General features: G+C 61.2%; 46 protein-coding genes and 2 pseudogenes (1 of these 48 running past the window's edge). 20 read left to right on the top strand and 28 right to left on the bottom strand.

Translation table 11 applies throughout. From position 1 onward, the window contains the following. From murC to lpxC, 6 genes are all read left to right on the top strand, one after another. Positions 1–567 carry the 3' end of a UDP-N-acetylmuramate--L-alanine ligase gene (murC, locus tag LIY45_RS12055; protein ID WP_017477685.1) on the top strand. 879 nt of this gene lie to the left of the window's left edge, so the window shows 567 of its 1,446 coding nt (coding positions 880–1,446); its start codon lies beyond the left edge, outside the window; the stop codon is at positions 565–567. Continuing rightward, the gene (locus LIY45_RS12050) at positions 564–1,520 is read left to right on the top strand and encodes a D-alanine--D-alanine ligase (RefSeq protein WP_003216220.1); all 957 of its coding nucleotides are present in this window, start codon (positions 564–566) and stop codon (positions 1,518–1,520) included. Before murC ends, LIY45_RS12050 begins: the two co-directional genes overlap by 4 nt. 4 nt (positions 1,521–1,524) lie before the next feature. Next, positions 1,525–2,391, top strand: coding sequence for a cell division protein FtsQ/DivIB (locus LIY45_RS12045; protein ID WP_029615882.1), 867 nt, complete (start codon positions 1,525–1,527; stop codon positions 2,389–2,391). A gap of 15 nt (positions 2,392–2,406) precedes the next feature. Continuing rightward, positions 2,407–3,669 (top strand): cell division protein FtsA, encoded by a 1,263-nt coding sequence (gene ftsA / locus LIY45_RS12040; protein WP_003216224.1) that lies wholly within the window; start codon positions 2,407–2,409, stop codon positions 3,667–3,669. A 65-nt stretch (positions 3,670–3,734) separates the two neighbouring features. Next, complete coding sequence (gene ftsZ / locus LIY45_RS12035) at positions 3,735–4,931, top strand: cell division protein FtsZ (RefSeq protein ID WP_010170471.1); 1,197 nt, start codon at positions 3,735–3,737, stop codon at positions 4,929–4,931. 112 nt (positions 4,932–5,043) lie between these two features. Next, positions 5,044–5,955, top strand: a complete 912-nt coding sequence (lpxC, locus tag LIY45_RS12030) for a UDP-3-O-acyl-N-acetylglucosamine deacetylase (protein WP_003171886.1) — start codon at positions 5,044–5,046, stop codon at positions 5,953–5,955. Between the two features lie 103 nt (positions 5,956–6,058). Here the strand turns inward: lpxC and LIY45_RS12025 are convergent, their stop codons facing one another. The 3 genes from LIY45_RS12025 to LIY45_RS12015 all read right to left on the bottom strand — a co-directional run bounded on the left by LIY45_RS12025 (position 6,059) and on the right by LIY45_RS12015 (position 10,518). Further along, positions 6,059–7,564, bottom strand: a complete 1,506-nt coding sequence (locus LIY45_RS12025; RefSeq protein ID WP_226476475.1) for a diguanylate cyclase — start codon at positions 7,562–7,564, stop codon at positions 6,059–6,061. A 51-nt stretch (positions 7,565–7,615) separates the two neighbouring features. After that, entirely contained in the window at positions 7,616–9,109 is a 1,494-nt protein-coding gene (locus LIY45_RS12020) for a sensor domain-containing diguanylate cyclase (protein WP_226476474.1), read from the bottom strand. An 86-nt stretch (positions 9,110–9,195) separates the two neighbouring features. Continuing rightward, positions 9,196–10,518 carry an OprD family porin gene (locus tag LIY45_RS12015; protein ID WP_226476473.1) on the bottom strand — a complete coding sequence of 441 codons (1,323 nt, stop codon included), beginning with the start codon at positions 10,516–10,518 and terminating at the stop codon, positions 9,196–9,198. A 350-nt stretch (positions 10,519–10,868) separates the two neighbouring features. Between LIY45_RS12015 and LIY45_RS12010 the strand changes: the two genes are divergently transcribed. Beyond that, the gene (locus tag LIY45_RS12010) at positions 10,869–11,843 is read left to right on the top strand and encodes a D-glycerate dehydrogenase (protein WP_226476472.1); all 975 of its coding nucleotides are present in this window, start codon (positions 10,869–10,871) and stop codon (positions 11,841–11,843) included. Here LIY45_RS12010 and LIY45_RS12005 read toward each other — a convergent pair whose 3' ends face one another. Further along, positions 11,844–11,999: a hypothetical protein gene (locus LIY45_RS12005; protein ID WP_226476471.1), complete on the bottom strand. Its 156-nt coding sequence runs from the start codon at positions 11,997–11,999 to the stop codon at positions 11,844–11,846. It lies immediately after the preceding gene. 22 nt (positions 12,000–12,021) lie between these two features. Between LIY45_RS12005 and LIY45_RS12000 the strand changes: the two genes are divergently transcribed. The 3 genes from LIY45_RS12000 (at position 12,022) to LIY45_RS11990 (ending at position 14,262) form a co-directional block, all read left to right on the top strand. Continuing rightward, positions 12,022–12,924: a chemotaxis protein gene (locus tag LIY45_RS12000; protein ID WP_063027220.1), complete on the top strand. Its 903-nt coding sequence runs from the start codon at positions 12,022–12,024 to the stop codon at positions 12,922–12,924. 3 nt (positions 12,925–12,927) lie between these two features. Then, a complete protein-coding gene (locus LIY45_RS11995) occupies positions 12,928–13,410 on the top strand; it encodes an N-acetyltransferase (protein WP_226476470.1) in 483 nt (160 codons plus the stop codon). 108 nt (positions 13,411–13,518) lie between these two features. Next, entirely contained in the window at positions 13,519–14,262 is a 744-nt protein-coding gene (locus tag LIY45_RS11990; RefSeq protein ID WP_226476469.1) for a YkgJ family cysteine cluster protein, read from the top strand. 1 nt (position 14,263) lies between these two features. Here LIY45_RS11990 and LIY45_RS11985 read toward each other — a convergent pair whose 3' ends face one another. The 4 genes from LIY45_RS11985 to LIY45_RS11970 all read right to left on the bottom strand — a co-directional run bounded on the left by LIY45_RS11985 (position 14,264) and on the right by LIY45_RS11970 (position 18,460). Beyond that, positions 14,264–15,421, bottom strand: coding sequence for a transporter substrate-binding domain-containing protein (locus LIY45_RS11985; RefSeq protein ID WP_226476468.1), 1,158 nt, complete (start codon positions 15,419–15,421; stop codon positions 14,264–14,266). Between the two features lie 157 nt (positions 15,422–15,578). After that, entirely contained in the window at positions 15,579–17,153 is a 1,575-nt protein-coding gene (locus LIY45_RS11980; RefSeq protein WP_226476467.1) for a PAS domain-containing methyl-accepting chemotaxis protein, read from the bottom strand. A 107-nt stretch (positions 17,154–17,260) separates the two neighbouring features. Beyond that, positions 17,261–18,049 carry a transporter substrate-binding domain-containing protein gene (locus tag LIY45_RS11975; RefSeq protein ID WP_226476466.1) on the bottom strand — a complete coding sequence of 263 codons (789 nt, stop codon included), beginning with the start codon at positions 18,047–18,049 and terminating at the stop codon, positions 17,261–17,263. 168 nt (positions 18,050–18,217) lie between these two features. Beyond that, entirely contained in the window at positions 18,218–18,460 is a 243-nt protein-coding gene (locus LIY45_RS11970) for a hypothetical protein (protein WP_003216247.1), read from the bottom strand. A gap of 215 nt (positions 18,461–18,675) precedes the next feature. Here LIY45_RS11970 and LIY45_RS11965 point away from each other — a divergent pair, with 215 nt between their 5' ends. The 4 genes from LIY45_RS11965 to LIY45_RS11950 are packed head-to-tail and all read left to right on the top strand — an operon-like array spanning position 18,676 to position 24,997. After that, positions 18,676–19,842 carry an efflux RND transporter periplasmic adaptor subunit gene (locus LIY45_RS11965; protein WP_226476465.1) on the top strand — a complete coding sequence of 389 codons (1,167 nt, stop codon included), beginning with the start codon at positions 18,676–18,678 and terminating at the stop codon, positions 19,840–19,842. Further along, entirely contained in the window at positions 19,839–22,934 is a 3,096-nt protein-coding gene (locus LIY45_RS11960; protein WP_226476464.1) for a multidrug efflux RND transporter permease subunit, read from the top strand. Before LIY45_RS11965 ends, LIY45_RS11960 begins: the two co-directional genes overlap by 4 nt. A gap of 31 nt (positions 22,935–22,965) precedes the next feature. Further along, complete coding sequence (locus LIY45_RS11955) at positions 22,966–23,643, top strand: heavy metal response regulator transcription factor (RefSeq protein WP_003216255.1); 678 nt, start codon at positions 22,966–22,968, stop codon at positions 23,641–23,643. Then, positions 23,633–24,997: a heavy metal sensor histidine kinase gene (locus LIY45_RS11950; protein ID WP_226476463.1), complete on the top strand. Its 1,365-nt coding sequence runs from the start codon at positions 23,633–23,635 to the stop codon at positions 24,995–24,997. The genes LIY45_RS11955 and LIY45_RS11950 overlap by 11 nt, the downstream gene beginning before the upstream one ends. A 12-nt stretch (positions 24,998–25,009) precedes the next feature. Here the strand turns inward: LIY45_RS11950 and LIY45_RS11945 are convergent, their stop codons facing one another. After that, the gene (locus LIY45_RS11945) at positions 25,010–25,978 is read right to left on the bottom strand and encodes a LysR family transcriptional regulator (protein WP_003216257.1); all 969 of its coding nucleotides are present in this window, start codon (positions 25,976–25,978) and stop codon (positions 25,010–25,012) included. 182 nt (positions 25,979–26,160) lie between these two features. On the opposite strand from LIY45_RS11945, the gene LIY45_RS11940 reads away from it, so the two are divergent. From LIY45_RS11940 to LIY45_RS11925, 4 genes are read left to right on the top strand one after another with little or no spacing between them, the layout of a single operon-like run. Next, positions 26,161–27,672: an efflux transporter outer membrane subunit gene (locus LIY45_RS11940; protein WP_226476462.1), complete on the top strand. Its 1,512-nt coding sequence runs from the start codon at positions 26,161–26,163 to the stop codon at positions 27,670–27,672. Positions 27,673–27,682: 10 nt separating this feature from the next. Then, a complete protein-coding gene (locus LIY45_RS11935) occupies positions 27,683–29,866 on the top strand; it encodes an FUSC family protein (protein WP_226476461.1) in 2,184 nt (727 codons plus the stop codon). Then, positions 29,856–30,056 carry a DUF1656 domain-containing protein gene (locus LIY45_RS11930; protein ID WP_226476460.1) on the top strand — a complete coding sequence of 67 codons (201 nt, stop codon included), beginning with the start codon at positions 29,856–29,858 and terminating at the stop codon, positions 30,054–30,056. The genes LIY45_RS11935 and LIY45_RS11930 overlap by 11 nt, the downstream gene beginning before the upstream one ends. A gap of 10 nt (positions 30,057–30,066) precedes the next feature. After that, positions 30,067–30,927, top strand: coding sequence for an HlyD family secretion protein (locus LIY45_RS11925; RefSeq protein ID WP_063027244.1), 861 nt, complete (start codon positions 30,067–30,069; stop codon positions 30,925–30,927). A 102-nt stretch (positions 30,928–31,029) separates the two neighbouring features. Here the strand turns inward: LIY45_RS11925 and LIY45_RS11920 are convergent, their stop codons facing one another. Next, positions 31,030–31,428 carry a DUF4440 domain-containing protein gene (locus LIY45_RS11920; RefSeq protein ID WP_226476459.1) on the bottom strand — a complete coding sequence of 133 codons (399 nt, stop codon included), beginning with the start codon at positions 31,426–31,428 and terminating at the stop codon, positions 31,030–31,032. After that, entirely contained in the window at positions 31,425–32,615 is a 1,191-nt protein-coding gene (locus LIY45_RS11915; RefSeq protein WP_226476458.1) for an MFS transporter, read from the bottom strand. Before LIY45_RS11915 ends, LIY45_RS11920 begins: the two co-directional genes overlap by 4 nt. Before the next feature lie 111 nt (positions 32,616–32,726). On the opposite strand from LIY45_RS11915, the gene LIY45_RS11910 reads away from it, so the two are divergent. Next, a complete protein-coding gene (locus tag LIY45_RS11910) occupies positions 32,727–33,590 on the top strand; it encodes a LysR family transcriptional regulator (protein WP_226476457.1) in 864 nt (287 codons plus the stop codon). A gap of 30 nt (positions 33,591–33,620) precedes the next feature. Here the strand turns inward: LIY45_RS11910 and LIY45_RS11905 are convergent, their stop codons facing one another. Together LIY45_RS11905 and LIY45_RS11900 are read right to left on the bottom strand one after the other, a co-directional pair. Continuing rightward, complete coding sequence (locus LIY45_RS11905) at positions 33,621–34,433, bottom strand: SDR family oxidoreductase (protein ID WP_226476456.1); 813 nt, start codon at positions 34,431–34,433, stop codon at positions 33,621–33,623. A 17-nt stretch (positions 34,434–34,450) separates the two neighbouring features. Continuing rightward, positions 34,451–34,915, bottom strand: a complete 465-nt coding sequence (locus LIY45_RS11900) for a multidrug transporter (protein ID WP_226476541.1) — start codon at positions 34,913–34,915, stop codon at positions 34,451–34,453. 196 nt (positions 34,916–35,111) lie between these two features. Here LIY45_RS11900 and LIY45_RS11895 point away from each other — a divergent pair, with 196 nt between their 5' ends. Next, a complete protein-coding gene (locus tag LIY45_RS11895) occupies positions 35,112–38,495 on the top strand; it encodes a DUF6543 domain-containing protein (RefSeq protein WP_226476455.1) in 3,384 nt (1,127 codons plus the stop codon). A 105-nt stretch (positions 38,496–38,600) separates the two neighbouring features. Here LIY45_RS11895 and LIY45_RS11890 read toward each other — a convergent pair whose 3' ends face one another. The 15 genes and pseudogenes from LIY45_RS11890 to LIY45_RS11820 form a co-directional block, all read right to left on the bottom strand. Continuing rightward, positions 38,601–40,052 (bottom strand): mannose-1-phosphate guanylyltransferase/mannose-6-phosphate isomerase, encoded by a 1,452-nt coding sequence (locus tag LIY45_RS11890; RefSeq protein WP_017477660.1) that lies wholly within the window; start codon positions 40,050–40,052, stop codon positions 38,601–38,603. A 149-nt stretch (positions 40,053–40,201) separates the two neighbouring features. Continuing rightward, entirely contained in the window at positions 40,202–40,858 is a 657-nt protein-coding gene (locus LIY45_RS11885; RefSeq protein ID WP_226476454.1) for an alginate O-acetyltransferase AlgF, read from the bottom strand. 16 nt (positions 40,859–40,874) lie between these two features. After that, a complete protein-coding gene (locus tag LIY45_RS11880; RefSeq protein ID WP_226476453.1) occupies positions 40,875–42,062 on the bottom strand; it encodes an alginate O-acetyltransferase in 1,188 nt (395 codons plus the stop codon). An 11-nt stretch (positions 42,063–42,073) separates the two neighbouring features. Further along, entirely contained in the window at positions 42,074–43,639 is a 1,566-nt protein-coding gene (locus tag LIY45_RS11875) for an MBOAT family protein (protein ID WP_226476452.1), read from the bottom strand. 190 nt (positions 43,640–43,829) lie between these two features. Further along, positions 43,830–44,939, bottom strand: a complete 1,110-nt coding sequence (locus tag LIY45_RS11870; RefSeq protein ID WP_226476451.1) for a mannuronate-specific alginate lyase — start codon at positions 44,937–44,939, stop codon at positions 43,830–43,832. Between the two features lie 8 nt (positions 44,940–44,947). After that, positions 44,948–46,396, bottom strand: coding sequence for an alginate O-acetyltransferase (locus LIY45_RS11865; RefSeq protein WP_226476540.1), 1,449 nt, complete (start codon positions 46,394–46,396; stop codon positions 44,948–44,950). Between the two features lie 11 nt (positions 46,397–46,407). Next, positions 46,408–47,967 (bottom strand): mannuronan 5-epimerase AlgG, encoded by a 1,560-nt coding sequence (gene algG / locus LIY45_RS11860; protein WP_226476450.1) that lies wholly within the window; start codon positions 47,965–47,967, stop codon positions 46,408–46,410. Then, on the bottom strand, positions 47,967–49,454 hold the full coding sequence (locus LIY45_RS11855; RefSeq protein WP_226476449.1) for an alginate export family protein: 1,488 nt from the start codon (positions 49,452–49,454) through the stop codon (positions 47,967–47,969). Before LIY45_RS11855 ends, algG begins: the two co-directional genes overlap by 1 nt. Beyond that, positions 49,451–50,959: an alginate biosynthesis TPR repeat lipoprotein AlgK gene (algK, locus tag LIY45_RS11850; RefSeq protein WP_226476448.1), complete on the bottom strand. Its 1,509-nt coding sequence runs from the start codon at positions 50,957–50,959 to the stop codon at positions 49,451–49,453. The genes LIY45_RS11855 and algK overlap by 4 nt, the downstream gene beginning before the upstream one ends. A gap of 8 nt (positions 50,960–50,967) precedes the next feature. Then, positions 50,968–52,137 (bottom strand): alginate biosynthesis protein Alg44, encoded by a 1,170-nt coding sequence (locus tag LIY45_RS11845; RefSeq protein WP_226476447.1) that lies wholly within the window; start codon positions 52,135–52,137, stop codon positions 50,968–50,970. Positions 52,138–52,173: 36 nt separating this feature from the next. Then, positions 52,174–53,655: a mannuronan synthase gene (gene alg8, locus LIY45_RS11840; protein ID WP_017477650.1), complete on the bottom strand. Its 1,482-nt coding sequence runs from the start codon at positions 53,653–53,655 to the stop codon at positions 52,174–52,176. 83 nt (positions 53,656–53,738) lie between these two features. Further along, complete coding sequence (locus tag LIY45_RS11835) at positions 53,739–55,055, bottom strand: nucleotide sugar dehydrogenase (RefSeq protein ID WP_226476446.1); 1,317 nt, start codon at positions 55,053–55,055, stop codon at positions 53,739–53,741. Between the two features lie 892 nt (positions 55,056–55,947). Beyond that, the gene (yaaA, locus tag LIY45_RS11830; protein WP_017477648.1) at positions 55,948–56,727 is read right to left on the bottom strand and encodes a peroxide stress protein YaaA; all 780 of its coding nucleotides are present in this window, start codon (positions 56,725–56,727) and stop codon (positions 55,948–55,950) included. A gap of 230 nt (positions 56,728–56,957) precedes the next feature. Continuing rightward, positions 56,958–57,189 (bottom strand): annotated as a pseudogene (locus LIY45_RS11825) (hypothetical protein); the annotation flags it as partial. Between the two features lie 69 nt (positions 57,190–57,258). Then, positions 57,259–57,671 (bottom strand): annotated as a pseudogene (locus tag LIY45_RS11820) (RHS repeat domain-containing protein); the annotation flags it as partial.

Genomic DNA, 57,671 nt, shown 5'->3' with positions numbered 1-57,671 from the left:
TCCCTGGCGACCATCTGCATCGCCTCCGACGAAGGCGTCAGCGATGAAGCCATCGTCGAAGGTCTGTCGGGTTTTGCCGGTGTGGGTCGTCGCTTCCAGGTCTACGGCGAACTGCCGGTGGACGGCGGCAACGTGATGCTGGTGGACGACTACGGTCACCACCCGACCGAAGTCGCAGCGGTGATCAAGGCCGTACGCGGTGGCTGGCCGGAGCGCCGCCTGGTGATGGTGTACCAGCCGCACCGCTACAGCCGTACCCGCGACCTGTACGACGATTTCGTCAATGTGCTGGCGGACGCCAACGTGTTGCTGCTGATGGAAGTCTACCCGGCTGGTGAAGAACCGATCCCGGGTGCCGACAGCCGCAAGCTGTGCAACAGCATCCGTCAACGCGGCCAGTTGGACCCGATCTACATCGAGCGCGGTGTGGACCTGGCGCCGATCGTCAAGCCGCTGCTGCGCGCCGGCGACATCCTGCTGTGCCAGGGTGCCGGTGATATCGGCGGCCTCGCCCCTAAATTGCTGGCGAGCCCGCTGTTTGCCGCCCCACAGGGGAAGTCGAAATGACCACTGACTACGGCTCCCTGTTCTCCACCATTCAACCTGCCGACTTCGGCCGTGTTGCGGTGCTGTTCGGTGGCAAGAGTGCTGAGCGTGAAGTGTCGCTGAAGTCCGGCAATGCCGTACTGGAAGCGCTGCAAAGTGCCGGCGTGAATGCGTTCGGCATCGACGTGGGCGATGACTTCCTGTCGCGCCTGCAGGCCGAGAAAATCGATCGCGCCTTCATCATTCTTCACGGCCGTGGCGGTGAAGACGGCAGCATGCAAGGCCTGCTGGAATGCCTGGGCATTCCGTACACCGGCAGCGGCATCCTCGCTTCGGCGCTGGCCATGGACAAGTTGCGCACCAAACAGGTGTGGCACAGCCTGGGTATTCCGACCCCGCGTCACAGCGTGCTGTGCAGCGAAGACGATTGTATTTCTGCGGCCAAGGAACTGGGCCTGCCTTTGATCGTCAAACCAGCCCATGAAGGCTCCAGTATCGGCATGGCTAAAGTGAACTCAGCCGCCGAATTGATTGACGCATGGAAAGCGGCCAGTACCTACGATTCGCAAGTGTTGGTGGAACAGTGGATTCAAGGTCCCGAGTTCACCATCGCTACGCTGCGTGGCCAGGTATTGCCGCCTATCGCATTGGGCACGCCCCACACCTTTTACGACTACGACGCCAAGTACGTGGCTTCCGATACTCAGTACCGGATCCCGTGCGGCCTCGATGCAGCCAAGGAACAGGAATTGATGGACCTCACGGCGAAAGCCTGTGAGGCGCTGGGTATCGCCGGTTGGGCGCGGGCAGACGTGATGCAGGATGACCAAGGGAATTTCTGGTTCCTTGAAGTCAACACCGCACCCGGTATGACCGATCACAGCCTGGTACCTATGGCCGCTCGTGCAGCCGGTTTGGATTTCCAGCAGTTGGTGCTGGCGATCCTGGCAGCAAGCATTGAGCCTCGAGGCTAAGACCATGAACGGCGCATCGCTTCGTCATCAGCAACCCGCTCCCGGCCGCAAGCCGGTGCCGCGTGGTGCCAGCCGAATGGTGGCTAAAGAGCCGATGTCGGCGCGCATGCCGAAAGCCAATTTTGGCTTTCTCAAGGCGCTGTTCTGGCCGGTGATCCTGGTGGCGTTGGGGTTTGGTACGTACGAAGGCGCCCAGCGTCTGTTGCCGTATGCCGACCGGCCGATCACCAAGATCAGCGTGCAGGGCGATTTGAGCTACATCAGCCAGCAAGCCGTGCAGCAGCGAATCGCCCCGTTTGTGGCGTCGAGCTTCTTCACCATCGACCTGGCAGGCATGCGTTCCGAGCTGGAACAGATGCCATGGATTGCCCACGCCGAAGTGCGTCGCGTGTGGCCGGATCAGGTAACGATCCGCCTGGAAGAACAACTGCCTGTAGCCCGTTGGGGCGATGGACAGTTGTTGAACAACCAGGGCCAGGCGTTTGCGCCGCGAGAAGTGGCGAATTACGAGCACCTGCCGCAGTTGTTCGGGCCGCAGCGGGCGCAGCAGCAAGTGATGCAGCAGTACCAGGCGTTGAGCCAGATGCTGCGGCCGTTGGGCTTCTCGATTGCGCGACTGGAATTGCGCGAGCGGGGTAGCTGGTTTTTGACCACGGGTGCAGGCAGTTCCGGCCCGGGCATCGAGTTGTTGCTGGGACGCGGCAACCTGGTGGAAAAGATGCGCCGTTTTATCGCCATCTATGAAAAGACCTTGAAAGAACAGATTACGAACATTGCGAGCATCGACCTGCGTTACGCCAACGGCCTGGCCGTCGGCTGGCGGGCCCCTGCGGCGCCCACGGCAGCGCAACCTGCTGTCGCGAAGAATTAAGAAGAGGCAGGACCCATGGCAAACGTGCAAAGCGGCAAAATGATCGTCGGTCTGGATATCGGCACCTCCAAGGTGGTGGCGCTGGTAGGCGAGGTCGCGGACGACGGCACGCTGGAAATCGTCGGAATCGGCACGCATCCGTCCCGGGGCCTGAAGAAGGGCGTGGTGGTGAATATTGAATCCACCGTGCAATCGATCCAGCGCGCCATCGAAGAAGCGCAGCTGATGGCCGGTTGCCGGATTCACTCGGCATTCGTCGGTGTTGCCGGCAACCACATCCGCAGCCTGAACTCCCACGGCATCGTGGCGATCCGCGACCGCGAAGTCAGCTCGGCTGACCTGGAGCGGGTACTCGACGCAGCGCAAGCCGTGGCGATCCCGGCTGACCAGCGCGTGCTGCACACGCTGCCGCAGGACTACGTGATCGACAACCAGGAAGGCGTTCGCGAGCCCCTGGGCATGTCGGGCGTACGCCTTGAAGCCAAGGTTCACGTAGTGACCTGCGCCGTCAACGCGGCACAGAACATTGAAAAATGCGTGCGCCGCTGCGGCCTGGAAATCGACGACATCATTCTCGAGCAGTTGGCTTCGGCTTACTCGGTACTGACCGACGACGAAAAAGAACTGGGCGTGTGCCTGGTGGACATCGGCGGCGGTACCACAGACATCGCAATCTTCACCGAGGGTGCGATCCGTCACACCGCCGTGATCCCGATTGCCGGTGACCAGGTGACCAACGACATCGCCATGGCGTTGCGCACACCGACCCAGTACGCCGAAGAAATCAAGATCCGTTATGCCTGCGCCCTGGCCAAGCTGGCCGGTGCCGGTGAGACCATCAAGGTGCCGAGCGTGGGCGACCGTCCACCGCGCGAACTGTCGCGCCAGGCGTTGGCCGAAGTGGTCGAGCCGCGCTACGACGAACTGTTCACCCTGATCCAGGCTGAACTGCGCCGCAGCGGCTACGAAGATTTGATCCCGGCCGGCATCGTGCTGACCGGTGGCACCTCGAAGATGGAAGGCGCGGTCGAACTGGCCGAGGAAATCTTCCACATGCCGGTCCGCCTGGGCGTGCCCCATGGCGTGAAAGGCCTGGGCGACGTGGTGCGCAACCCGATTTATTCCACAGGTGTGGGCTTGCTGTTGTACGGGCTGCAAAAGCAGACCGACGGCATCTCCCTGTCGGGCCCGAGCAACCGCGACAGCTACAGAAGCGACGACGAAGCGAAAGCGCCGTTGTTCGAGCGGTTGCAGGCTTGGGTGAAAGGCAATTTCTAAAGATTTACCGCAACACCGTTTCAAGTAGTAGGCGAAAAAACTAGAGAAATGAAAGGAGAGGGAAAATGTTCGAACTCGTAGACAACATCCCCGCAAGCCCGGTCATCAAAGTGATCGGCGTCGGCGGTGGCGGCGGCAACGCTGTCAACCATATGGTCAAGAGCAACATTGAAGGCGTTGAATTCATCTGCGCCAACACTGACGCCCAGGCCCTGAAAAGCATCGGTGCACGCACCATCCTGCAATTGGGCACAGCCGTGACCAAGGGCCTGGGTGCCGGCGCGAATCCGGAAGTCGGCCGTCAAGCCGCCCTGGAAGACCGCGAGCGCATTGCTGAAGTGCTGCAAGGCACCAACATGGTGTTCATCACCACGGGCATGGGCGGTGGTACCGGTACCGGTGCTGCGCCGATCATTGCCGAAGTGGCCAAGGAAATGGGGATCCTGACGGTTGCCGTCGTGACTCGTCCGTTCCCGTTCGAAGGTCGCAAGCGCATGCAGATCGCCGATGAAGGCATCCGTCTGCTGTCCGAAAGCGTCGACTCGTTGATCACCATTCCCAACGAGAAGCTGCTGACCATCCTCGGTAAGGACGCCAGCCTGCTGTCGGCTTTCGCCAAGGCTGACGATGTACTGGCCGGTGCCGTTCGCGGTATCTCCGACATCATCAAGCGTCCGGGCATGATCAACGTCGACTTTGCCGACGTACGTACCGTGATGAGCGAAATGGGCATGGCGATGATGGGCACTGGCTGCGCCAGCGGTCCGAACCGTGCACGCGAAGCTACCGAAGCGGCCATCCGCAACCCGTTGCTGGAAGACGTGAACCTGCAAGGCGCACGCGGCATCCTGGTGAACATCACCGCCGGTCCTGACCTGTCCCTGGGTGAGTACTCCGACGTGGGTAGCATCATCGAAGCCTTCGCTTCCGAGCACGCCATGGTCAAGGTCGGTACGGTTATCGATCCGGACATGCGCGACGAACTGCACGTGACCGTGGTTGCTACCGGCCTGGGTGCAAAAATCGAGAAGCCTGTGAAGGTGATCGACAATACCGTCCATACCAGCCACGCCAGCCAGCAAGCTGCCGCTCCAGCGCCTGCGCGCCAGGAACTGCCGTCTGTGAACTATCGTGACCTGGATCGTCCGACCGTGATGCGCAACCAGGCTCAGGCCGGTGCTGCTGCGTCCCGTAGCCCGAATCCGCAAGATGACCTGGACTACCTGGACATCCCGGCTTTCCTGCGTCGTCAGGCCGATTAATGGAATGTATCAGGGCTATGAAGGTGATTGGTGTTCAGCAAAGGTCTGGTCTGCTATTATCGCCAGCCTTTGTTGATACCAGTTCGCAATTTGCGCTGAAGCGGTCCAAGCCATGATTAAACAACGCACCCTGAAGAATATTATCCGTGCCACAGGTGTAGGTCTGCACTCCGGGGAGAAGGTATACCTGACCCTCAAGCCCGCACCTGTCGACACCGGCATCGTGTTTGTTCGTGCCGACCTGGACCCTGTGGTGCAGATTCCTGCTCGCGCGGAAAATGTTGGCGAAACCACGATGTCGACCACGTTGGTCAACGGTGACGTCAAAGTGGACACGGTGGAGCACTTGCTCTCGGCCATGGCCGGTCTGGGCATCGATAACGCCTACGTCGAGCTCTCCGCGTCCGAAGTCCCAATCATGGATGGCAGCGCCGGACCCTTCGTATTCTTGATTCAATCTGCCGGCCTGGAAGAACAGGACGCAGCCAAGAAGTTCATTCGCATTCTGCGGGAAGTGACAGTAGAAGACGGCGACAAGCGCGCCACCTTCGTCCCGTTCGAAGGCTTTAAAGTGAGCTTTGAGATCGATTTCGATCACCCGGTATTCCGTGACCGCACCCAAAGTGCAAGCGTGGATTTTTCCAGCACTTCGTTCGTAAAAGAAGTCAGCCGCGCCCGTACCTTTGGTTTCATGAGTGACATCGAGTACCTGCGCAAGCACAACCTCGCACTCGGCGGCAGCGTTGAAAACGCCATTGTGGTCGACGCGGATGGTGTACTGAACGAAGACGGCCTTCGTTATGAAGACGAATTCGTGAAGCACAAGATCCTCGATGCAATCGGTGACCTCTACCTGCTGGGCAATAGCCTGATAGGCGAGTTCAAAGGCTTCAAGTCGGGCCACGCCCTTAACAACCAGTTGCTGCGCAAGTTGATTGAGCAGACAGATGCTTGGGAAGTCGTGACCTTCGAAGATGCCAGCACCGCACCGATCTCTTACATGCGTCCCGTCGCGGCGGTGTAAGTAACAACTCTCTTTCCTTTTGTTTTTAAAGGCTGCCTTCGGGTGGCCTTTTTTTTGATCGTTCCCACGCTCTGCGTGGTAACGCCTCCTGTGACGCTCCGCGTCACGGCTTTAAAGCGCCGGCATCAACAACGCGATTACGCCCGGTATGCTTGGCCTCATACAGCGCCTGGTCGGCGTTGAGCAGTAATTCCTCCAGCGTGGTACGGCTGTTTTTGGTCCAGGTACTGAGGCCAATGCTGACGGTAATCGGCACCGTATCCCCGCCCACCCGCGGCAGGTGTTCGACGCTGCTGCGGATATGTTCAGCAATCACCAGCGCACCCTGGCTGTCGGTATGCGGCAGCACCACCGCAAATTCCTCGCCGCCATAGCGGGCCGCGAGATCGGCAGGGCGGCGGATATTGCCCTCGATCACCTGCGCCACCGTACGCAATGCCTCGTCGCCACCTTGATGGCCATGTCGGTCGTTGAACCCCTTGAAGTGGTCCACATCAATCATCAGCACCGTCAACGGCTCGGCTGAACGCTGGGCGCGGTCCCATTCCAGGCGCAGGCGCTGGTCCAGGGTGCGGCGGTTGGCCAGGCCGGTGAGAGCGTCGGTGGCTGCCAGTTCTGACAGCACCTGCTCGGCGCGGTGACGCCTGCGCAGTTCCATGCAAAGCATCCCGGTCAGCCACAGCAGGCCAATGCACAAAACCCCGGTGGCCCCGCTGATCAATAGCGCCGCACGCCGCCAGGGTGCAAATATGTCATCCGTGGACAGGCCCACCACGACGATCAGCGGTAAATTCCCCACCGTGGAGAAGGTATAGAGGCGGTTCTCCTCATCCACACTGGAGGTGCCACGAAAGTTGCCGTCGCGCTCTTTCAGTATGCGCGCGACGTTGGGGCGCTGACTGAGGTCCTTGTCGATCATGTCCCGTTCCAGCAACGGCTGTTGGGCCAGCAGGATGCCTTGCTGGTTGATCAGGTTGATGGTGCTGTCGTTGCCGATATTCAGGCTGCGGAACAGTTGCTGGAAATACGACAGGCGCATGGAGGCCACGGCCACCCCGAGGAATCGCCCGTCGGGCCCGGAGACCCTGCGGCTGAATGCGATGCGCCATTGGTCGTCGCACACGCAGCGCGCCATGAAGGGCCGGCTGATGAACAGGCCCAGGTCGGGATTCTGCCGGTGGGCCTGAAAGTAATCACGGTCGGCGAAGTTGGCCGGTTTGGGCGTCAGCAGCGAGGAGTCGGCAATCACCTCGCCGTTCTTGTCCAGCAGCAGGATGTCACCCTTGTAAGGCGCCGCTTCCGATCGATCAAACAGCACCAGGTGGCGGATGCTGGCCGACACTCCGGCCAAATCACTGCGTTCGGTGGCCGCGATCAGGCCTTTGATCGATAAGTCGTACAGCTCGACGTTGCGCAGCACGTCGGCATCGATCAGTTGGGTGATGTTATTGGCCGTGCGCTGGGCCGCCTGCAAGGTGTTGGCGTGCTCGCGGGTCAGCAGCACCGCGACTACCAACATGATCAGCAGCACCGTGACGCAACTGCCGATGATCAGCAGCAGCTCCGGACGGTGGGTCGGGCGGGGCGGGCGGGTGGTGCTTGGGCTCATCGGGCGTACTTCTGCTTCGAGGGTGCCCTTAGCGTAGTTGCTGATAACAGCTCATGTGGCCTGGCTGTCAACCGTGCGGTTGCGCCCGGAGTGCTTGGCGTCATACAGCGCCCGGTCGGCACTCAGCAGCAGCTCTTCCAGTGAACCACGGCGGCGTTTGTCCCAGGTACTGAGGCCGATGCTGACGGTGACCGACAACGCATCCCCGTCAGCCGGTGGCAAGTGCTCGACCGCGCTGCGGATATGCTCGGCGATGATGCTCGCACCGTCGCTGTCGGTGTCCGGCAGGATCACTGCGAACTCTTCGCCGCCGTAACGGGCCGCCAGGTCGGCGGGGCGACGAATATTGCTGCCGATGACCCGGGCGACGTTGCGCAGTGCCTCATCACCGCCTTGGTGGCCATGGCGGTCGTTGAAGGCCTTGAAGTGGTCGACGTCGATCATCAGCAAGGCCAGCGGCTCGCCCGAGCGTTGTGCGCGCTCCCATTCCAGGCGCAGGCGCTGGTCGAGGGTGCGGCGGTTGGCCAAGCCGGTGAGGGCGTCGGTGGCCGCCAGTTCCGACAACACCTTCTCGGCGCGATAGCGGCGGCGCAGTTCCCGGCGCAGCATCCAGGTCAGCCACAGCAGGCCTATACACAGCACGCCGGTGGCGCCACTGATCAGCACGGTGGCACGTCTCCAGGCGGCAAACACGTCATCGTTGGACAGCGCCACTACCACAATCAGCGGCAGCGCGCCGACGCTGGTGAAGGTGTACAGCCGTTGCTTGCCACTGATGGAGGAGACGCCGCTGAAGCTGCCGCTGCCTTCGCGCAGCATTCTTTTGAAGTTTGGCCGCATGCTCAGGTCTTTGTTGATCATGTCGCTTTCGAGCAGAGGCTGCTGGGCCAGGAGAATGCCGTCGTTGTTCAGCAGGTTGATGCTGCTGCCGCTGCCGATGCTCAGGCTATTGAACAGCTGGTCGAAATACGCCAGGCGCATGGTCGCCACCGCCACACCGGCAAACTCGCCATTGGGCCCGGGCACCCGACGGCTGAACGCAATACGCCAGACCTGATCGCACTCGCAACGAATCTTGAAGGGCCGGCTGATGAACAATCCCGCGTTGGGGTTCTGCTGGTGGATCTGGAAATAGTCGCGATTGGCGAAATTGCGTGGCGTGGGCTTCAGCGTGGAGGAGTCGGCGGTGACCGTGCCGGCCTTGTCCAGCAGCAGGACCTCGCCTTTGAAAGGGGCGGCCGTGGACTGGTCGAACTGCACCATATGCAGGATGTCGGCCGAGACCAGGGGTAAGTCATGGCGGGTGGTCGCGACAATCAGGCCGTTCAGGGCCAGGTCGTAGAGTTCGACGTTGCGCAATACATCGGCGTTGATCAACTGGGTGATATTGGTGGTGGAGCGCTGGGCCGTCAGCAGGGCGCTGGCGTGTTCGCGAATCAGCAGTGTGGCAACAATGATCACGATCAGTACGACCGTAAGGCCGCTGCCCAGAATCAATAAAAGCTCCGGGCGTGCAGGCGGGGTGAAGGTGCGGCGTTGACTCATGGGACTGACTTCGGCACTCAAGATGCTGGCAGTTTAGTTCCATGTTGTGAAAAATAAGTCGTCGCCGCTAAAAGAATGCCTGAAGGTTAAAAAACGTCGATCGGGTAGTCGACGATTACCCGGTATTCATCCACGTCCCGGTCCACTGCCCCGTAGCCATTGCCGCCGCGATTGGTTGCCCATTGCAGGCGCACGGCCAAATCTTTGGCCTTGCCGTCTTGCACCACGTACTTGAGGTCGATGTCCCGTTCCCAGTGCTTGGCGTTCTTGCCGTCCGCGCTGTACCAGGATGAGTAGCCACGGCTGTCCGGATCTACCGTGGTCAGGTCGGTCTTGCCGCTGATGTACGACACCGCCGAGGTCAGGCCCGGCAGGCCCAGCCCGATAAAGTCATAGGCGTACTTGAGCTTCCATGAGCGCTCGTTGGGGCCGTTGAAGTCCGAGTATTGCTGGGAGTTGTCCAGGTAGATGCTGTCGCCCTGGCTGATGTAGTCGAACGGCGTGTTGCCGTTGACCCGCTGGTAGGCGGCGGTGACGCTGTGATTGCCCACGCCGACGGTGAAATGCAGGCTGTAGGTGTTGTTGTCGATGTTACCCAGCAGGGCTTTGCCGGTGTCCTGGGTGTGATAGTAGTGCAGACCCGGGTTCAAGCTGACCAGTTCGTTCAGTTGCCAGGTGTAGTCCAGGTCGTAGTAGTACTGGTTCCAGATGTCCTTGAGTTCGGACGCGTACAGGTTGCTGGTCAGCCCCGGCAGGCCGCTGAAGGACACGCCGGCCCAGTCCAGGTGCTGGCTGTCTTCACCGTCGGGCAAGGCGCCGTAGCTGGTGCCGATGCGTCGGTGGCCGCTCTGGTTGTAGAGCTTGGTGAAGCTGGCCTGGCCGCCTTCGAACATCCAGCCGTCCAGGCTGTGGTTGGTCAGGCTCACGCCGCGAAAGGTCTGGGGCAGCATGCGGGTCATGCCACCGGCAATCACCGGGTTATTGAGGAACAGGTCGCCGGCTTTCAGCTCGGTGTCGAAGGCGCGCATTTTCAGGGTGGCGCCGGCGGTGGAGAACGAGCCGGGGGCTTTACCGTTGCCGGAGCTCACCGGCAGGATGCTGGAACCGTCGGTGCCGCCACCGCCGTCGAGCTTGAGGCCGAGCATGGCGTTGGCGTCCAGGCCAAAGCCGACGATGCCTGGGGTGTAGCCGGATTCAAAAATCCCGGTGATGCCCTGGCCCCATTCCTTGCTGTCATCGGTGTGAATGTTGCGGCGGTCGCGGTTCATGTAGTAGTTGCGGGTGTTGATCTTGAAGCTGGAACCTTCGACGAAACCGTCGGTGGCCGGGGTGTCTGCCGCGTGGGCAAGGGGAACGATCGTTGCAGCAATCGCGAGGAATAACGGGGTGAACGTCAGCGAGGTTTTCACCGGTGGAGCTCCTTTGGGTCAATCGAAACCGGCCAGTGTTGTTGGGGTTCCTGGCCTTTTTTCAGCGCAAAAAAAAGCCGCTGAACTCAGCGGCTTTAAGACAGATTCCCAGTGTAGAGCCCTGGAAATAAGTCGAGGGAAATCGGGGGAGAGCGGGTCGGTCTTAACCGCTGCGCTCGTCGATGCGACAAATTAGCGCAGGTGAGCGGTGTGATACAGAGTGTAACAAGATAATGACTGTTGCCCAAATCGCAACAGTCTGGCGTTGCGGGTGTGGGGCGTCCTGACAACCCCTACCCAAGAATGTTAGCGTGCTTGCCATTCCCACGTAGTCGATGAGCCCGCCTTCCATGAAAAAGACTGTCCTCGCCTTCAGCCGCGTCACCCCGGAAATGATCGAACGCCTGCAACAGGATTTCGATGTCATCGCCCCCAACCCCAAGCTGGGCGACATCAATGCCCAGTTCAACGAAGCCTTGCCCCATGCCCATGGCCTGATCGGCGTAGGCCGCAAGCTGGGCCGCGCGCAACTGGAAGGCGCGAGCAAACTGGAAGTGGTTTCCAGCGTGTCGGTGGGCTACGACAACTACGACTTGGCGTACTTCAATGAGCGCGGGATCATGCTTACCAACACTCCGGACGTGCTCACCGAAAGCACCGCGGACCTGGCGTTTGCCCTGCTGATGAGCAGCGCCCGCCGCGTCGCCGAACTGGACGCCTGGACCAAGGCCGGGCAGTGGAAAGCCAGCGTCGGCGCGCCGTTGTTTGGCTGTGATGTACATGGCAAGACCCTGGGCATCGTCGGCATGGGCAACATTGGCGCGGCCATCGCCCGTCGGGGTCGCCTGGGGTTCAATATGCCGATTCTGTACAGCGGCAACAGCCGCAAGATCGAACTGGAACAGGAACTCGGCGCGCAATTTCGCAGCCTCGACCAGTTGCTGACCGAAGCCGACTTCGTCTGCCTGGTGGTGCCGCTGAGTGAGAAAACCCGCCACCTGATCAGCCATCGCGAGCTGGGTTTGATGAAGTCCAGTGCGATCCTGGTGAACATCTCCCGTGGCCCGGTGGTGGATGAGCCGGCGCTGATCGAGGCCCTGCAAAACCAGACCATCCGTGGCGCCGGCCTGGATGTGTACGAGCAGGAGCCGCTGTCCGAGTCGCCGCTGTTCCAGCTGAGCAATGCCGTGACCCTGCCGCACATCGGTTCGGCCACCAACGAGACCCGCGAAGCCATGGCCAACCGTGCCCTGGAAAACCTACGCAGTGCGCTGTTGGGCCAGCGTCCGCAGGATTTGGTGAACCCGCAGGTGTGGAAGGGCTGATCACTGCTTGTTGTAGGTAGGCGCGAGCTTGCTCGCGAAGAACCTGAAGGCCATGTGTTTATTCAGGCTGTCCGCGTTATCGTTGACGTTCTTCGCGGGCAAGCCGGCTCCTACAGTTTTCAGCGTGCGAGTCGATAACGGTCTATAGATCGTCATTCGTGATCCACAGAAGGTTTTTATGTCCACCACCAAAGCTCGCGCAGACTCACTCTCGCTTCTGCTCTTTACCTTGCGCAGTGGCAAGCTGATGGCGATCAACCTGTTGAAAGTCAGTGAAATCATTCCCTGCCCGCCGCTGACCAAGCTGCCGGAGTCGCACCCCCACGTCAAAGGCATCGCCACCTTGCGCGGCGCCGCCTTGTCGGTGATTGACCTGAGCCGGGCACTGGGGGAAATGCCCCTGCAAGACCCCGACGGTGGCTGCCTGATCGTCACCGATGTCAGCCGTTCCAAGCAGGGCCTGCATGTGCAGGCGGTGAGCAAGATCGTGCACTGCCTGACCACCGACATTCGCCCGCCGCCGTTTGGCTCGGGCGGCACGCGTTCGTTTATCACCGGTGTGACCCAGGTCGAAGGCGCCCTGGTGCAAGTGCTGGACATCGAAAAAGTCATCCACGGTATCGCCCCGGCGCAGATCGAAGCGGCGCCCACCGACCTGACCATGGAAGAAGCCGAAGTGCTGGGCAACGCCCGAATCCTGGTGGTGGACGACAGCCAGGTGGCCCTGCAGCAATCGGTGCACACCCTGCGCAACCTCGGCCTCACCTGCCACACGGCCCGCAGTGCCAAGGAGGCGATTGACCGTTTGCTGGAACTGCAAGGCACCGTCGAGCAAATCAACGTGGTGGTCTCGGACATCGAAATGTCCGAAATGGACGGCTATGCCTTCACCCGTACCCTGCGGGAAACCCCGGACTTCCAGGACCTCTATGTGCTGCTGCACACCTCCCTGGACAGTGCGATGAACAGCGAAAAAGCCCGCCTGGCCGGCGCCAACGCGGTGCTGACCAAGTTCTCCTCCCCCGAACTGACCAAGTGCCTGGTGGTCGCCGCCCAGACCGTGGCACAGCAGGGCCTCTGACCTGTGGGAGCGTATTTTCAGCTGCTGCGCCGCGACCTCACCGGCAGCCTGCCCGCGCCGCAATGGCCGGCGGACATCCAGCTGGATCATTACCACGAAGCCATGGCTCCGGCGATTCACGCGGTATTGAGCCTGGCCCAGGAACAAGGCGGCGGACGGGTCGGTTCCCTTGAGCATTGGCGTCAGCAGTTCGTTACCGATGCCGAGTTCGATCCAAAACTGTGCCTGGTGGCGAGTAACGCCAGCGGCATCCTGGGTGTGTCCCAATGCTGGACCAGCGCCTACATCAAGAACCTGGCTATTCACCCCTGTGCCCAGGGCATGGGGTTGGGCCGGGCGTTATTGCTGCACACCTTCCAGGTGTTCAAGCAACGGGGCGAGGCGTTTGTCGACCTCAAGGTGCTGGAGTCCAACCTGCGGGCCCGCCGCCTGTATGAAAATGCCGGCATGGTGTTTGTGCTTCGGGACCTCGTCCCCGAAGACTGAGGACGCTGGCGCATAACTTGCTTTGCACAGAGGCAGAACGGTGAACAGAGGCAAAAACCCGCCACCGTTCATGAGTGCCTTCTGACCTTGCCTGGTGACAGATCCTCCATGAATACCCACTTTTCCTGCGTCGGTTGCGGCAAATGCTGCACTGACCACCATGTGCCCCTGACCCTCGAAGAAGCCCGCCGTTGGGCGGCTGACGGCGGTAATGTCATCGTGCTGGTGGAGGGTTTCCTGGGCACCGGCCTTGGCCTGCCCGAGTTGCAGCGCGAGCATGCACAACGCCGTTCCGCCATCGTGCCCAGCGGCAATACCGAAGCGTATGTGGCCATCACCTTTGCCGCCTATAACGCCGGGCGCTGCCGGAATCTTGACGAGGACAACCGTTGCCGCATTTACGAGCGGCGGCCGTTGGTGTGCCGCATCTACCCGATGGAGATCAACCCGCACATCCCGCTGAACCCGAGCGCCAAGGACTGCCCGCCGGAATCCTGGGAGCAGGGGCCGGCGCTGATCGTGGGGGGCGAGTTGATGGACAAGGAACTGGCCGAGTTGATCAGCCGGTCACGCCAGGCTGATCGCGACGATATCCAGGCCAAGGAAGCGGTGTGTGGGTTGCTGGGCATCCATACCACAGCACTCAAGGGCGATGGATTTACCGCATACCTGCCGGACATGGGCCTGTTTGCCCAGGCGATCGAATTGGCGACCCAAGAGGCCGTGCCGGCCAATGAGTGGGTGTTTCATGTGTCCGGGATGGATATTGCCGAGCAGTTGCTGGACGCCGGCGCCCGGATTGCCACCGAGGTGCCGGCCAACTATGCGTTCATTTCGTTGCGGGTGGCTTGAGCTAAACGCTGGCCAGGCACTCGATCTCAACCCGGGCATCCAGTATTAATCCGCCCGCTGCAAAGGTCGTCCGAGTAGGAAGACGATCCGCTGGAAAGTAGCGGGCATAGACGGTATTCATGGCCGCGAAGTCGTTGATGTCGGCAAGGATCACCGTGCATTTGGCGACCCTGTCCATGCCCAGCCCTTTGTCCTTGAGTGTGCTGCGTAATGTTTCCAAGGCCTTGGCTGTTTGTGCGCCAATGCCTCCGTTGACCAGTTTGCCGCGCTCATCGAGTCCCAGCAGCCCGGAGATGTAGAGGGTTTGCCCCACTTGTACCGTTTGCGAGAAAGGCAATCCACCCTCGGCCTGCGTGTACAACATCGGGACTGGGTCGCTGTTTGAAGCCTGCAGATAACGCTGGGTAATCAGCGAGTACTGGCCACTGTCTTTCAAGCGTTGCAGCGCCTGGTTCAGCGCCATGCGCAGGTCGGGTTCGTTCTTGCGAACCCCGATGGCGACGCCACTGCCGAGCATTTCATCGACAATGCCCAAGCCCGCGAACTCAAAATCGGCACCCTCGGGCTTTTTCAGCAACGCGTCGGAGATCTCGATGGTGTCTTGCAGGGTTGCGTCGATATCGCCTGCCAGAAGGCTGCTGATCAGCTCGGCATTCAGGTTGAAACTGCGTACCACCACGTCATGGGGTACCCACCGCGCCAAGGCATAGGCTTCTCGGCTGGTGCCCGCCAGGACGCCAATCCGTTTGCCTTGAAGTGCTTTGGGATCAGGCACAAGCCCAAGACGTTTGCGGGCGACCAGCCTGGTTTCCAGAGGGTAGAGATTATCGGTGAAGTCGATTTTCTGCCGCCGTGCCGGGGTAGCCGACATGGGCATGATCGCATCGAATCGACGCGCCTCGAGTGCTGCCAGGTTGGTTGCATAATCTTGATCGACCCACACGCAACGCGCCTTGAGTTCGGCACACAGAGCGTTGCCCAGCTCTATGTTCAGCCCGACCAGCTCACCTTGGGCATTGCGGCTTTCAAACGGCGGTACCAGCGCCTCAACTCCGAAGCGTATCTCGGTCAGCCCTTTTTCTGTCGCGGAGGTTACAGAGCACAAGGTGCCTGTGACCGCAGATAAAACCAGTGCCAATAGCATTCTCAGGGATGTCATTTGCCTGTCCTGTAGGAAGAAAAGTGGAGGGGCCTCTGGCCCCGTTACCGGCGCCTGCCCCCCCAGGGAGCTTCAACAGCCACACCCAGGCCTTCAATCAAGGCGCTTCCTTTCTTCCCGTAGGATTTGACTCAAAATCCAGTCGGAGTTTTTTGGCCTAGCGCCGCTTGCCCCAGAATTCCTCCGCCAGCCGCCGCAAGTCATCCGCCAGCCCCGCCACGTCTCCTGAGCTGAGTTGGCTCTGCTGGCCTGCGTTGACGGTCACTTCCCCGGCATTGCGAATGCCGATGATGTTGCGGTTGATGTCCTCGCTGACCGCGCTTTGCTCTTCCACCGCCGCCGCAATCTGCTGGCTCATGGCGGTAATCTGCGTCACCCGCTGGCTGATCCCGTCCAACGCGGCGGCAGCGCGTTGGGCCTGGTCGACGCTGGCCTCGACATGCTGGCTGCTTTGCGCCATGGCCTGCACCGCATCCCGGGCGCCGCCTTGCAGGGTGCTGATCATGCGCTGGATTTCATTGGTCGACTGCTGCGTACGCTGGGCCAGCCCACGTACTTCATCGGCTACCACGGCAAACCCGCGTCCCTGTTCTCCGGCCCGTGCGGCTTCAATGGCGGCATTGAGCGCCAGGAGGTTGGTCTGCTCGGCAATCGCCCGGATCACTTCCAGCACCCCGGAAATATCGCCGCTGTGGCTTTCCAGTTGATGGATCACGTCGGTGGCGCGCGCCAGTTCCTGGGATAACCGCAGCACCGCGTCGCGGCTTTCATCCACCCGTTGATGACCTTCCCGGGTCTCGCTGCCGGCCTGGTCAGCGGCCTTGGAGGCCTGCAGCGCATGCTCGGCAACTTGCGCCACGCTGGCGGCCATTTGATTGATTGCGGCGGCGACCTGGTCCGTCTGGGACTGTTGGCCGAGGCTGCTGGTGTGGCTGCTGTCCAGTTGTTGCACCAGCGCTGCGGCGTGCCCGGACAGGCGTTGCGAGGCATCGCCAATCCGGCCCACCACCGCGCCCACCTGGGCTTCCAGCATCTGCATGGCGAACTCGATGCGCCCGAACTCATCCCCGCGTCCGGTGTAGATCGCCTGGCTCAGCGGGTTGTCGGCAATCAACCGGGCCCGCCGGTTCAACTGTGCGAGGGGTCGCAACAAACCATGCACGCCCGTCACCCCCACGGCACACACCGCCGTGACCGCCAGCAGTTGCCAGGTCAGCGGATAAGTTGCCAGCCCAAGGCCCAAGGCCCAGGTTGCGGCGCAGGCCCCCAAGACCCAGGCCGACAGCTTGAAGGTCGTGCCGACCACGGGCCGTGCTCGCCGAGTGCCGGCACGCAGCCGGGCATAGGCCCGCTCGGCCAGTTGCACCCGCCGCGCATCGGGCTTGGTGCGCACCGACTGATACTCCACCGTCACGCCGTCCCGGGTGACCGGCGTGGCGTAGGCACTGACCCAGTAGTGATCGCCGTTCTTGCAGCGGTTTTTCACCATGCCCATCCACGAGCGGCCGCTCTTCAACACCTGCCACATGTGCGCAAAGGCAGCGGGTGGCATGTCCGGGTGACGCAGCAGGTTGTGCGGCGTACCCAACAACTCCTCGCGGGTGTAGCCGCTGATATCGATGAAGTCCTGGTTGGCGTAGGTAATTGTGCTAGTCAGGTCGGTGGTCGAGAGGATATTGGCGTCGGGGGCAAAGTCCACATTTCGACCGGTGACCGGCAAATTGATCTTCATGGAAACGCGCGCTCGTGATTGTTGGAGGAGTCGGCAGGGCGTCGACTCTAAGCGCACGGGTTGGGCAAATACTGATCCAGCTCATGTTCGGTGCAATTAATTGGCCACTACTGCCTGGCGGGCAGAGCATCAAGCCGGTAGGGCTCGAGGATGCGCTGGTACTCGCCGCTTTGCTTCAGTTGCTCAAGGGCACAATTGAGGGTGTTGCGCAATGCCGTATCGGGCTTGCGCAACGCAATCCCCACGCCATTACCCAACAGTTCGGCAGAGATGGCGGGGCCGAGGAAGTCGAAATTCTGGCCCTCGGGGGTGTCGAGCAGCGCCTCACGGATTTCCACCATACCTTGCAAGGTGGCATCGATGTCCCCCGCCAACAGGCTGCGGATCAGTTCGTCGTTGCGCCAGAAACCCTTGATGATGACGCCTTTCGGCGCCCACTTCGACAGGGCAAAGGCTTCGCGGTTGCTGCCCACCAGCACGCCCACGCGCTTGCCCTTCAGCGACTTTGGAGTTGGCTTTAAACCTGATTTCCTGCGGGCCACCAGACGCGTGGTGATCGGATAAAGGTCATCGGTGAAATTTACCTGCTGGTGCCGCCTCGACGTTGGGGCCATGCCCATGATTGCGTCGAATTGCCTGGCTTCAAGGGCAGGGTAATTTTCCACCAGGATCTGGTCGACCCAGGTGCACCGCACATTGAGCTGTATGCACAGGGCGTTGCCCAATTCGATGTTCAACCCGACCAGTTGGCCTTGTTGATTGCGGCTTTGGAAAGGAGGGAATTGTGCGGCGACGGCGAAACGAATTTCGCGCCGTGGTTGATCACTGGCCGCAGTGGTGGAGAAAACGCTGACCATCAGCGACAACAGCACGACACGGGTGCGTATAGGAACCACGGGGACGTCCTTTTCCGGAAAACCAGCTTTACCCCGCCTGGCCCCGAGCGAAAGCGTCGGGGCAGGTGGGTGTCGTGCAAGCTTTCAAGAATTGGCCGCAGGCCTACAAGGCGAAACTTCAGTAACTGTTGTAGGCATAAATCGTCATTGCGAAGGATTTATTACCGGTCAGCGCTTGCCCATCGAGCGACGGGTGCCGGGTGGTGCCATGCCCGGGCTCTTGGTATGGCCGTTCTTCGCGCCATTTTTGTACCACGGCTGGCTGGCGTTTTTCGCCCCGGCCAGTTCGCCCGGCTTGAATGGAAACTTGAATGCCGGGATCTCGGCCTTGGTTTCGCCTTCGACGCTGTCAGGGTTGGCCTGTTGGTCGATGTCGACCGCTTCAACAGCGGGTTGTGTCGGGGAATTCATGGAAGCTCCGGGGGAGTACTGAAAATGACGCGGGCCCGACTTGCAGGCCACACCGTCGCGCAGTATACCTGCGCGCCTCGGATCTTTAACCACTGCTCGTACGAATGGTCGGACTTTACTGACGGCGCTGTCAGTTAGCAGTCACTTTGCTGACCGGGTTGGCGGGCTATAAAGAACCTTCATTCTTCCGATCCTTTGCCCTGGCGCCTCACCCCATGCACATTCAACGAAAACCTGCCTTGATCGTGGGCGTCCTTGTGGTACTGGCCGTGGTTGCCTGGGTGGTGACCCGCCCGGCCAAGACCAAACTGACTGCGTCGGCAGCGATTCCAGTGCGTGTGATCAGCGTCAAACAGCAGGACATCCCGGGGTTTGTCAGCGGCATCGGCTCGGTGCTGTCGTTGCACAGCGTGGTGATTCGCCCGCAGATCGACGGCATCCTCACCAAATTGCTGGTCAAGGAAGGTCAACTGGTGAAGGCCGGTGACCTGCTGGCGACCATTGATGACCGCTCGATCCGCGCCAGCCTGGACCAGGCCAAGGCGCAACTGGGGGAAAGCCAGGCGCAACTGCAAGTCGCGCTGGTCAACCTCAAGCGCTACAAGGAACTGAGCATCGACGACGGCGTGTCCAAGCAGACCTATGACCAGCAACAAGCCCTGGTCAACCAGCTCAAGGCCACGGCACAAGGTAACCAGGCGGCCATTGATTCGGCCCAGGTACAGCTTTCCTACACGCAAATCCGCTCTCCGGTCACCGGGCGCGTCGGGATTCGCACGGTGGATGAAGGCAACTTCCTGCGCATGAGCGACACTCAGGGCTTGTTCTCCGTGACCCAGATTGACCCGATTGCCGTCGAGTTCTCCCTGCCGCAACAAATGCTGCCGACCCTGCAACGCCTGATCGCCGCGCAACTGCCCGCCGACGTCAACGCCTACATGGGCGCCGACACCGACGGCCAGACCGGCGACCTGCTGGGGGAAGGTCGCCTGAGCCTGATCGACAACCAGATCAGCGGCACCACCGGCACCATCCGCGCCAAGGCCGAGTTCAGCAACGGCGCGCAAAAACTCTGGCCGGGGCAACTGGTGACAATCCGCATCCAGACCGCCTTGCACAAGAACGCCCTGGTTGTGCCACCCACTGTGGTGCAGCGCGGGCTGGATTCGCACTTCGTGTACCGGCTCAAGGGTGACAAGGTAGAGGTGGTGCCGGTGCAGGTGCTGTATCAGAACAGCGACATGAACATCCTCCAGGGTGTGCAGGCCGGCGACGTGCTGGTCAGCGATGGTCAGTCGCGGCTCAAGGCTGGCGCTCAGGTCGACGTGCTCAAGGAACCGCCGCAGGTGATCCAGACCGTTGATGCCAAGGTGCAGCCATGAGTGGCAGTCACTCGCCGTCGGCCTGGTGCGTCGACCACCCGGTCGCCACCTTGCTGCTGACCTTCGCCCTGGTACTGCTCGGGATGATTGCTTTCCCACGGCTGGCCATCGCCCCACTGCCGGAAGCCGAGTTTCCGACGATCCAGGTCAGCGCCACGCTGCCCGGCGCCAGCCCGGACACCATGGCGTCCTCCGTGGCCACACCGTTGGAAGTGCAATTCAGCGCCATCCCCGGCATGACCCAGATGACCTCCAGCAGTGCCTTGGGCTCCAGCCTCCTGACCTTGCAATTCACCCTTACCAAGAGCATCGACACCGCCGCGCAAGAAGTGCAGGCGGCGATCAACACCGCGTCTGGCAAGCTGCCCAGCGACATGCCGAGCCTGCCGACCTGGAAGAAGGTCAACCCGGCGGACAGCCCGGTGCTGATTCTCAGCGTCAGCTCCGACAGCATGCCCAGCACCGAGCTGAGTGACTACGTGGAAACCCTGCTGGCCCGTCAGATCAGCCAGATTGACGGCGTCGGCCAGATCAACATCACCGGCCAGCAACGCCCGGCCATCCGGGTGCAGGCGTCGGCCGATAAACTCGCGGCCATCGGCCTGACCCTGGCAGACGTGCGCCTGGCGATCCAGCAGTCGAGCCTGAACCTGGCCAAGGGCGCGATCTACGGCGAGAACAGCGTGTCGACCCTGTCGACCAACGACCAGTTGTTCCATCCCGAGGATTACGCCCAACTGATCGTGTCCTACAAGAATGGGGCACCTGTACAGCTGCGGGATATCGCCAAAGTCGTCAACGGTTCGGAAAACGCCTACGTGCAGGCCTGGTCCGGCGACACGCCCGGGGTCAACCTGGTGATCTCCCGCCAGCCCGGCGCGAATATCGTCGAGACCGTGGACCGCATTCAAGCCGAGCTGCCACGCCTGCAAGCCATGTTGCCGGCCTCGGTGCAGGTCAGCGTATTGACCGACCGCACCAAGACCATCCGCGCGTCCCTGCACGAAGTGGAAGTGACCCTGCTGATCGCGATCCTGCTGGTGGTGGCGGTGATGGCGCTGTTCCTGCGCCAGTTGTCCGCCACGTTGATCGTGTCCAGCGTGCTCGGTGTGTCGCTGGTCGCCAGTTTTGCGTTGATGTACCTGATGGGCTTCAGCCTGAACAACCTGACCCTGGTGGCGATCGTGATCGCCGTGGGGTTTGTGGTGGACGATGCCATCGTGGTGGTGGAGAACATTCACCGCCACCTGGAAGCCGGCCTCGACAAGCGCGAAGCGGCGATCAAGGGCGCGGGTGAAATCGGTTTTACCGTGGTGTCCATCAGCTTCTCGCTGGTGGCGGCGTTTATTCCGCTGTTGTTCATGGGCGGTGTGGTCGGGCGGTTGTTCAAGGAGTTTGCACTGACGGCCACCTCGACCATCCTGATTTCGGTGGTGGTCTCACTGACCCTGGCGCCCACCCTGGCCGCGCTGTTCATGCGCGCCCCGACCCATCACGCCCATGACAAACCCGGCTTCAGCGAACGCCTCCTCGCCGGCTATGCGCGCAATCTGCGCCGCGCCCTGGCCCACCAACGCACCATGGCCGCGATCTTTATCGTGACCCTGGCGCTGGCCGTGGTCGGCTACGTGTTTATCCCCAAGGGTTTCTTCCCTGTACAAGACACCGGCTTCGTCCTCGGCACCAGCGAAGCGGCGGCCGACGTGTCGTTCCCGGACATGGTCGCCAAGCACAAGGCGATCGCCGAGATCGTCAAGGATGACCCGGCGGTGGAAGCGTTTTCCCATTCGGTGGGCGTGACCGGCAGCAACCAGACCATCGCCAACGGCCGGTTCTGGATTGCCTTGAAAGATCGCGGGGACCGCGACGTGTCGGCCAGCCAGTTTATCGACCGGATCCGCCCGAAACTGGCGAAAGTGCCGGGCATCGTGCTGTACCTGCGGGCTGGCCAGGACATCAACTTAAGCTCCGGCCCCAGCCGCGCCCAGTACCAGTACGTGCTCAAGAGCAACGACGGCCCGACCCTGAACACCTGGACCCAGCGCCTCACCGAAAAACTGCGGGCCAACCCAGCGTTCCGCGACCTGTCCAACGACTTGCAGCTCGGTGGCAGCATCACCCACATCAGCATCGACCGTCAGGCCGCCGCGCGTTTTGGGCTCACCGCCACCGATGTGGACCAGGCGCTGTACGACGCCTTCGGCCAGCGCCAGATCAACGAATTCCAGACCGAGATCAACCAGTACCAAGTGGTGCTGGAGCTGGACACCCAGCAACGCGGCAAGGCGGAAAGCCTGAACTACTTCTACCTGCGCTCGCCGCTGACCAACGAGATGGTGCCGCTGTCGGCGGTGGCCAAGGTCGACCCGCCTACCATAGGGCCCTTGTCCATCAGCCATGACGGTATGTTCCCGGCGGCCAACCTGTCGTTCAACCTGGCGCCGGGCGTCGCGTTGGGGGATGCGGTGATCATGCTCAACCAGGCCAAGAACGAAATCGGCATGCCGACTACCATCATCGGCAACTTCCAGGGGGCGGCCCAGGCGTTCCAGAGTTCGTTGGCCAGCCAGCCCTGGCTGATCCTCGCGGCACTGGTGGCGGTCTACATTATCCTGGGGGTGCTGTACGAGAGCTTCGTGCACCCGCTGACGATCATCTCCACCTTGCCGTCGGCGGGGTTGGGGGCGCTGATCATGCTGTCACTGATGGGTCAGGACTTTTCCATCATGGCCCTGATCGGCCTGGTGCTGCTGATCGGGATTGTGAAGAAGAACGGTATCCTGATGATCGACTTCGCCCTGGACGCCCAACGCGTACGCGGCTTGCCGCCTGAAGAGGCGATTTATGAAGCCTGTGTCACGCGGTTCCGGCCGATCATCATGACCACCCTCGCGGCGCTGCTGGGGGCGGTGCCGTTGATGCTGGGCTCCGGCCCCGGCGCAGAAATGCGCCAGCCACTGGGTATCGCGGTGGTGGGCGGGTTGCTGGTGAGCCAGGCGCTGACGCTGTTCACCACGCCGGTCATATACTTGTACCTCGAGAAGTTTTTCCACAGACCCAAACCAGCTCCCCAGCTGGCAACCACACACTGAGGCTGAGGCCCCGTCCTGGAACAAAAGGCTCATGCGTGTACTGATTATTGAAGACGAAGAAAAAACCGCCGACTACCTGCACCGCGGCCTGACGGAGCAAGGCTATACCGTCGACGTCGCCCGTGAAGGTGTCGAAGGTTTGCACCTGGCCCTGGAGAACGATTACGCGGTGATCGTGCTCGACGTTATGCTGCCCGGCCTGGATGGCTTTGGCGTATTGCGTGCACTGCGGGCGCGCAAGCAGACGCCGGTGATCATGCTCACCGCCCGCGAGCGCGTGGAAGACCGCATTCGCGGCCTGCGGGAAGGGGCGGACGATTACCTCGGCAAGCCATTCTCGTTCCTCGAACTGGTGGCGCGCCTGCAAGCCCTGACCCGTCGCAGCGGCGGGCACGAGCCGGTGCAGGTGACCATCGCCGACCTGTGGATCGACCTGATCAGCCGCAAGGCCAGTCGCAACGGCGTTCGCCTGGACCTGACCGCCAAGGAGTTCTCGCTGCTCAGCGTGTTGGCCCGGCGCCAGGGTGAAATCCTGTCCAAGACTTCGATTGCGGAAATGGTCTGGGACATCAATTTCGACAGCGACGCCAACGTGGTGGAAGTGGCGATCAAGCGCCTGCGGGCCAAGCTCGACGGGCCGTTCGAACAGAAGCTGCTGCACACCATCCGCGGCATGGGTTATGTGCTGGAGAACCGCAGTGTCGGCTAACTCCATCGCCCTGCGCCTGAGCGGCATGTTCACGTTGGTGGCGCTGCTGATTTTCCTGTTGATCGGCGGCGCGCTGTATCAGCAGGTGGACAAAGGCCTGGGCCTGTTGCCCGGGGCCGAGCTGGATGCGCGTTACAGCGTGCTGGAGTCTTCGGTGAACCGCTTTGGTACGCCGGATCACTGGGCGAAGATCACCGCCAAGCTCAAGCTGTTGGGTGAGGAAGACAAGCGCATCCGCTTCTGGGTGGTGAGCAGCGATCCGACCTACGAATACGGCAACCCGGACGCGCAGATTCGTGCCTTCGCCGCAGGGCCGACGGGCAAGCGGGACTTGCGCCTGCCGGGTCAGGCGTATCCATTCAAAGTGCTGGTCAGCCAGTTCCCGGCCAAGGACCAGCGTCCGCCGCTGCGTTTCCTGATCGCCGTAGACACCGAGAACTTCCGCGCCACCCAGCATCAACTGCTGGTGGCGCTGATCAGCCTGGCGTTTGTCGGCGTGGTGTTGGCGTCGCTGCTGGGGTTCTGGGTCGCACGTATCGGCCTCAAGCCGCTGATCAAACTGTCGGATGAGGCGCAGAAACTCGCGCCGCCGAAACTCTCCGGGCGCCTGCAATTGTCGCCGTTGCCGCCGGAGCTGAAGCAGTTCGTCAATTCCTTCAACTCGACCCTGGAGCGGGTGGAACAGGCGTATTCGCGCCTGGAGTCGTTCAACGCCGACGTGGCCCATGAACTGCGCTCACCGCTGACCAACCTGATCGGCCAGACCCAGGTGGCGCTGACCCGTGGGCGTTCGGCCGAGCATTATTTCGAGGTGCTGCAATCGAACCTCGAAGAGCTGGAACGGTTGCGTTCGATCATCAACGACATGCTGTTTTTGGCCAGCGCCGACCAGGGCAGCAAGGCCACCAAGTTGATCAGCAGTTCGCTGGCGGATGAAGTGGCGACCACCCTGGACTATCTGGACTTCATCCTCGAGGACGCTCAGGTGCAGGTGCGCGTGAGCGGTGATGCCCAGGTGCAGATCGAGAAGGCGCACTTGCGCCGGGCGTTGATCAATCTGTTGAGCAATGCGGTGCAGCATACGGCGCCTGGCCAGGTGATCGAGGTAAAGATCGAAGTAGTGGAAGACCACGTGGCGATCGGGGTGACCAACCCCGGCGATGAGATTGCCAGCGAGCATCTGCCCCGGTTGTTCGAGCGGTTCTATCGGGTGGACGCGTCCCGCCGCAATAGCGGGGCGAATCACGGCTTGGGGTTGGCGATCGTCAAGGCGATCGCGTTGATGCACGGCGGGGATGTGTTTGTGCGCAGCGAGGGCGGCGGCAACACCTTTGGCATTACGCTGCCGGTGTAGCGGCTGACCCCCTCAGTTACTCAGTCGCACGCCGCCCAAACTGCCACTGAGCTCATAGGCCGCCAGTTCCGCCTGATGCGCGGCCATGATTTCCGGCAGGGAGCTGCGCAGGTATTCCACCCACGTCTTGATCTTCGCATCCAGGTATTGGCGCGACGGGTAAATGGCGTACAGGTTGAGTTCCTGGGAGCGGTAGTTGGGCATCACCCGCACGAGGGTGCCGTTGCGCAGGCCTTCAATCGCCGCATACACCGGCAACAGGCCAACGCCCATGCCGCTGGTGATTGCGGTCTTCATCGCATCTGCGGAGTTCACCAGGAAGGGTGAGCTGTTGATCGCCACGCTCTCCTGGCCCTCGGGCCCGTTGAACGACCACTTATCCAGCTGAATCACCGGGCTGACCAGGCGCAAGCAGGCGTGGTTGAGCAGGTCGCTGGGCCGTTGTGCACAGCCATTGGCCTTGACGTAAGCCGGCGAGGCACAGGCGATGCTGTAAGTTATCCCCAGGCGTTGCGAGACAAACCCCGAATCCGGCAGTTCGCTGGCGAGCACGATGGACACGTCGTAGCCCTCGTCCAGCAGGTCCGGCACGCGGTTGGCCATGGTCAGGTCAAAGGTCACGTCCGGGTGGGTGCGGCGGTAGCGGGCAATCGCATCAATCACGAAGTGCTGGCCAATGCCGGTCATGGTGTGCACTTTCAACTGCCCGGCGGGGCGTGCGTGAGCGTCGCTGGCTTCAGCCTCGGCTTCCTCGACGTACGCCAGGATCTGCTCGCAACGCAGCAAATAGCGCTTGCCGGCCTCGGTCAGAGCGATGCGGCGGGTGGTGCGGTTGAGCAAACGGGTTTGCAGATGGGCCTCAAGGTTGGAGACCGCGCGCGAGACGTTGGCCGTGGTGGTGTCCAGTTGCACGGCGGCGGCGGTGAAGCTGCCGGCTTCGGCCACACAACTGAAGGCGCGCATGTTTTGCAAGGTGTCCATTAAGGTGCTCTCAGGGGAGATGGCAAATTGTGACACGAAGTTGCAGGATCCAGTGATCCCTACCAAAAGATTATCGCCTGAACGGTAACAAAGATTCACAAGAATCCCACCTTATCGCCATCCGGCCCGCCCCTTAGAATTGCGCCACCTTCCCCGCAACACCCTCTCAGGAATTCGCAGCAGTGCCGCGTCGCATCAGCAGAGAGCTGAAGACTCTCAGTGTTTGGGCCTTATCGTTAGCAATCAGCGGCTGCATCGGAACCGGAGGAATTGCCCCTCAAGGCCAGTCACTCGTCGCCAATACATTGGCCACCGACGAAGCGATCAAAACCGCCGTCCAGGACGCCCACTGGCCTACCGCGCAATGGTGGCAAGCCTACGGCGACCCGCAACTCAACCACTGGATCGACCTCGCCGTGCAAGGCAGCCCGAGCATGGCCATGGCCGCTGCTCGTGTGCGTGAAGCCCGGGCCATGGCCGGGATCGCCGAGTCGGCCGAGTCGTTGCAGGTCAATGGTGACGCCACGCTCAAGCGCCATAACTGGCCGAGCGATCAGTTCTACGGCCCGGGCGCGCTGGACAATTCCACCACCTGGGACAACAACGCGTCCCTGGGCTTGAGCTATGCCCTCGACCTCTGGGGCCGCGAAAGCAATGCCACCGAGCGTGCCGTGGACATGGCCCACATGAGCGCCGCCGAAGCGCGCCAGGCTCAGCTCGAATTGCAGAACAACGTGGTGCGCGCCTATATCCAACTGTCGTTGCACTTCGCCCAGCGCGATATCGTGGCCGCCACCCTGGCCCAGCAACAACAGATTCTCGACCTTGCGCAAAAGCGCTTGAATGGCGGGATCGGCACCCACTTCGAAGTCAGCCAGGCCGAGACGCCGCTGCCGGAAACCCATCGGCAGCTGGACGCTCTGGATGAAGCCATCGCCCTGAGCCGCAATCAGCTGGCTGCGTTGGCGGGCAAAGGGCCGGGGGAGGGCGCGCAGTTGCAGCGGCCCACCTTGTCCCTTGGTGCACCGCTGAAGCTACCGTCGACCTTGCCCGCCGAACTGCTCGGCCAGCGCCCGGACGTGGTCGCCAGTCGCTGGCAAGTGGCGGCCCAGGCCCGTGGCATTGACGTGGCGCACGCCGGTTTTTACCCCAACGTCGACCTGGTGGGCAGCCTCGGCTACGTCGCCACCGGCGGCGGGATGCTGAGTTTTCTCACGGGTAAAAAGCTCAACTACACCGCCGGCCCGGCCATCAGCCTGCCGATCTTCGACGGTGGGCGCCTGCGCTCGCAACTGGGTGAGGCCAGCGCCGGCTACGACATCGCCGTGGCGCACTACAACCAGACGCTGGTGAACGCCCTGAAGGGCATCAGCGACCAGTTGATCCGCCGCGAGTCGATGGACAAGCAGCAGGCCTTCGCCGCTGAATCCGTGGCCTCGGCGCAGAAGACCTATGACATCGCGATGATCGCCTACCAGCGCGGCCTCACCGACTACCTCAATGTGCTGAACGCCCAGAGCCTGTTGTTCCGCCAGCAGCAGGTGCAGCAGCAGGTGCAGGCCGCGCGCCTGAGTGCCCACGCCGAACTGGTGACCGCATTGGGCGGTGGCCTCGGCGCCGGCAGCGACGTGCCGCAAGACAGCAAGACGCTTCCGAACAAGACCCCGGCGGCCCTCGCCGTGTTTGATCACTGAGTAGGATGCAATGACTCCCTTGCCTGCACCGCTGCGCTGGTTGCACTCCCTTGAGTGGCGCCGTGGTTTCTTCGACTGGGCACGCAGTGACGGCGTGACCTGGGTCTATATCTTCAAGGTGCTGATCGCGGCATTCCTGACGCTGTGGCTGGCCATGCGCCTGGAACTGCCGCAGCCGCGCACCGCGATGATCACGGTATTTATCGTGATGCAGCCGCAGAGCGGCCAGGTATTCGCCAAGAGTTTCTACCGTTTCCTTGGCACCCTGGCAGGCTCGGCGGTGATGGTTTTTCTGATCGCCTTGTTCGCCCAGAACACGGAACTGTTCCTCGGCTCGCTAGCGATCTGGGTGGGCATCTGTACTGCTGGCGCTACGCGCAATCGCAACTTTCGCGCCTACGGTTTTGTGCTGGCCGGCTACACCGCGGCGATGGTTGGCCTGCCGGCCCTGGCCCATCCCGACGGCGCGTTTATGGCGGCGGTGTGGCGGGTCCTGGAGATCTCGTTGGGGATTGTCTGCTCCACGTTGGTCAGCGCCGCGATCCTGCCGCAAACCGCCAGCGCCGCGATGCGCAACGCCCTGTACCAGCGCTTCGGGGTGTTTGCACTGTTCGTCACCGACGGCCTGCGCGGTCGCAGTGAGCGTGAAGGGTTTGAACGCAGCAACGTGCGCTTTATCGCCGAAGCCGTGGGCCTGGAAGGGCTGCGCAGCATCACGGTGTTCGAAGACCCGCACATGCGCCGGCGCAATGGCCGGCTGACGCGCTTGAACAGCGAGTTCATGAGCATCACTACTCGCTTCAACGCCTTGCACCAATTGCTTGAACGCCTGCGCAGCCAAGAGGCTGATCACGTGGTGGCCGCCATCAAACCCGGCCTGCAAGACCTCGCGGAATTGCTCGACGGTTTCTCCGGCCGCGCCCTCACCAGCCCCGACGCGGCGCGCCTGGCCAATCAGTTGAATACCTATAAGGAAGGCCTGCCCGCCAAGGTGCGCAGCCTGCGCACGAGCTTCCAGGAAAGTCAGCCCAGCGACGCCGAGCAGTTGGATTTTCACACCGCCTACGAACTGCTGTACCGCTTCGTCGACGACTTGCACAACTACGCCCAGACTCACGCGTCCCTGGCGGATCACAGCCACGAACGGGAACACTGGGACGAACCCTACACCCCGAAAACCAACTGGCTGGCCTGCGCTGCCTCGGGGATTCGCGCCTCGTTTATCCTGATTGTCCTCGGCAGCTACTGGGTGGCCACGGCCTGGCCCAGCGGCGCCACCATGACCCTGATTGCCGCTGCAACGGTGGGCTTGTCGGCTGCCACGCCCAACCCCAAGCGCATGGCGTTTCAAATGGCCTGCGGCACCTTGATCGGCGCGCTGGTGGGCTTTGTCGAAATGTTCTTCGTGTTCCCCTGGATCGACGGTTTCCCGCTGCTGTGTGTGATGCTCGCCCCAGTGATCATCTTCGGTTCGTTCCTGGCGTCGCGGCCGCAGTACGCCGGCGTTGGCGTCGGGTTGCTGATCTTCTTCAGCACCGGCTCGGTGCCGGATAACCTCACGATCTATAACCCGTACACCTTCATCAACGACTACATCGCCATGGTCATCGGCATGCTGGTGTGTGCGGCGGCGGGCGCGATTATCCTGCCGCCCAACAGTCGCTGGTTGTGGCGCCGGCTGGAGCAGGACCTGCGCGAGCAAGTGGTGTTCGCCATCAGCGGCAAGCTCAAGGGCCTGGCGTCAGGTTTCGAAAGCCGCACCCGCGACCTGCTGCACCAGGCCTACGGTTTCGCCGCCGGGCAACCCCAGGTGCAACGCAACCTGCTGCGCTGGATGTTCGTGGTGCTGGAAGTCGGCCACGCGATTATCGAATTGCGCAAGGAACAGGCGATCTTGCCGGTGCACCCGGCGTATGCCGAATCCCAGCCGTGGCGCCAGGCGATCCGGGTGATGGGCCGCTCCTTGGTGCGGCTGTTCCTGCAACCCAGCGCCAGCAATCTGGAACGCAGCCTGATCGCCGTGGACCATGCCATCAGCCGGGTGCAGGCCACCGACGAACCCTTCGCCCCGCACTTCGACACCTCGGCCCTGCGCCGGGTGAAAAGCTACCTGCACTTTATCCGCACCTCATTGCTGGACCCGCAATCACCCCTGGCTGCCCTCAAGTCCGAAGGACCCGCCCATGCCTCGTGAAATCGCCTTCCACGGCGTCTACATGCCCACCATGACCCTGATGTTTCTGATCGCGGCGGGCCTGGCCTGGGCCCTCGACCGGTTCCTGGCCGGCTTTGACCTGTACCGTTTTTTCTGGCACCCGGCGCTGCTGCGCCTGAGCCTGTTCGCTTGCTTGTTCGGCGCCCTGGCGCTGACCATCTACCGTTGAGAATGCCCCGATGAAAAAGTTTTTCAGCCTGCTCGCGACGTTGCTGGTACTGGCCCTGGCGATCTGGATGGGCCGTACGTTGTGGGTGCAGTACATGGAAACCCCGTGGACCCGTGATGGGCGCGTGCGCGCCGACATCATCAACGTTGCTGCCGACGTTACCGGCGAGGTGGTCAATGTCCCGGTGCGTGACAACCAACTGGTGAAAAAGGGCGACCTGCTGATGCAGATCGACCCCGAGCACTACCAGATTGCGGTCAAGCAGGCGCAATCGCTGGTAGCTTCACGCAAGGCCACCTGGGAGATGCGCAAGGTCAACGCCCACCGCCGCGCCGACCTTGATGCCCTGGTGATCTCCAAGGAAAACCGCGACGACGCCAGCAACATCGCCGACTCGGCCCTGGCGGATTACCAGCACGCGCTGGCGCAACTCGAAGCGGCCGAACTGAACCTCAAGCGCACCCAGGTTGTGGCGGCGGTGGACGGCTACGTCACCAACCTCAACGTGCACCGCGGCGACTACGCACGCATCGGCGAGGCGAAGATGGCAGTGGTGGATATGAACTCGTTCTGGGTGTACGGCTTCTTCGAAGAAACCAAGCTGCCCCACGTCAAAGTCGGGGACAAGGCCGACATGCAACTGATGAGCGGCGAAACCCTCAAGGGCCACGTGGAAAGCATCTCGCGCGGGATCTACGACCGGGACAACCCGGAGAGCCGCGAGCTGATCGCCGATGTGAACCCGACCTTCAACTGGGTGCGCCTGGCCCAGCGGGTGCCGGTGCGGATTCACATCGATGAAGTGCCGGAGGGTGTGCTGTTGGCGGCGGGGATCACCTGCACCGTGATCGTCAACCAAACACAGAACTGAATGTGGGAGCGGGCTTGCTCGCGAAAGCGGTGGATCAGGCACTCTATTCAGTGGCTGACACTCCGTATTCGCGAGCAAGCCCGCTCCCACATTTTGACCCTGTCATGCCTGTAGAAAAGTCTCATGCAAGTGGCGCCACAGCAGGGCGCCGCTGGCCTGCTTTTCAAACACCACGGTCGATCGCCGATCAGTTTGGGCGCCGCTGCCATCCACCTGCTGTTCGCGGTAACTCACCGTCGCGCCACGGGCATGTCGATCGATCCCGGCAAACTCGCTGAGGCTGATCTTGAACCCGGGCCGTTTGCCGCCGGCCTGGCTGAACAGCTGGTTGAGCAGCGCAAAATCCAGTTGCTTGCCCGCCGGGGTAACCATGGAAAAATCCGGCGAAAAACGGCCGAGCAACATCTCCAGTGTTCCCTCCGGTGCTGTCCCGGCAAACCATTGCTCGATCTCGACATGGGCCTGGATCACTTCATCAAAAAAGTCGCGGTAATCAATCATCGTGTGGGCTCGCTGGCAGGGTGAAGCAGTGTCCGTACCTTGGACGCATCCAGGCACAGTACGGCAAATAATGGAAACAGGGTCAACGCTGCGGCAATCGCGAAGGTCGCGGTGAAGGAGCTCAGCGAGGCCAGCACCCCACTGAGCACTGCGGCACCGAGGCAAAAACTCAATTGCCGATTGATGTTCCACAAGGCGCTGGCATGTCCCATGCGCTCGGCCGGAATGTCGAGAAAGGCCAGGGTTTGCGCGGTACTGCTGCACAGGCTGCCGCCCAGGCCCATCAGGCTATAGGCGAGCACCACGACCATCGGGTGTGGCTCGATCAGCAACAGGATGCCGATGGATTGCAGCAGCATGCCCGCCAACAGCAGAGGCCGAGGCCCGCAGCGATTGAACAGTTTTTTGCTCAAGACAATCGCCAACCCTGAGGCCAGCGCCCACGGCAGCATCAGCGCGCCGATGTGGCTGGCAGTAAACCCGAGGCCAGGCAGATAAAGAATCGCCACCAGGCTGGTGCCGATAAACACGCCCGGAATGAACAGGTAGACCAGCATCGCGACCCGCAGCATCGGGCGCCGAACCTGACGCACTATTTTGCCGAGTTCCAGCGCCGGGCGCGTCGACGCGAGCGTGTCCGCCTCCAGCCAGCACAAGGTCAACGCCAGGGTGATCAGCGCCAGGGGCAGGTTGGCGAAAAAGATCCAGCGCCACGACACACTGTCCACCACCAAGCCACCCAACGCCGGCGACAGCGCCGGTATCAGCAGCGCCACCAGCATGACTTTGGCCGTCAGTTGGCTGCGTTCTGCCGGCGCAAAATGCCGATACGCCAAGGCTTGTCCCACAGGCATCAACAAGCCACCGCCCAGGCCTTGTAGCAGGCGCCAGCCGATCAGCGCTTCAATCGATGCGGCCTGGCCCACCAGCACCGAGGCCACGCCGAACAGCAACAGGCTGAGGGCTATCAACCGCCGTTCGCCCAACAGCGCGGCCAGCCACACGCTCAGGGGAATCACCACGGTCAGGCCGAGCATATAGGCGTTGCCGATCCACGCCAGTTGCGTGACTGAGGCGTGCAACTCCCGGGCGATGTCCGGGTAGGCGAGGGTGGCGACAAACATGTTCACCAGGTCGAGGGCGAAGCCCAGTAGAAAGATCCAGGTGACTTTCGAGCGGTAGGTCATTGCGCTGTTCCTGCAGTGGATGGCGGCAGGGTAGGCGGGTGCGGGCACTTGGGAAACAGCGGTTTGACTGTTAGTTTGTCAAAAATATTTTGACAAAGGAGAGTGAGGCCAATGGTCAGCCTGGATCGATTCGACACCTTCAAGGCCGTGGTGGAGGCCGGTTCGTTGACCGCAGCCGCTGATTTCCTCGGGCAGACGCGGGCGGTGGTGAGCTTCAACCTCAAGCGCCTGGAGGCCGAACTGGGGGTCACCCTGCTGACCCGCAGTACTCGGCAACTGGCACTGACCGATGCGGGTGAGCGCTTTTACCTGCGCTGCACGCGGATGCTGGAGGAGGCGCGCCTGGCGGTCGAGGAAGCCCGTTCGGAACACAGCCAGCTCAAAGGCACGTTGCGCATCACCACCACCGTCGAATACGGATTGGCCGTGGTGGTGCCGGCGCTGGAAACCTTTCGCGGCCTGCACCCGGAATTGAACATCCAGTTATCCACATCCTCCAGCCACGCTGACCTGATCTCGGAACGGTTTGATGTGGCTATTCGATTGGGGCGGATGCTCGACTCCAATCACCGGGCGGTGCAGTTGTCGAGCTACGAGATTTTTGCCGTGGCCGCGCCGGAGTTTGCCGAGGTCGCCACGCTGGATGAGTTGGAACAATTGCCCAAGCTGGGTCACGGGCGGCTGACGGAGTTGGCGGTGGTTGATCCGGCTGGCCTCGAGCACCTGTATCGCCCCGGGCCAGGCAAGGCTTCACTGGTTGCGGACAGCGCCGCCATTCTCCAGGCTTTTGCCGTGCGCGGGCATGGCGTGGCGATCCTGCCCCAGTGGCTGGTGCAGGAAGACCTGGATGCCGGACGTTTGGTACGGCTGCTGCCGGGTCATCGATTTGCGCCACAGGGGGTGTATGCACTGTATCCGGATACCCGGCACCTGCCGCTGAAAGTACGGGCCTTCATCGATTTCATGAAAGGCTGATCAGTCGAGAAACCGTGTGGCGGGGGGCTCTTACAGCTGGCCGCTCAGGCCAAATCGTTTTTTCAAGACAGTCTCCAGCAAACCCTTGGGCAACAGCGCCGCCATCCACGGCAGCGCCCGGCAACCATTGCCTGAACGCACCAAGCGCGGCGGTGTTGTCTGTTGCACGGCCTTCAATACATCCGCAGCAAAATCGCGAGCGGGCGTCGGCCGATCCTGGGAAGCCTTGGCCCGGGCGCGGATGCTTTCGCGCAATGGCCACCAGGGCGATTGCTCATTGATCAGCAGCTCAGCCTGGGTACCGGCGTTTTTCGCAAAGTGGGTATCGATGGCCCCCGGCTGCACTTCCATTACCCGCACGCCGAAGGGCGCCAGTTCCATGCGCAACGCATCACTCAAGGCATGCACCGCCGCTTTCGAGGCGCAGTACGCACCGGCAAACGGGGTGACCAGCACACCCGAGACACTGCCGATATTCACCACCAACCCTTTACGGCGACGCAGGGCAGGGAACAGCGCCTGGGTCACCCCGACCACGGAAAATACGTTGGTCTCGAATTGCTGCTGCATCGCCTGAGTGCCGCCGTCGAGCAACGGGCCCATGGCGCCGTAGCCAGCGTTGTTGATCAGCACGTCCAGCTCGCCGATCTGGCCGGCCAATTGAGCGAGCGCGGCGCTGTCGTTGACGTCCAGTTGCACAGCGTTGAAGCCGGCGGCGCTAAGTGCCGTCACGTCCTCGCTGCGCCGGGCGCTGGCCCACACGTCAAAGCCGGCTTGCTTGAAGGCATCCGCCAGGGCGCGGCCAATACCACTGGAACACCCGGTGATGAGTACGTTGGGCATGGGTCAGTCCTTTGTTGTTAGTCGGAGAAGCTGCCTTGCAAATGCTCGGCGCGAAATTCCAGGGTTTGCGGGCGGTAGCCGGGGCGCAGCGGTGGCACTGGCAGGCAGTCTTCCCAGGTGGCGCCGGCCTGCAGTTCGCCGGGGCCGCGATAACGTGGGGCTGCGTAGACGTTGTCGGCCAGGTTGACGGTGTCGCCTGGTGCATAAGCGGCGACGCGCCAGCGCAGTTCGGTCAGGGGCACGTCGGTGCCGTTGTTCAGCGTGAGTTTAAGTGGTCGGTCTGCCGGGCATTCTTGAGGCGCGTAGACGGTGCGCAATTCCAGGCGTGCCAATTGTTGGGCCTCGCGGTTGTCCAGCCACACTACGCCTGCCGCCACCAAACCCAGGCCGATGGCGGCCGCAAGGGAAACCGGCAACGCCTTGGCCGGATAGCGCAGCAGGAGGATCAACCAGGTGATGATCAGTAGAACGCCGATGAACACGATAAAACCCTCGCTTGCCATGAGCATTCATCGTAGCTGAGCCCGGGGGCCAAGCCTAATCACTTGCGGTAATGCATTGCACGTTTCCCGCCGGAACTTGCGGGCTCCCTTACACCACGGATTGATGCATCACTGGAGTGATATCTCTTTTACCAGGGTAACAATGGATTGGCCCCTTCATCACAGGGTCTATTTAATGATTGTTCAACCTCATACTCAGTATCAGCCTGATCTTCCCCCTTCCTCAGACCCAACCCGCCATCAACCTTCAGAAAGACAAGCGCCTCAACTCGGGGGCCAGGCGCCATTTTCTGGTCTCGCCGTCACCGGCACCCCAGTTCTACCAGTTGTTCGGGCCATTCTTCCGGCCGCTGTCGCCGAGTATGTTTTTGGTAGACCCGCTTCTGCCCAACAAGGGTTTCTCACTCAGCACGATGCACTCAACATTAAAATCAACCGATTGATCAGGCAGCAGCCCACCTACGAACAATTTGTGCAGGAGTATCAGGAGTACGTTGCCAGGACGCCTGGCGCTGTGGGGCAAATCGGTGAGCTGTATGCCAACGCCGTCACTCGATTCTGGACGTCTCCCCGACCCACCGAAAAAGACCCGAGCCCGCCTCAAGATCAACTGATCAACCTGCACCGGGAAATGCTCGCCACCCAGGCGGCGCTGCGGGTGGAGGACGGCACCCTGAGCCCGGCGAGCAAAGCCTTGATCGACAAGGCGTTCCGTTATCCGACCCTGGCCGACCGGGAAAACGCTTTCCCCAACGGTGCGCGGCCCGGTGTGTACGCGATCACGGTTGATGACAATACGCCGAACGGCGCGCGCTTGGCTGGGGCCTTCATGATTACCACCACCGATGGCTCCCGGCAAACGCAACCGCACTGGCCCAACGGCAACAAAAACATACCTGCCAACCAGGACAATGGACCTGTGGTGCTCTACACCCCAGGTGAGGGCTTTGAGGAGTTCGAGACCCCTGCACAATTGCAGGCGGCACTGATGCAACGAATTGACAAAGGGGGCGTTCCCGCAGAACTGCTGTCGCAGAGCTTGCCCTTGTCGGCGGAAAACCTGCGCAAACCTTTACGCGGGGACGACCTGACGCTGAGTTTCGCCCCGACTTCAGGGGACGTGATTGCTGAAGCGATTCCTCAGCTTCTGGAGCGACAAAAAGCCGAACTGAATGCCCTGACTCACTCAGACACCAGCGACATGAACGGCCAACAAATCTCCGAGGCCATGAACAACGCTGCCAATTGGTCTTCTCAACTGGACGGCAGCAACGCAATGCTCGCCCGGGGAGAAAGGCTTGAAGACAAACAACAGCCGCAGTGGTTGAAAAACCTGTCGCACATGAACGAGGGGCAGTACAAGCACCTGGAAGCACGCGAGCAGCAATCCCTCCAGACGCTGGCGTCGTTGCTGGAGGACATTCCTTCACTGCCGGACTTTGCCAGTCAGCAATTAAAGGCTGCACTCAGGAAAAAATACCCCACGGCGAACCTCGACCCGGACAGGATCGTGGTGACCACCACCAGGCAATCCAGAGTTCATACCGGTCGGCCAGCGACCTACGTGCCGCGCACTGTCAGCAGGCAGCACAGTTCATTGACTGACCTGGCCCTGAAAAATCCTACCGCATGGCCCGCGGCAGAAAGCCACCAGCATAGTGAAGTGAAGTTCGCCGCGAAGCTGACCGATGTTTCAGGCAAACCAGTACTCGGGGCAGATGGAAAACCCGTGGTGTTGGGAACCGAGGAACTCAAGGCTCTGGTGAATGAGCTGGATGTGGGCGGCAAGTACATCACCCTGCTCAAGGAGAGAATGGCGCCTGATGCCCAGACGGGAGCACCGGGGAAACTCCGCTCGGCGTGGAAAGCCAACCTGTCGGATGTGATGCAGAAGCAGGCGTTTCTGGGGCAGTTGAACCCGCAGGCTTATCCAAAAGGCTCTTCGGGACCTGAATGGGTCCGGGCCGTACTGGATTTTCCGGACGCTGCCACGCGGCCTCAAGTGGATGGAAAGACCGTTGTCGCCAATACCGTCAGCCACTTCGGTCAGGAGCTTCAGGGTGTGATCGCCATCGGCAACGGCCAGGACGGGCCGCTTGTGCTGTATAGCCCTGATGCGCCTGACGGGATCTCCTTTCGGGAAGTCGCCAATCAGGCGGCCCTCAGTGCGCTTTTCAACGAGCCGGAATGGCGAACCTACGCAAGGCGCAAAACCTCGCCGCTCGACCCGAACAGTTTGGGTGCAATCGTCCAAGGGGGCGTTGTTGACAACGTGGGGCGGCTGGCACGGGGGAATGAGTTGGGTAGCAACGCCTACCTCAAGCCTATCCAGGGCAACTTCCAGGACGCACTGTACAAACAACTGACGGAAATATTGATCGATAAGGCGGACGTCGGATCTGTCAGCTCAGATGAAGTGGCCAAAGAATCGACGTACAACAAGGCCATGTTCGGCATCGCGGTCGCCGCGGTGTTCATGGACCTGCTACCCATTGTAGGAAAAGGCGTATCGACCGCGACCAGGCTGACCAAGGCGGGGCTGCGTGTCATCCGGGCACCGGGACAATCCATCGTCCACGTGCTCAACAAACCCAATCGCCTTGCCATGATCTATGCCCGGTATGGCGACGGCAGCGGCATGGCCGCGGGTAGCAAGGCCAGCCCGATTCTGCGCCCGGTGCTGAACCCGGCGCCGCCGAGTAGAGTTGTCGTGCCGTTGACGACTACACCGGCGGCACACCAGGTACCGGCAGCGGGCACCCCGGTCCGCGCATTGCCGGATATCAGCGCCCATTCCGTGCCAGACAGCCTGCTCAGTGGCCGTACGATGAGGGGCGACGGCACCTATCAGGTCGGCGAGCAGTTCTATGTGCGCTACACCGATGGTACCGGCGTCAGCAAACCCTATGAAATCAGCCCGGTGTATAAGGTCGAGGGGGGACCTGTACGGGTCATTGACCCGCAAACCAAAAAAACCGTGGCATTCCTGCAGCCGGCGGGCGAAGGCGAATGGCGATTGAATCGTTTGCCGGGTGGGATCAAGTCGGGAACCCTGGGTTCCAAGAAGGCTAGCCAGCCCCAGGCACAAAAGGGGCTTGGTCGGCCAGGCAGCTCTGCCCCACTCCCTACAACGAACAAGCCATTGGTTAATCATCCGGATTGGCAGTCGGCAGTGGATTCGGGCACGCACAACGGGCAACCCGTTTATATCCACTACACCAGCAAGGAGGGCGCAGAAGCGATCGCTCGGGGGCACAGCATTAATGATCTAACGCGCGGTGAAACGCGCGCAGGTTCAAAGGGCGGCGTGTACGTTAACCCCCCCGGTCAGCAATTTAATGGCGAAAACGTCGAAAACCTGTTGTTTCTTGGTAACGAACGTTATGTGGGCAGGGGCGATTATATGGTGATATTCAGCACCGACCAGGTTCCGCAGGACCTAGGTTCCATCACGGCGGGCAGCCCGTTCGTTGAGTTGAAGATGAACAAAGAAATCAAGCTGACTGAGTCGAACTTGCTGTACTTGGGGCCGAATCAGTTTCCCGACTATTTCGGTTGAGCGCGTTTGAACGCGTTGGGGCAGTGATCTAAAAAAGCCCCCGACCCACCGGCTGCGGATAGGGGACGCAGTTGGTGGGATGGGGGCTTCTTGTGCTGCTCGTTGTTACTGCGCGATGGTTTTCACCGACACGCCACGCTCGATCGGCGTAGACCGACCGTAGATATCTTCAAAGCGCTCGATATCGTCCTCACCCAGGTAGCTGCCGGACTGCACCTCAATGATCTCCAATGGGATCTTGCCCGGGTTGCGCAAGCGGTGCACCGAGGCAATCGGGATGTAGGTGGACTGGTTCTCGGTGAGCAGGAACACGTTCTCGTCACAGGTGACTTCGGCGGTGCCGCTGACCACAATCCAGTGTTCGGCGCGGTGGTGGTGCATCTGCAATGACAGGCACGCGCCCGGCTTGACCGAGATGTGCTTGACCTGGAAGCGGCCGCCCATGTCTACCGAGTCATACGAACCCCACGGACGGTACACCTCGCAGTGGTTCTGGGTTTCGCTGCGGCCCTGCTCATTGAGGGTGTTGACCATCTGCTTGACGCCCTGGACCTTGTCCTTGTGGGCAATCATCATCGCGTCCTTGGTTTCCACCACCACGATGTTTTCCAGGCCGATCACCGACACCAGCTTGCCGTTGCCGTGGATCATGCAGTTCTTGCTGTCCTGGATTACCACGTCGCCTTTGCTGACGTTGCCGTTGGCGTCTTTTTCATTCACGTCCCACAGCGATGCCCAGCAACCCACGTCGCTCCAGCCGGCGGTCAAGGGCACCACGCAGGCCAGCTGGGTTTTTTCCATCACGGCGTAGTCAATGGAATTGTCCGGGCAGCAGGCAAAGGTGGATTCGTCGATGTCGATGGTGTCGGCGGTGTGGTTGCTGCGCTCCAGGGTCAGCACGCAGGTGTCGTAGATGTCCGGGTCGTGCTTTTTCAGCTCTTCGAGGAAGCGGCTGGCGCGGAACAGGAACATGCCGCTGTTCCAGAAATAACCACCGCTTTTGACGAATTCGGTGGCGCGCTTTTCATCGGGTTTTTCCACGAACTGTTGCACGCGGCTGACGCCTTCGGGCAGCAGCGAATCGTTGGTCGACTTGATGTAGCCGTAGCCGGTTTCCGGACGGGTGGCCGGTACGCCGAACAGCACCATCTCGCCGCGCTCGGCCGCCACGGTGGCCAGGGCCAGGGCGCGTTGCAGGGCTTTCTGGTCGTCCAGCACGTGATCGGCCGGCAGCACCAGCATCAGCTCGTCACGGCCTTCGTTGACCAGCATCATCGCGGTCAGGGCCACGGCCGGCGCGGTGTTGCGGCCGAACGGTTCCATCAGGATGCGCTGGGTGTCCAGTTTGCGGGCGGCCAGTTGCTCGTTGACGATAAAGCGGTGGTCTTTGTTGCAGACCACGATGGGCGCGTCCATGCCTTCGAACACCAGGCGCTCCAGGGTTTGCTGGAACAAGGTGTGCTCGCCGGTCAGGGCCAGGAACTGCTTGGGAAACTGTTTACGCGAAAGCGGCCAAAGACGTGAGCCGCTACCGCCGGAAAGGATGACTGGGATCATGGTGTTTCTCCTTGAATCAAATTGGGTTAGAGCCTGTGGGAGCCGGGCTGGCCCGCGATGGCATCACCTCGGTGTACCTGATACACCGAGTTGTCCGCATCGCAGGCAAGCCAGCTCCCACAGGGGGCAGCGTCAATCTGAAAATCTAATCAGCGGGTCGACACAGGGCGCTTGACCCACACTGGCGACAGGTTGGCGCCAGTGCCGGTGACGTACAGCACGGCGGCCTCACCGCGTTCCAGGGCGACCGGCTTCACGTCGCCGACTTTCTTGTCGCCTTCATACAGGGCCAGGCTGACCTTCACCGGGTTGATCTCGCGCTCGCCACGGCCCTTGGCGGCCACGGCCTGGACCACGTCGGTCTTGCCGTCGGCGGTTTTCAGGGTCAGCGACTTGTCACTGAGGTTCTGCACGCGCACCAGGGATTTCTGCTTGTTCTTGAACGGCGGTTCTTCGATCAGTTGCGGCTGGCCGCTGCCGCTGCTGACCAGGGTGTAGTAGTGGTCGGCGGCGAGCTTGACTGGCAGGGTCTGGCTGCCGACCTTGGCGCTGTAGTCACCGCCCGGCATGAAGCTGAAGTCACTGCTGGCCAGCGGGGCAACCTCGTTGAGGTTGGTGCTGCCGACGGTGGCGCTGACTTCCTGGTTGCTGGCGTTGTACACCCGCACAAAGCTCGAGCCTTTTGGCGCGACGGGGCCGTAGAGGGCGGCGTCGCCACCGGCGAAGGCGGACATCGAAACAACGCTCATGCCTGCAACGAGGGCCAAGGTTTTTGCGAGACGACGCGGAGTAGTAGTGAAAGTCATGTGAGTTACCTCTCTTTCAGTTTTGCGCCCGGTTGGGCGTCTCGGAGTTCATGTTGTTAATGGCGGGGGTGTTGATAGCCATGTTTTGTTGGCGCGTACCGGCTTGTTTGAGCTGCGCAACCCACTGCGGGTCGGCATCGCCGATTTCGTTGTTCACGGGCAGATAACGTTCGGGAAATTCCCAGATCAGCACCTGTGGCGGGCTGTTCTTGAAGTCGTCGCTTTTCAGGTAGCTGAGCATCGGCAGGATCGGGCCGTGGCCGTCTTCGGAGTAATTGATGACGTCGCTGCCCAGGGCTTGCTTCAGCGCGCCGACAAAGTTCCAGTTCGGGTTGGCGCTGTAGCTGGTGCCCACCAGGGCCACCGGGGTGTCGCTGTCGGCGAACAGGGCGTCGTCGCCTTTGGTTTCAGCCAGGTGCGTCACGCGTTTTTGCAGCGGCTCCTTGGGCGGCATCAGGTTTTCGAACAGCGGGTCCAGGGGCAGGAACAGGCGCAGGTCGCCCTTGTGTGGCTCGGTCTTCTCGGCTTCGGTGACAAAGCGTTGAGGCTCGCCGCTCAGGGGCGTTTTGTTGGCAATCGTCTTGGCCAATTCCTTGGCCGCCACTTCAGCGCCGTCCGGGGTCCAGTGGGTGTCGGTGCGCAGGAACACTTGCTGGCCGTGCAGCTTGGCCTGTTGCAGCGGGCCCATCAGGTCGGGGGCGATGATCTTGTCGGCGGCCATGCGGGCATGGAAGTCCTGGTACAGACCGGCGTGGATGCTGGCAGGCTGCACTTCACCCAGGTGCTCCGGGTACAGGCGCACCTTGGCCGGCACGATCGCCATTACCAGTTGGATGCCCTGGGCCTTGAGCTTCTGGCGCACGCCTTCCACCAGGGCGTAGTTGCCTTGCAGGTTCTGGTCTTCGTTGACGATCGGATTGAATTCCTCGTCGCTGTACAACCAGTGATCGCGGCCGATCACCACCCCAGGGCGGCCTTCATTGAACAGCTTGTAGTCCAGCGCTGCCCAGAGGTTGGTGCCCAGGCGCTTGATCGGGAACTGGTCGTCGTAATGGGTCTCGACGGCCTTGGTCCAGCGACCGTTGAGCACGGTGGCGTCGGCGTTGGTGCTGAAGCCCAGGAAACTGCGCATCGACAAGGCGCCCAACGCCAGCAGTACGGCGAGGAACAAGGCGATGTAGAGGACGCGTAATGAACGGGTCATGGTCGGCTCCCTCAGAACTGGAAGTAAAGGAACGGCGAGAAGCTCTGCGCCGAAAGTTTGAGAATCGACGCCACGAACAGCAGCAGCACGGCGGCGCGCATGGCGTAGCGTGGCCAGGTGGCGCTCCAGTAGGCCGGTTGTACGGTGGCCTCGGTGCCCACGGTGTAGCCGGGCTCATGGATACTGCCCGGGTTGTCGCCCGGTACGGCCTTGATCAAGCCCGGTTGGGCAGTCGCGGGGCCGTCGGCCTGGGTGTTCACCGCAGGCTTGGTTTTTTCCGGTGGGCGGTTGTTGTAGAAGTCCCGCAGGCCGAAGAACGCCAGGGTTGCGTACGCCACCACCAGGGTTGCCACTTGCAGGCCGGTGAGGCTGGCGCGGTTGAGTTCCGAGAGTGACCACTCGCCGAAGCTGAACATCGCACCGTACATACGGCCGGCGACGTGCAGGTTTTCCGAGCGGAAGATCACCCAGCCCATCACCACCAGCAGGAAGGTGAAGGCCCAGCGCACGATGTTGAAGCTACGCGGTGCGGTGTTGAGGCCGATGGCTTTTTCAATCGCCAGCCACATGCCGTGCCAGGCACCCCACACGATGTAGGTGATGTTCGCACCGTGCCACAGGCCACCGAGCAGCATGGTCAGGAACAGGTTGCGGTAGGTGGTCAGCGTGCCTTTACGGTTGCCGCCCAGGGTGATGTAGAGGTAGTCGCGCAGCCAGGTGGACAGGCTGATGTGCCAGCGCCGCCAGAACTCGGTGATCGACTGGCTGATGTACGGCTGCTTGAAGTTTTCCATGAAGCGGAAGCCCATCATCAAGCCCAGGCCGATGGCCATGTCGCTGTAGCCGGAGAAGTCGAAATACAGCTGCGCGGTGTACGCCAGCGCGCCGAGCCAGGCGTCACCCGTCGTAGGGTTTTGCAGGGCGAAGCAATGGTCGGCGACCACCGCCAGGGTGTCGGCGATGAACACCTTCTTGATGAAACCCTGCATGAACCGCGTGCAGCCCTCGGAGAATTTATCGAGGGTGTGGGTGCGGTTGTTGAACTGGTCGGCCAGGTCGCGAAAGCGCAACACGGGGCCGGCAATCAGGTGCGGGAAGATCGCCACGAACGCCGCAAAGTCGATCAGGTTGCGGGTGGCCGGGGTGTCGCCGCGGTACACGTCAATGATGTAGCTGATGGACTCGAAGATGTAGAACGAGATCCCGATCGGCAACAGCACGTGGGTCAGGATGAAGGGTTCCAGGCCCGCCGACTTCATCATCAGGTTGATGCTGTCGACGCCGAAGTTGGCGTACTTGAAGTAGCCGAGGATGCACAGGTCGACCGCCACGCCCAACAGCAGCCAGCGCTGGGCCGGCTTGGTGCGCACGCCTGCCGCACCGACCTTGAGGCCGATCCAGTAGTTCCACAGGGTCACGGCGGCGAACAGCGCCAGGAAGTCCACTCGCCACCAGGCGTAGAACACATAACTGGCAACCAGCAGCAGCAGATTGCGATAGCGTTGCCCGCTCAAATAGTACAAGCCGAGGAAGATCGGCAAGAACAGAAACAGGAACACATTGGACGAGAAAACCATCCCGATCTCTCCATGTTTAACCAACAGTCAAGGGCCAACGGCCCCCCCAAACCCCCCACCGAAATGAGAGGGCTATGTGATCGTTCCCACGCTCTGCGTGGGAATGCCTCACTGGACGCTCTGCGTCCGCTTTTGGGACGCGGAGCGTCCCTGGCTGCATTCCCACGCGGAGCGTGGGAACGATCAGCGACTAGCTGCCTTTGTTGCCTTTCTCATGCGCCGGGTCGAAGACCTTGGTCAGGTCACCCCCGAGGCGGAACGTCTTGAACGGCTGCATCCCGTGCTTGCGCGCGATCACATCCGGCGCGCAGGTGTAGAGGGTGCAGAAGGGCTCAAGCCAGGCAAATTTCATGTCTTCCTTGAGGTCCTTCATGTCCTGTTCCTTGCCGTTCTTCTTCTCGAAGATCTCAGGGTCTTTCACCCCGGCCAGCACGTTGTCACCCAGGCGTTTGAGTGCACCGTTGTTTTCCTGGCGCAGGTCCACGCCGTTCACCAGGGCAAAACTGGCAATCATCGCCAGCGGCGGCAGGGCGTAGTTGTGGTACGACAAAGCCCGTTGCTGACGCTTCAATTCGTTGGGCAGAAAGCCTTGGGCATCCACCTGATTGGCGCCGACCTTGTATTCCTTCACGGCCCAGTCAAACAGGTCGCGCCGGTTGGTGGCGATGGAGGTCGCCATCACCGACCAGGCAGCCCAGTAGGAGTGGTTGTTGGTTTTATCCAGCGGCAGGTTGTCCCAGTCGCTCACCACCTGGTCGGCCATTTTGCTGAACCAGGCTTCGATCAACTGCGACTCCTGTTGGTGGTTGGCCAGCGGGTGGGAGTCGGAGAACTTCAGGCGCACATAGGCCGACGCCATGCTGCCCAGTGCCCATTTGCGCATGGACTTGCCGGTGTGGTTGAAGTCCTTGGACATCAATGCATCGGCCTTGGCCCAGCTGGTTAGCCAGTTGAGTGTGCATTCCAGCTGCTCCGGACGACCGTCACGCATGAATTGCATCACGCGTTTACTGGTGTCTTTTTCCAGCTTGGTGATGTCGGCGGTGCTGTCGCGAAAGGCTTTTTCGGACTGCACGTTCAGGGTCGAGCGAGCCTTGTCCGAACCTTCGTACTTACTGCGAAACTGCAGCGAGCCGGTGTACGGCGCCGGCATGGCGTCGCAGTCATTCTTGAAGTCGCCGGTCTTGAACGCCTCGATCGGCGCAAAATAGCCTTGGGGCGGACGCAATGGCGCGGCGGCATTGACGGAGCCGGCGAAGATCGCCAGGCCCAGCAACGATGGAATCAATAACTTCTGCATAGGTAACCTCATTGCCCGGCCGAAGCGGTCTGTTGACCACTGGCGGGGAATACGTTGCGTGTGCAAATTTTCGCTTCAACCTTCTGCGCGGCCTGGCCCGCTTCAGGGCCCTGCACTTCCACGGCCAGCAGGTTTTGCGTGGCCCAGTCTTCATCGGTGCGCAGTTCAAAGGCGAAACGCCCGTCTGTATCGGATGTTTCGGGTTTTTCGATCTTGATGTCCTCGTGGCGCCCGTTCATGTACCAGAGGGTGGCTTGCAGGGTTTTCACCGACGGGTCGGCGAAGCGGATGTCGACCTGATGGCTGGCATTGCGCAGGTCTTTGTTCGAACTGTTCACCAGCAATTCGTTCTTGCCGGGTTTCAGCGTGGTGCTGGCGCTCATCTGTGGGGTCTTGCCTTCACAGCCGTTGTCCAGCAGCGCCATCATCTGGCGGTAGATGGTCTCCTGGTCCAGGCGATACAGCGGCGAGAATTCCCAGATCAGGATCTTCGGCGGGGTCTTCTGGAATTCTTCGCTGCCCAGGTACTGGATCATCGAGCCTTCCAGGCCACCACCGGGGAAGGCGACGTTGAGGATGTCGGCACCGATTTCCTGTTCCAGGAAGCCGGCGAAGTTGTAGTTCTTGCCGCTGTGGCTGGTGCCCACGAGGGTGATCTGCGGGTTGCCGGAATCACCGAACAGGTCGCCGTCCGCCGCTTCGCCCTTGGGCTCGGTGGTGAACTGGTCCATGTACTGGATCGCATAGCTGGTGCCGCACAGTTGCCCGGCCATGTTGTGCAGGGTGCCGGTCTTGCCCATGCGCCCGGAGCGCTTGGTCTCGAATTCACGTTGCGGGATACCGGCAAATTCAGGCATCGCCCGCACTTTGGCACCGACGATTTTGGCGGTGCGCTGGGCGCCGTATGGTGTCCAGTGTTGGTCGCCGCGGAAGTAGAAATCGTGGGCCGGCAACTCGTCCGGCAGTTGCTCGTTGGTCAGCGGCGACAGGTCCGGCACGACGTAGCCCATCTTGGCGAAACGGCCGAGCATGGTCTTGTAATTGCCCAGGGCCTTGTCGAAATCGAACTTGGCTTTCTCTTCAGGGTTGAGCTTGTTGCGGTTTACCAGGCCACGGGTTGGCTGGTAGACCACCACCAGTTCCACGCCCTTGCTCTTGAACGCATCGTGCAACTGCTGCATGCGTTTGTAGCCGGCGGGGCTGGTGTCGAACTCGGTGCGCAGGTCTTCCTGGGTGCGGAACAACCAGTCGCCCTGGGCTTGCACCAGGGTGGTGAAGTTCTGCTGGTAGCGCGTGGTGTAGTTCTTCGCGTCGTGGGCGGCCGGGCACAGGCTGCAGCACGGTTCGGCGCTGAATTTGGGCGCCTGTACTTCGTCGGCGCGCACGCCCTGGCTGGCCGCCAGCAGGCCGAGGGTCAAACCCGAAAGGCTGAGCAGTTTGATCATGTGTGGGTGCATAAAGGTCATCCTCAGTCCTGCATTTCGGTCTGGCGTTCGACGGGGTCGATCAGCACGGCTTTCTTCTGGCGTACCAGCAAGTCGAGAATCTCTTCCTGGCGATCGCCGAGAACGCCCGAGAAGCTGATGCCACTGGATTTGGTCGGCGCAAGCATCGACACGCGGTACAGCTCAACGCTCAACGGCGAGTCGATGGACAGCGGCCCGCTGCCATTGGCGGCCAGTTCACCGCCGACCACAATCAGCGAGACCTTGGTGTCGAACGGGTCGAGGGCGATGTCGCGGTCGGTGTCGGTCAAATCCTTGATGTGGCCGTACACGCCAGTCAGCCCGTTGGCCATGGCCACGTTCTCGTACAGGCGAATGTTCACGCTGTTACGTATGCGGATGCCGTGGCGACGGTTGCTGATCACCTTGTTGCCCCACAGCAGGTTATCGCCGCTCTCATAGAGGGTGATGCCGTCGGTGTGGTTGCGGTAGATCTCGTTGTCGGCGATCAGGTTGTTGATGCTGTTCCGGTCGATCACCAGGCCCGAGAGTTTGTTGTCGAAGCTGCGGTTGTTGAAGATGAAGCTGTCGTTCACTTCCCGGGAAATGATGATCCCGTGCTTCTTCTTCGTGCCGTAGACGGTGTTGTCGGTGATGATCAAACCGTGTGAACGGTCGTGGGGGTCAATGCCGTAGACGATGTTGTCTTTGTAGGTATTGCCCTTGAGCACAAAGCCGGTGGTTTCGTAGCAGTAGAAGCCATACCACATGTCCGAGAACTCGGAGTCGACGATCCAGCCCGTCGGCTCAGGGCGCTTGAGCACCTTGGCCATGTTCGGCGTGTACTGGGAAATACTCACGCCGTAGGACTTGCTGTTGGCGTAGCCGAAGCTGGCCATCTTGCTGTTGGCGATGTAGGTCTCGGTGCCGCCCCAGGCCAGCAGGAACGGACGGAATTCCTTGGGTGACTGGAAGGTCGCCGGGCCGTTGGTCTTTTCCTTCCAACCAGTGATTTTGGTGTCACGCACAAAGAGTTGGCCATCGTTGATCAGGAACGAACCGGCTTCCTGGGACAGACGCAGCTCCTGGGTCTGCTTGTCGATTTCGAGGATGCCCTTACGGCCTACCACGATCGGCAACCTGGCCAGGAACACCCCCGGCGAGGTTTCGCTGAAGTACTGCTTGGGCACTTTGTTCAGCAGGTCCTTGAGGTTCATGTAGCCGTCATCGACGAAGATCGCCTGGGGAATGCCGTGCTGGCGCACTACCCATTCAGCCATCTTGTTGTCGCCGCCGATGAAGTCCTTCAGGGCGTCTTCCTGCATCATCCGGCGGAGGCTGATTTTGCCGGGTTTGCTGCGCACGATTTTCTTCGCGATATTCGCCGCGGTGTAGCCGGATACGTCCGGCAGCGCAGGCTTGGCCAACTCCAGCGGCGCGGTCGGCGGGCTGGAGATGGTGTAGGTCTTGGCCTGTTGCAGCTCTTTGGCGATGGTCGGCGCTTTGTCGGCGAAGGCCGAGGCGCTGGCCAATAGCATGGCCGCGACGAGCAGGCTTTGAGACTTCATTGCGCAGGCTCCCATCAGAACTTCCAGATCACGTCGACAAAGGCGCGATGCATGTACGAGTCGACTTGGCTGCCGTAGGCGTCGCCCGGTTTGAACACGCCTGCACGGAAGCGCACCAGGGCCGACGGTTCGTCGATCGACTGGCTGAGCCCGGCCGGCAGCAGGCCTTTCTTGAAGTACTTGGTGACCACCAGGTCCATCTCCTGGCCCAGGTCTTTCTTGCCGTCTTCAAGCGGCAGGGAAGTGCTGGACAGGATCGCGCCGGTCACGTCATCGGTGTTGTTCTGCACGGCATCGATGCCGTTGCTGCCCACCGGCTTGTTGCCGTCGACGCGCCAGAACTTGTGGTACACCAGGCTGGCGTCATAGTCCTCGCGCAGTTGCCAGGAACCGAACAGGCTCATGGACTGCATGTTGTTCATCTCGCCGCGAAACGCTTCGCCGAAACGGTGGACGCGGGACTGGGTACCGGTCCAGTTCGAACGGTTGCTTTGCAGGCCGTTCTGCTCGTATTCGGCACTGGCGCGGGAGTAGGCGGCGCCTACTTGCCACTGCGGGTCGAGGCGCAGGCGCACACCCAAATCAGTGGCCCAGCCATTCACGTCATCGCTGCGCTTGGCATTGGCCGGGCGGGTGCCGTCGGCGTTCAAGGCGTTGACCGTGTCGCGGTCGCCCTGCATGCCGGTGACGCTCGCCCAATAGTTGACGGTGTTGGTGTTGCGCCAGTTGTAGGCGTCGCTGTTGGCTTCGATGCCGAGCCAGGTCAGGTCGCCGTTCTCGCGCTTGTCCAGTGAGTCGGTGGCCACGCCCGGTTGCGGGTAGTCGAGCTTGCCGTCGTCATGGGTGTGGTGCGCGCGCAGCCCGATCCACTGGCCTGGCGTCCACTGATAGGCGGCGTCGGCGTACAGGTGCTGACGGTCCTTGTCCTTGGGCGACAGTTCCTTGAGGTCGGTGCGGTATTCGCTGAAGCGCTCGGCGACACCGACATTGGCCTTGAGCAAGGTGGTGTCGAAGGTCCAGTTCAGCGCTTCGATATTGGTGTCGCGCCATTGGCCGTCGTCATTGCGCAGGCGTTGGCGACCGAGCTTGAGGAGCTCGCCGGGGTACGGCGTGAAGCCGCCGTAGGCGACCCAGAACTCGCGCATCGCCAGGTAGTTTTTCTTGCTCTTGCGGTCGTCATTGCTGGTCTGTTGGGTGGCGTCATCCGAGGACTGTTGCAGGGTGTCGGTCTCGATGATGTCGCTGGAGGTCACGGCCTGGCCCATGGCGTAGGCGCTCCAGTTGCCGCTTTCACCGTAGATCCACGGGCGCAGGTCAAGGCCGATGCCGTTGACGTCGCCGCCTTTCTGGGTGCCCAGGTCGCGGTCATCTTCGGACTGGCCGGTGACTTTGACTTCCAGGCCGAAGTTCTTGGCTTCGGTCAGCGCGGCCAGGGTCGGGCACGACCACAGCAGGGCGCAGGTCAGGCCGATGCCGGCCTTGACGAATGGGTTGAGCTTCATAGGGATTCCTCGCCGTCTTCTTCTTGCAGGGCGTGCAATTGCAGCGTGCTTTGGGCCAGGGTGCCGCGCGCGGCCAGCTCCTGTTGCACCAGGCGTTGGCCTTCGGCGCGTTGTTCCGGGGGCAACGCAGCTTCGAGCTGGGTCGCCAGGTCGTTGGCTTCCGGCGTGTCCTGGGCCTTGGCCAACTGGCTGAAGACATAGGCGTTAAGCGGGTCGGGCTTGGTGCCCTTGCCTTGGGAAAACAGTTGGGCGATCGCGAAGTCGGCGCTGTTCTGGCCGTTGCGCGCCGCCGTCAGCAAGTGGTCAAGGGCCTTTTGCGAATAGACCTTGCCCAGGTAGCCACGGCGGTAGATCTGGCCGAGGTAGTAATCGGCAGCCACTTCGCGGCCGACGGCTTTCTGGAAGTGCTCTTCGGCGGCCTTGGCATCTGCCGGGACCCATTTGCCTTCGTAGTAGAGCTTGCCCAGCAACAGCTCGGCGCGGGGTTGGTCGGCGGCGCGGCCGTTGTCGAGGTAGTTCATCATTTGGTCGACGTCACCCAGTTCCGGGAAGTCGTAGAGCAGTTGCGCCAGGCTGACCCAGGAGGCCGGGTAGCCCGGGGCGATTTTTTCCAGCAGGGCCTGGGCGGTTTTTTCGTCGGTCTTGCCCAGGCTGGCATCGCCCAGCACGCGAGCCACGCTGTCGACCCGCTGGGCGGTGACGGTGCCACGGCTGTAGCCGGCTTCCATTTGCTTAAGCAGCTCGGCCTGTTTTTCCGGCTCGGCTTTTTTCTGGTAGACCGTGGCCAGCTCGACGTAGCAGATATCGGTGGTGTTCAGCGCGGCCTTGCAGATGCTTTCCACTTCATCCAGATGCTGGTCGTAGGTGTCCTGGGTGCGATACAGCAGCACCTGGGCCAGGCCGGCTTCCGGGTAGCCCGAGGCGCGCCATTTGCTGATCTGCTGCTGGGCGTTGATGTTCGGGAAGCTATGCGGGTATTGCAGGTACAGCATCGCCAGCGGGATCAGGGTGTTGCCTTCGCCGTTGGCAAAGGCTTTTTTCAACAGGCCTTCGGCTTCATGGTGCTCGGCTTCAGTAGCGCCCGGCTTGGCCACCAGCAGGCGACCCAGGCGTGCCTGGGCACGGGGCGAGGTATCGGCAGCCGCGCGATAGGTCGCCTCGGCCTGCTTGATTTGCTCGGGGTCGCGGGTGCCGACCTGGATATCCGCCAGGCCCACCTGGGCCTCGCTGTAGCCCAGGTCTGCCAGTTGCTGGTAGTTCTGCTGCGCGGTGACCGTGTCGCCACGCTTGAGGGCGTCGTTGGCCAGGCGTTGGTCGGGCAGGCCGGCGCAACCGGCGAGGCTCACGGCCAAGGCCAGGGCACAATACGCCAAGGCAGAGTGGGACCTGCTTTGGGTGGGAGCTGGCTTGCCTGCGATGCCGATGTTGGATTCACCACCGTCATCGCGGGCAAGCCCGGCTCCCACATTGGCCAGCGCTGTTTTTAGAATAGGGTTCACAGGCATGTCCTCGCTTACAGACCGTGAGCCATGGCTTTGTCGATCAGCCAGTTCAGGGATGGGCCGCGGTCGCTGGTGACTTCAACCGGGCGGCCGGCGTAGGTGCTGTCCAGCGGGGCGTCGGGTTTGATCTGCACGCGAATGTCGGAGGACATTTCGCTGCTGTTGAGGCTGGTGCTGCTGACGATGGTGCCGGTACGTACCTGCTCTTCATCCGCCACCTGGAAGTTCACGCGGGTACCCGGGCGGACGTCGGCAAACTGGCGATAGGAGAAGCGTGCATCAACGTTGGCCTGGCTGCCGCGTGGCACCAGTTGGAAGATCACATCGCCCTTGCTGGCGTACTGACCGTCGGCGACCAGTTGCTGGGCCACGACGCAGTCGCACGGGGAGGTGAGGGTGCCGGTCATTTGCTTGCCGAACAGTTCTTCTACCTTGGCCGGTTGCAGCTGGTCTTCGTCCAGATGGCCCTTGAGTACATCGAGCATGCTGGTGCTGAAGGTTGCCAATGGCGCGCCTTTGGCGGCGACCGCATCGCCTTTGATCAGGCTTTGTACGGTGCCGTCGCGAGGCATGGTCACGTTCATCCCGGGCACGCTCACCAGGCCGGATGTGGCGTGGCTGACGAAGTACATGCCGTATACCGATTTGACGACAAAACCGAAGGCAGCCAACCCCACCACAAAGATCCCGAGGCTGAAGGTCACCGCACGCAGGCGGCCCGCCGCCGTCATGTTGCTGCCGCCGTCCTTGACCTTGCGCGCCTTGGTGAAGTTGTCCCGTTGCAGGGTCGCCAGCACGTCGCCCATGGTCACGATGTCGCCGGCCAGGTGTGAGGTGATCAGGTGGCGCAGGGTGGAGATGTCCTGGGCGTCGAGGTTCTGGAACTGGCAACCGGTGCGGCCGGTCTGGCGGTCGTAGGAGCGAATCTGCAGCTCGACGTCCATCGCCAGGCCCAGGTTATCGATCACAAACTGCAAGCGACCCTTGTGCACATCGCCGACTTTCAGCGGCTGCTGCGGAGCGTTGAACGCCAGGCCGCCGGCGGACAGGTCGATGACCCGCACTTCCATCGGTGTTTGGTCGGCGCCGAAGAAGCGCAGCTTGGCCGGGATTTTGACCCGGGCGTGTTGGCGCTGGGCTTCGGATTCGTGGACAACGTTGGCGTTTACTGGGCTATTCATGGTGTTTAGTTCCTAGTTAATTCAGGCTTGGCAGGGTCAAACCATCATCAGCAACACGGCGACGAAAATGCTGCCGGCGGAGAAGGTCATGGTCCGAGACGACCAGGTGTTGAACCAACGTTGAAAGCTGGCCAAATCGCGGGTCAGTTTGGTGTCCTGGCGGGTCCAGGACTGTTGATCAAGGCGGAAGAACACGTAGATCTTCACCAGCGCGCCCATGATCTGGTTGTAATAGAGAATCACCGGGTAAGCCGGGCCGATCTTGTGGCCGGAGCACGACAGCAGCAGGGTCAGAATCAGGCGGGTGATGCCGATCCACAGCAGGTAGGCGAGGATGAACGCGCCGCCGTATTTGAAGGTGGCGATGATTGCCACGGTCAACCCCAGCAGGGAGGTCCACATCGACACGCGTTGATCGAACAGCACAATGCTGGTGAACAGGCCGAGGCGACGCATCCCCAGGCCGAGGGCACGTGAGTTCTGGCGCAGGTTGTTGCCGTACCAGCGGAACATCAGTTTGCGGCTGGCCTTGATAAAGCTCTTTTCCGGCGGGTGTTCCACGGTGTGGATCGCGGCGTCCGGCACGTAGAAGGTGTCGTAGCCCAGGCGCATCAGGCTGAACCAGCTGGACTTGTCGTCACCGGTCAAAAACTTGAAGCGGCCCAGGCGCCAGTGTTGCAGCGAGTCGCTTTCCACGTCGGCGATAAAGCCCGGGTCGGTGACCACGTTGGCGCGGAACACCGACATGCGACCGGTCATGGTCAGCACGCGCTTGGACAGGGCCATGGAGCACATGTTGATGTGGCGTTGGGCGAAGCGCAGCTTGTGCCACTCGCTCATGATGTAGCCGCCGCGCACTTCACAGAACTCGTTGGTGGTCAGGCCGCCGACATTGCCGAACAGCTGGAACCACGGCACGGTCTTGCGCACGACGCCCTCGGCGAGCACGGTATCGCCATCGATCACGGCCACCACGGCGCGGTCGTCCGGCAGGTGGCGGGAGATGGCGCGAAAACCGAAGGCTAGGCCGTCACGCTTGCCGGTACCGGCGATACGCACGAAGTCCAGCTTGACGTGGTCGGGCGGGTTCATCCTGGCCCACAGGCTCTTGACCAGCAGCTCATCGGACATTTCCACCAGGGAGCAGACCACGGTGGTGGGGAAGCCACATTCGATGGCCTCGCGGATCACCGAGCTGTAGACCTGGGCAGTGGTCAGCGCGTCGATCCTGAAGCTGGTGACCATCAGGAATACGTGGGACGGGTCTGCCGCTTTGCCCAGCTTGCGCACTTTGCGCCGCAGGTGCGGGTAGACCACGTACAGGAACAGCATGCCGCGAAAGAAATGCGTAGCACCCATCGAGTAGCGCCAGATACCGACGGCGCCAATCAGGAAAATAAAATTCTTCGACTCGGAGTCGAACGTACTCGCCGGCAACAGCAGGGCGAGACCCATCAGCAGGCTGAGGAAAAACAGCCAGCCGGCGGATTGGAGGAGTACGTGTTTTAACTTGGACATAGGCGTCATCCGCAAGTGAAGGAGGCTTCAAGCAACAAGCGCCGGGGATCAGGACGCTTGTCGCTTGAAACTTGCCGTTGCTGTTACCAGCAAATGCCTTCGGTACGACCGCTCACGCTGGTGGCCTTGGACATGAAGCCCACCAGGTCGACCACTTGCTTGCCGTGGGGTGCGTTGTGCGCCAGGGCACGGAACTTCTCATCGCGGTTGCCCAGAATGATCACGTCGGAGTTGTTGATCACTTCGTCGAAGTCCGAGTTGAGCAGGGACGACACGTGAGGGATCTTGCCTTCGATGTAGTCCTTGTTGGCGCCGTGCACGCGAGCGTACTCGACGTTGCTGTCGTAGATGCTCAGGTCGAAACCCTTGCCGATCAGCATCTCTGCCAGTTCCACCAGCGGGCTTTCGCGCAGGTCATCGGTGCCGGCCTTGAAGCTCAGGCCCAGCAGGGCGACTTTGCGTTTGTCATGGCTGGAGACGATGTCGAAGGCGTTCTGCACCTGGGACTCGTTGCTGCGCATCAGCGAGTTGAGCAGCGGCGCATCCACGTCGAGGGAGCTGGCGCGGTATGTCAGGGCGCGTACGTCCTTGGGCAGGCAGGAGCCGCCGAAGGCAAAGCCCGGGCGCATGTAGTACTGGGACAGGTTGAGGGTCTTGTCCTGGCAGACCACTTCCATCACTTCGCGACCGTCGACACCTACCGCCTTGGCGATGTTGCCGATCTCGTTGGCGAAGGTCACTTTGGTCGCATGCCAGACGTTGCAGGTGTACTTGATCATCTCGGCGACGGCGATGTCCTTGCGGATGATCGGGGCGTCGAGTTCTTCGTACAGCGATTGCAGGACATCGCCGGAAGCGGTGTCGAACTCGCCGATAACGGTCATTGGCGGCAGATCGTAGTCGGCGATGGCCGTGCTTTCACGCAGGAACTCAGGGTTGACCGCGACGCCGAAGTCGACGCCGGCTTTCTTGCCCGAGCAGTCTTCGAGAATCGGGATCACCACATTCGCCACGGTGCCTGGCAGCACGGTGCTGCGGACCACGATGGTGTGGCGGGTGGTCTTGTCACGCAGGACAAAACCGATCTCGCGGCACACCGATTCGATGTAGTTGAGTTCCAGGTCGCCGTTTTTCTTGCTCGGCGTGCCGACGCAAATCATCGACAGGTCGGTATCACGGATAGCGTCGGCGAAATTGGTAGTGCCGCGCAGTCGGCCGGTCTGAATACCTTGGCTCAACAGTTCGCCCAGACCCGGTTCAACGATGGGGGATTTACCCGCGTTGATCAGGTCGATCTTTTCCTTGGAGATGTCTACGCCAACGACCTCATGGCCCCGTGCAGACAGGCAACCGGCACATACCGCGCCGACGTAACCCAAACCAAATATGCTGATGCGCATCGCATTTACCTCATTGTTAATCGTGCCACTAGATGGCCGGAGTTCATGTTTTGAAGCGTCACTCAGGCGCTGGAAAGTTCGACGAATAAACGTCGATATATCCAGTGCAGGCATACTAAAAGTCGAGTGACTAACTAATGCACTCAAGTTGTGCGCAACGTGGCCTTATTGTTGGGGCTTGCCCTGAAATGCAGCCAGCCTTCCTGGGGAAGGGCCTGGCGCCAGTGCCGCAAGGCGTTGACAGGGGCTTTTAGCCCTTATTTATCAACGGCTTGGGTTGTCTCACTGACCCATGCAGGTGAGCTCAGCCTTGGCCTTGTCGGAGAAAGTAGTAAAACCTTTTCGTCCGCCTTCAACTAATCAGTTGATGATTTGACCATTGAGTCAAAGCTGTATGACAACTTTGCTACTTCCCTTGGTCGCCGCGTAAGTCATCTCTTACATCTGCAGAGATAATCGTTACCGGTGGTATGAGCGGTGCTTTAGGACATAGTTCCTGCCCACTCATCCTGTTTCCGGAAATTTCTTGAAATATTAGGAAAGATGGCACTAGTACTATTGTGATAGCACTTGCTATTTGGGCCAGTAGTTGCGGGGAGTTACGAGGGGTAAATAGTTTTGTGCCACTACTCTTTAAAAAGAGTCGTGCCACTACGAAAAAAATTGACGAATGTCGAGTGAAATAAATGTTAGGAAATCTGAAGAAATATTTTTGACGCCAAATAAATGACGATTAGAGGGGCTTAGGAGGGGGTTATTCGAGGGAATTGTTGTGGCGAGGGAGCTTGCTCCCGCTGGGGCGCGAAGCGGCCCTGGCTTTTTTGGGGCCGCTGCGCAACCCGGCGGGAGCAAGCTCCCTCGCCACGGGTTTCCGGTTTTCAGAAAGACTGAGTTATTCCGGTGCGTGATCCCGCAGGAACACCAGGTTATCCGGCTTCGACTGCTCCGCATTGAAGCGATAACCCTGCACGTCAAACTCCTTGAGCCTGGCCGGGTCGTTGATGCGTTCTTCAATCACAAAGCGGCTCATCATGCCCCGGGCCTTTTTGGCGTAGAAGCTGATGATCTTGTACTGGCCGTTTTTCAGGTCCTTGAACTCGGTGTTGATGATTCGCGCGTTCAGTGCCGGGCGTTTGACTGCCGAAAAGTACTCGTTGGAGGCCAGGTTGAGCAGCACGTCATCGCCTTGTTCGGCCAGGGCTTCGTTGAGCCACTCGCTGATGCGGGTGCCCCAGAAAGCGTACAGGTCCTTGCCACGGGCGTTGGGCAACTTGGTGCCCATCTCGAGGCGGTACGGCATCATCAGGTCCAGTGGGCGCAGCAGGCCGTACAGGCCGGAGAGCATGCGCAGGTGATCCTGGGCGTAGGTAAAGTCGGCGTCCTTGAAGGTTTCGGCGTTGAGGCCGGTGTAGACATCGCCCTTGAAGGCCAGCAGGGCTTGCTTGGCGTTGGCGGGGGTGAAGGCTGGGGTCCAGCTGCCGAAGCGTGCGGCGTTGAGGCCGCCGATTTTGTCGGAGACGTGCATCAACTCGCTGATTTGCGCCGGGCTCAGTTCCCGCAGTTGTTCGATCAGCTCCTGGGAGTGGTCGAGGTATTGCGGTTGGGTGAAGCGCGGGGTGACCGGCTTTGACTCGAAATCGAGGGTTTTGGCGGGGGAAATCACCGTCAGCATGAAGTCGTCTCCTTTAATCGTGGGGGGATTCTAGGGGGTAGGGCGGTTTGACTCCACCTATGATGGTGATAGGCACTTGTTAGTGATGGGCCGGTCGGGAATGAGCATGCTGGAAATTGGTTATACAGCGCAGGTACGTCATCGTGGTGGTCCAGACGGCGCAGGTGGATCACCAGACCAATTAGCGGCGTGGCGGCATCGCACAGTGGATCCAGGCCAGACCACGCAGAGGGTTCTTGGCCGTTGGCTTTAGCCGTCTCGACCAAACTGTAAAGTTGAGCGCTGGCCGTCGCGCCTTTGGGCGTGTAACTGCGTCAGGACCGACAGACTGTTTTGCTGTCGACCTTCATGGCGATGTTCATCGCCGACTTCTTTTAAATCTCGCTCGATACCGTACCGCTTGTTGATCAGATTCAGGGCTACATCGGCACCTCCGGTTTTTCCATTGGGTGGCACTTTTCTGCCAATCAGGCTGTCATCATTGGTCGCTGCGGTCGGACGGTTGCCAACTGGCCGTTGGGTCTGGGTCAGTACCTCGGCCATCAGATTGTCAGTGGCATCGTACTGATAGTCCTTCTGCAACAACGGCAGCACCTCGGGGGCAACCTGCTGAGAGTGCAGGGCCTTCTGGCTGAGGCGGCCATTGCGGTCGTAGCGGGTGCGAGTGTGCAGGGCGCCCTGGGTGCGCAGCACTTCCTCGTGCAGTTGGTCGCGCTCGAAGTCGCTGATCACTCTGCCATTCAGGTTGAGTTGATGCAGGTGGCCGCTGCCGTAGTACAGATGGTTGAGTTGACGCTGGTCGGGCAGGGTCAGGGTTTCCAGGTTGCCCAGGGCGTCGTAGCGATAGCCCAGTTCACCCGCGTCGCTGCTTTCGCTGAGCAACTGACCGAGCGAGTCGTAGGCATAACTTAGTTTCTGCTGCGTACCCTGCCTGTCGGTAAATG

Origin of the sequence: Pseudomonas sp. MWU16-30323 (assembly GCF_020515595.1) — a bacterium.
In the GTDB taxonomy this organism is placed as follows: domain Bacteria; phylum Pseudomonadota; class Gammaproteobacteria; order Pseudomonadales; family Pseudomonadaceae; genus Aquipseudomonas; species Aquipseudomonas yamanorum.
The sequence above is the reverse complement of the archived record's forward strand: the minus strand, read 5'-3'. Positions and strand labels throughout refer to the sequence as shown.

What these genes read in the sequence shown, in the direction of transcription:
- lpxC (WP_003171886.1), top strand. Translation starts at nt 5,044, where the DNA reads ATGATTAAACAACGCACCCTGAAGAATATTATCCGTGCCACAGGTGTA.
- LIY45_RS11925 (WP_063027244.1), top strand. Translation starts at nt 30,067, where the DNA reads ATGAAAAAGTTTTTCAGCCTGCTCGCGACGTTGCTGGTACTGGCCCTG.
- LIY45_RS11880 (WP_226476453.1), bottom strand. Translation starts at nt 42,062, where the DNA reads ATGACCCGTTCATTACGCGTCCTCTACATCGCCTTGTTCCTCGCCGTA.
- LIY45_RS11865 (WP_226476540.1), bottom strand. Translation starts at nt 46,396, where the DNA reads ATGCACCCACACATGATCAAACTGCTCAGCCTTTCGGGTTTGACCCTC.
- algK (WP_226476448.1), bottom strand. Translation starts at nt 50,959, where the DNA reads ATGCCTGTGAACCCTATTCTAAAAACAGCGCTGGCCAATGTGGGAGCC.
- LIY45_RS12000 (WP_063027220.1), top strand. Translation starts at nt 12,022, where the DNA reads ATGTCCACCACCAAAGCTCGCGCAGACTCACTCTCGCTTCTGCTCTTT.
- LIY45_RS11845 (WP_226476447.1), bottom strand. Translation starts at nt 52,137, where the DNA reads ATGAATAGCCCAGTAAACGCCAACGTTGTCCACGAATCCGAAGCCCAG.
- LIY45_RS11875 (WP_226476452.1), bottom strand. Translation starts at nt 43,639, where the DNA reads ATGGTTTTCTCGTCCAATGTGTTCCTGTTTCTGTTCTTGCCGATCTTC.
- algG (WP_226476450.1), bottom strand. Translation starts at nt 47,967, where the DNA reads ATGGGAGCCTGCGCAATGAAGTCTCAAAGCCTGCTCGTCGCGGCCATG.
- LIY45_RS11910 (WP_226476457.1), top strand. Translation starts at nt 32,727, where the DNA reads ATGGTCAGCCTGGATCGATTCGACACCTTCAAGGCCGTGGTGGAGGCC.
- LIY45_RS11835 (WP_226476446.1), bottom strand. Translation starts at nt 55,055, where the DNA reads ATGCGCATCAGCATATTTGGTTTGGGTTACGTCGGCGCGGTATGTGCC.
- LIY45_RS11980 (WP_226476467.1), bottom strand. Translation starts at nt 17,153, where the DNA reads ATGAAGATCAATTTGCCGGTCACCGGTCGAAATGTGGACTTTGCCCCC.
- LIY45_RS12010 (WP_226476472.1), top strand. Translation starts at nt 10,869, where the DNA reads ATGAAAAAGACTGTCCTCGCCTTCAGCCGCGTCACCCCGGAAATGATC.
- LIY45_RS11935 (WP_226476461.1), top strand. Translation starts at nt 27,683, where the DNA reads ATGACTCCCTTGCCTGCACCGCTGCGCTGGTTGCACTCCCTTGAGTGG.
- alg8 (WP_017477650.1), bottom strand. Translation starts at nt 53,655, where the DNA reads ATGTCCAAGTTAAAACACGTACTCCTCCAATCCGCCGGCTGGCTGTTT.
- LIY45_RS11955 (WP_003216255.1), top strand. Translation starts at nt 22,966, where the DNA reads ATGCGTGTACTGATTATTGAAGACGAAGAAAAAACCGCCGACTACCTG.
- LIY45_RS11885 (WP_226476454.1), bottom strand. Translation starts at nt 40,858, where the DNA reads ATGACTTTCACTACTACTCCGCGTCGTCTCGCAAAAACCTTGGCCCTC.
- LIY45_RS11930 (WP_226476460.1), top strand. Translation starts at nt 29,856, where the DNA reads ATGCCTCGTGAAATCGCCTTCCACGGCGTCTACATGCCCACCATGACC.
- LIY45_RS11855 (WP_226476449.1), bottom strand. Translation starts at nt 49,454, where the DNA reads ATGAAGCTCAACCCATTCGTCAAGGCCGGCATCGGCCTGACCTGCGCC.
- LIY45_RS11920 (WP_226476459.1), bottom strand. Translation starts at nt 31,428, where the DNA reads ATGATTGATTACCGCGACTTTTTTGATGAAGTGATCCAGGCCCATGTC.
- LIY45_RS11895 (WP_226476455.1), top strand. Translation starts at nt 35,112, where the DNA reads ATGATTGTTCAACCTCATACTCAGTATCAGCCTGATCTTCCCCCTTCC.
- LIY45_RS12045 (WP_029615882.1), top strand. Translation starts at nt 1,525, where the DNA reads ATGAACGGCGCATCGCTTCGTCATCAGCAACCCGCTCCCGGCCGCAAG.
- yaaA (WP_017477648.1), bottom strand. Translation starts at nt 56,727, where the DNA reads ATGCTGACGGTGATTTCCCCCGCCAAAACCCTCGATTTCGAGTCAAAG.
- LIY45_RS12050 (WP_003216220.1), top strand. Translation starts at nt 564, where the DNA reads ATGACCACTGACTACGGCTCCCTGTTCTCCACCATTCAACCTGCCGAC.
- LIY45_RS11960 (WP_226476464.1), top strand. Translation starts at nt 19,839, where the DNA reads ATGAGTGGCAGTCACTCGCCGTCGGCCTGGTGCGTCGACCACCCGGTC.
- LIY45_RS11905 (WP_226476456.1), bottom strand. Translation starts at nt 34,433, where the DNA reads ATGCCCAACGTACTCATCACCGGGTGTTCCAGTGGTATTGGCCGCGCC.
- LIY45_RS11915 (WP_226476458.1), bottom strand. Translation starts at nt 32,615, where the DNA reads ATGACCTACCGCTCGAAAGTCACCTGGATCTTTCTACTGGGCTTCGCC.
- LIY45_RS11945 (WP_003216257.1), bottom strand. Translation starts at nt 25,978, where the DNA reads ATGGACACCTTGCAAAACATGCGCGCCTTCAGTTGTGTGGCCGAAGCC.
- ftsZ (WP_010170471.1), top strand. Translation starts at nt 3,735, where the DNA reads ATGTTCGAACTCGTAGACAACATCCCCGCAAGCCCGGTCATCAAAGTG.
- LIY45_RS11985 (WP_226476468.1), bottom strand. Translation starts at nt 15,421, where the DNA reads ATGACATCCCTGAGAATGCTATTGGCACTGGTTTTATCTGCGGTCACA.
- LIY45_RS11965 (WP_226476465.1), top strand. Translation starts at nt 18,676, where the DNA reads ATGCACATTCAACGAAAACCTGCCTTGATCGTGGGCGTCCTTGTGGTA.
- LIY45_RS11870 (WP_226476451.1), bottom strand. Translation starts at nt 44,939, where the DNA reads ATGCAGAAGTTATTGATTCCATCGTTGCTGGGCCTGGCGATCTTCGCC.
- LIY45_RS11890 (WP_017477660.1), bottom strand. Translation starts at nt 40,052, where the DNA reads ATGATCCCAGTCATCCTTTCCGGCGGTAGCGGCTCACGTCTTTGGCCG.
- LIY45_RS11990 (WP_226476469.1), top strand. Translation starts at nt 13,519, where the DNA reads ATGAATACCCACTTTTCCTGCGTCGGTTGCGGCAAATGCTGCACTGAC.
- LIY45_RS11970 (WP_003216247.1), bottom strand. Translation starts at nt 18,460, where the DNA reads ATGAATTCCCCGACACAACCCGCTGTTGAAGCGGTCGACATCGACCAA.
- ftsA (WP_003216224.1), top strand. Translation starts at nt 2,407, where the DNA reads ATGGCAAACGTGCAAAGCGGCAAAATGATCGTCGGTCTGGATATCGGC.
- LIY45_RS12020 (WP_226476474.1), bottom strand. Translation starts at nt 9,109, where the DNA reads ATGAGTCAACGCCGCACCTTCACCCCGCCTGCACGCCCGGAGCTTTTA.
- LIY45_RS12005 (WP_226476471.1), bottom strand. Translation starts at nt 11,999, where the DNA reads ATGACGATCTATAGACCGTTATCGACTCGCACGCTGAAAACTGTAGGA.
- LIY45_RS12025 (WP_226476475.1), bottom strand. Translation starts at nt 7,564, where the DNA reads ATGAGCCCAAGCACCACCCGCCCGCCCCGCCCGACCCACCGTCCGGAG.